This window comes from Streptomyces sp. SP18BB07 (assembly GCF_036322545.1).
Taxonomy (GTDB): domain Bacteria; phylum Actinomycetota; class Actinomycetes; order Streptomycetales; family Streptomycetaceae; genus Streptomyces; species Streptomyces deccanensis.
In genome coordinates, this window is the sequence record NZ_JAQYWT010000206.1 from 1 (window position 1) to 54,220 (window position 54,220).

The following is a 54,220-nucleotide window of genomic DNA, read 5'->3' on the forward strand; positions in this document are numbered from 1 at the left end:
GGCCGACGCGATCGGGCCCAGCCCTGCGCGGCACCAGTTCAGTCGCCGCGTGGGTGTTTCGCGGATCGGCGGGTTTGCGGCGACGGTCTTCAGCCGGTGGTGAGCATGCCTTCGCGTAGGCGTTTCAGGGTGCGGGAGAGCAGCCGGGAGACGTGCATCTGGGAGCAGCCGAGGCGTTCGCCGATCTGGGCTTGCGTGAGTTCGTCGACGAAGCGCCAGTGGATGATCTGCCGGGACCGTTCGTCGAGGTCGGCGATGAGGGGGGCGAGGGCGTGGAAGTCCTCTACCAGTTCGATGGCGGTGTCGTCGGCGCCGATGAAGTCGGCCAGGACGCTCTCGCCGTCCTGGCTGCCGGAGAGGGCGGCGTCCAGGGAGGCGGAGGTGTAGCCGTTGGCGGCGCGGCGGGCCTCGATGACCTCTTCCTCGGAGAGGTTCATCAGTTCGGCCAGTTCCCTGACCGTGGGGCTGCGGTCCAGACGGGACTGCAGTTCCTCGGTGGCGCGGGCCAGTTGGACGCGGGCCTCCTGCAGACGGCGGGGCACGTGCACGGCCCAGCTGGTGTCGCGGAAGAACCGTTTGATCTCGCCCACGATGTAGGGGATGGCGAAAGAGGTGAACTCCACCTCGCGTGACAGCTCGAACCGGTCGATCGCCTTGATCAGGCCGATGATGCCGACCTGGACGATGTCTTCCATCTCCTGCGGTCCGCGGCTGCGGAAGCGGCCGGCCGCGTAGCGCACGAGGGAGGTGTTCATCTCGATCAGCGTGTTGCGCGCGTACTGGTATTCGGGCGTGCCCTCCTCCAGCAGCGCCAGCCGCTGGAAGAACTCCTTCGACAGCGACCGGGCGTCCTTCGGTAGGACCCTCAGCGGGTCGGCCACCTCAGGCAGGTCAGCCGCGAGTTGGTCGACCACGCCCGAATGGGTCACCGCTGTCACCGTCATGCGCTTCATCCCTTCCCCAGTGCCGGCTCTCGGCCCCTGGCACGATTGCGCGCCGAGAGGCCGCGCCTACCCCCCATCCCGCAGATCATGCCGACCAGCACGCTCTCGGCCGTCCCGCCGGGCGGACCAGAACCCGACGCTCCGCAACAAGCGGGTCCGGAGAGGGCGTTGGTCCGCGACCGGGCTCCGGTGCGAGGCGTGCGGGGTGGGGGCTGTGGGGCTGGTATAGATAGGGAGTCGGCGTCTGCGATCGGGGTAGACGCTCACGATGGACGCTGCGTGGTGAGGGGAAAAGCGTGGATGTCCCGGTCGATGCGGAGAACCGGTCCGGTGCGCCGTCACACGGCGCGACCGGGCTGGAGGTCTATCCACTGCCGGGACGTGCCGGTGTGCGTGCGGCCGGGGAAGTCAATGCCCACACACGCCCGGCGTGGATCGAGGCGCTCGGTCAGCTCACGCAGCGGGGTGAGGACCTTGTGCACGTGGACATGTCCCAAGTGATCTTCATCGACGTGGCGGGGGTGACGGAGCTGGCGATGGCCGCGCAGTCGCTGCGCGGCGGGCGGCGGATCGTGGTGCAGCAGCCGCCGCCGCAGGTGCCACGCGTACTGGAGCTGTTCTGGCCCGGCCTGGGCGGGATCGAGGTGGCACCATGACTCGCACCGTTGCCGAGGCCGAGCAGTTTGTGCATCCGGCGCTGTTCTATCGCGGCGAGCAGCAGTACCTGGCCGGCACGGTTCCCTTCGTGCTGGAGGGTCTGGCCGCCGGCGAACCCGTGGCGGTGGCTGCACCGCCGGAACGCCTGCAAATGATCAAGAACGGCCTGGGCGAGCAGGCCGGGCAGGTGCACTTCGTGGACATGACGCAGGCCGGCCGCAACCCCGGGCGGATCATCCCGAACATTCTGCGCCGGTTCGCCGACGCCCACACCACCGGTCGGGTGCGGATCATCGGGGAGCCGATCTGGCCCGGCCGCACCAGCACCGAGTATCCGGCGTGCGTGCAGCACGAGGCGCTGATCAACGCGGCGTTCACCGGACGTGCGGTGACGATCCTGTGCCCGTACGACGCCGAGGGCCTCGCTCCGCAGGTGCTGGAGGATGCCTGGGCCACCCATCCGCTGGTCATCGACGAGGACGGCGGCAAGACATCGGCCGCCTACCAGTGGGAGACGGTCGTCGCCCGCTACAACCAGGCGCTGCCGGTGCCGCCGCAGGCCGAGACTGCCTCGTTCCACGGCAGCGGTGAACTGCACGAGGTGCGTGAGTTCGCCGTGTTGTGCGGCAAGCGGCTGGGGCTGGACGGGCGCCAGCTGCAGGACCTGGAACTGGCGGTGGCGGAGTTGACCACCAACAGCGTCATCCACGGAGCCGGCGGCGGCACACTGCGGATCTGGAGCGAGGACGAGCAGGTCGTCTGCGAGGTGCACGATGCGGGCCGGCTGGCCGATCCGCTGGCCGGACGTCGCCCCCAGGCCCCCGGCCGGCCCGGCGGACGAGGACTGCTGCTGGTCAACCACGTCGCCGACCTGGTGCGGATCCACACCAGCCAGGACGGCACCACCATCCGCTTCTACCTCAGCCGCTGACGCTTCCGAACGGTCGGGTGCGGCTTGGCATACTTCCTGGTCATGGACGCTGTGCACCATGAGGGAATGCCTGTGCGCGACGGAGGGCAGGCGGCGTCGGGTCCCGTCAGCGTCGCGGGCGATGGTCTCCCCCAGCTCTCCGTCGAGGCTTCCTCGACCCGTCCCCACGCCCGGCGACGCGCCGTACACCGCCTGGTTCCAGCATCGTCTCCCCCACCGACGACGTCGTGGACGACGTGATCTGGTCCCTGCACCACCTGCAACCCCCGGATCGCGCACGCGCTGCTCAGCGAGATCCGGCCCGGCGACCTGCTGCACGTCTCCGGTCTCCTCACCCAGAACGATGACCCGGCGAAGCCCGCCAGCTCACCGTCGGCTCTCTGGAGGGCCGGCCACCGTACCGGCCCGAACACTGCGGGAGACGTCCTCGACAGGTAACACCGGCGACACCACCCAGCGCAGCCCCGTTCGGAGCCTGCCTGGTGGGCATCCCGGCGGCGTCAAAGTCGACAGTGTCAGGGCCGATCAGGGTCATGTGCTGCTTGGGCTCGGCCGGCCCTTCCTGCCAGTTGTCCTCCACGACGGTGCGGGCGGGCAGGGTGGGACTGGCGTACCCCTTGTCGCCCGGGTCCTCGGACGAGAACGACTGAGGCGCCCAAGGAACCTCGATCACTTCCCCGCCGCATGGGCCGATATCAGCGTGTGCGGCTACTTCGTCGGCTGGGCCGCTTCCAGGAGCTGCTTCACCGCAGTCGCGTTCTTGCCATGGGCTTCCTTCTCCAGGCCCTGAAGTTCACCGGTGTTCTCGCCGGTGCTGGTCTTCCCGTCCCTCTCGCCGGTGCCGACCTTTCCGTCGTCGTAGGGCATCGCCCTGCTCGTAGCGGGGCTCGCCCTGCCAGGCGAATTCGCGCTCGCTGCCGCCCTCCCACCACCAGCCCAGGAGCTCGACCGGGTAGGTCTGCCTCCCGGCTCCGTCGGACTCGTGTTCATTGGACGCCCGGGCCGCCTGTCGTCATTCGATCGTCTGCCGACACTCAGGCAGTGGTTCCGGCGACCACGTCGACGGCGTGGCGCCGGTGTGCTGCGAAGAGGTCGAGGGCGGTGTTGGTGTCCCGGGCGCGCAGTGCGGTGACGAGTCCGTGGTGCTCGCGCGGGATGCAGTCGAGGTAGCCGACGGTGCTGCGGCCGATCCGGGTCAGCAGGAACAGGTGGACCTGGCACCGTATGCCGTCCCAGGCGTCGGCGAGGCGCTGGTGCCCTGCGGCGGCGAACACCGCGTCGTGGAAGGCGATGTCAAGGCGCACCATCTCGTGCGCATCGCCGGCCCGCTCCATCATGTCGGCCGCCTTCGCGATGGAGGCGAGGGCTTCGTCCGAGGCGTGGGCGATCACCTGCCGTACGGCGAGGTCCTCCAGCGCGCCGCGCAGGCTGTCGAGCTCAGCCACGTCCTCGGCGGACAGCGTCGTCACCGTTGTGCCCCGGTGCCACGCACAGTGCACCAGGCCCTCGCGCTCCAGCAGCCGCAGCGCCTCGCGCACCGGGCCGCGGCTGACGTCCATCTCGCCGGACAGCTCCACCTCGCGCAGCTGCTCGCCCGGGGCGTAGGCCCCGTTGAAGATGGCCTCGCGGATGCGGTCCGCGACCTCGTCGGCCAGACCCCGGCGGCGAGCCGGGGTCACCTTGCCCTGATCACTCATGCCCGAATTGCACCTCCTCCATCAATGACCTAATGTTAACATTCAGACGTTGTCGTGATGTCAACATTAGGACAAGCCGAGCAGGATCGCCCACGGGCCGCTCCGCTCCCCGGCAGGAAGGCAGTGCCATGACCGTTCTCGACTCCCCGATCCCCCGCTTCCACCTGGCCGTGCCGGTCGACGACCTGGCTGCCGCGCGCCGCTTCTACGGCGACGTCCTGGGCCTGGAGCAGGGCCGCAGTGCGGACACGTGGGTGGACTGGAATCTGCACGGCCATCAGTTCGTCACGCACCTCGCGCCGGAGCGCGCGCAGCGCATACACAATCCGGTCGACGGCCACGACGTACCCGTGCCGCACTTCGGTCTGGTTCTGACGCTCGAGGCCTTCCAGGGGTTCGCCGAGCGGCTTCGGGCGGCGGGCACCGAGTTCGTCATCGAGCCGTACGTGCGTTTCGCGGGCCAGAAGGGCGAGCAGTGGACGATGTTCCTCCTCGACCCGGCCGGCAACGCGCTGGAGTTCAAGGCGTTCGCCGACGACTCGCAGGTGTTCGCCGCCTGACCGGCGGCCGGCACCACCCGCCCCCACACGCGAAAGACGGGACGAGCTCATGAAGGTGTTCCAGATCGGCGCTGCCGGAGGAGTCGGCCGCCGCCTCACTCAACTCCTCACCGCACGCGGTGACTTTGTGACCGGCATGCACCGCGGGCCCGCTCAGGGTGAGACGGTGCGGGCGGCCGGCGGGACTCCGGTGGTCGGTGATCTCATCGCAGACTCGGTCGAGGATCTGGCCGGCAGGATGCGCGGCCATGACGCCGTGGTCTTCTCGGCCGGCGCACACGGCACCGGTCAGGACAAGACGACCCTCATCGACGGCCGTGGCCTTCAAAAGGCCGCCGACGCGGCCGCGCTGGCCGGGGTGGCGCGGTTCGTCCTCGTCTCGGTGTTCCCCGACGCGCTGCGCGACGGGACACGTAGTGAGGGCTTCGAGCACTACATCAAGGTCAAGAAGACCGCCGACGTCTATCTGACGCGCTCCGATCTGGACTGGCTGATCGTCCGTCCCGGAACCCTTCTGGACACCCCCGGCACCGGCCGGGTCACCGCCGGTCCCGCCGTCGAGTACGGCGACGTGCACCGCGACGACGTCGCCGCGTTCCTCGACGCCGCCCTGCACGCGCCGGCCCTCAGCCGCGTGATCGTCGAGCTCACCTCCGGTGACACCCCCGTCGCGGACGCCGTCACCCGCCTCGCGGCCGCCTGAGCTCACACCCGCACCTCAACCACAGCACCATCAGCAAGGAGAAGCACCATGACCGCCATCGATTCCTACAGCCACGACATCTCCGGTGAGAAGGAGTTCGGGTTCGCCCAGGCCATCAAGGTCGGCGACACCATCTACGTCTCCGGACAGCTCTCCCACGACGAGCAGGGCAACTTCCTCCACCCCGGCGACTTCGACGCCCAACTGAAGCAGTCCTACGCCAACTTCGAGAAGGTGCTCGCCCACTACGGCGCCACCCGTAACCAGGTCGTCTCCGAGACCCAGTTCATCGTGGACCTGCCGAAGTACAACATGGCGATGGCCGCGGCGAACCTGGCCTACTTCGGCGACCACCGCCCCACCAGCTCCACCATCGGCGTCGCCTCGCTGTTCTTCCCGGGCCAGCTCATCGAGGTCAACTTCGTCCTCGACACCCGTCTGCCGGCCTGATCATGAAGGTCGTCATCGCCGGAGGACACGGCAAGGTCGCCCTCCTCCTGGAGCAGCTCCTGTCCGAACGCGGCGATGTGGTCACCGGCCTCATCCGCAACCCGGCCCAGGCCGAGGCGCTGGAGAAGGCCGGGGCCCAGGCCCGGCTCGTAGATCTGGAGAAGGCCGCCAGTGACGAGGTCGCCCGGCATCTGACGGGTGCGGACGCGGTGGTGTTCGCCGCCGGAGCGGGTCCCGGGAGTTCGGTGGGCCGTAAGGACAGCGTGGACCGCGGCGCGGCGATCCTGCTGGCGGACGCCGCCGAGAGCGCCGGTGTCGGACGCTATCTGCTGCTCTCCGCCATGGGCGCCGATCTGCGGGCCGTCGACGACGAGAGCCTCGACCCGGTCTTCCGTACCTATCTGCGGGCCAAGCTCGCGGCCGAGAACGCGATGCGGTCCCGGTCCGCGCTCCGGGCGACGATCGTCCGCCCCGGTCTGCTCGACGATACCCCCGGCACCGGCCGGGTCACGCTCGCCGAGCCGACCGGTCCGGGCCCCATCTGCCGGGCCGATGTCGCCGCCGTCCTGCTGGCACTGCTCGACGAACCGCGGCTGACCGGCCGGACCGTCGAGGTCATCGGCGGCGCCACCCCTATCGCGGATGCCGTGGCGGCCCACGCCGCCCACTGAACTGTCCGTTCCGCCTCTCCCCTCGTCTCCCCATCGACGGCGTTGTCCCGGCCGGCGATGCCCCACCTGAAAGAGAAACACCGTGAGTACTCTGTTCACCCCCCTCAAGCTGCGCTCCCTCCAGATACCCAACCGCGTGTGGATGTCGCCGATGTGCATGTACTCCGCCGCCCCCACCGGCCTGGAGACCGGCGCGCCGACCGACTTCCACCTCGCCCACCTGGCCTCGCGCGCCGCCGGTGGCGCGGGCCTGGTCATGGCCGAGGCCACCGGGGTCCGCCCCGACGGACGGATCAGCCCCTGGGACCTGGGCCTGTGGAACGACCGTCAGCAGGAGGCGTTCGCCAGGATCACCCAGGCCATCAAGGAGTACGGCGCCGTCCCGGCCATCCAGCTCGCCCACGCCGGCCGCAAGGCTTCCGTCGACAAGCCCTGGCTGTCCGACCGGTACGTGCCCGAGAGCGAGGGCGGCTGGCAGACGGTGGCGCCCAGCGCGGTCGCGTACGACGGCCTGCCCGTCCCGCACGAGCTGACCGTGGCCGAGATCCAGCAGCTCGTAGCCGACTTCGCCGACTCCGCCAAGCGCGCCCTGGCCGCCGGCTTTCAGGTCGCCGAGGTGCACGGCGCCCACGGCTACCTCATCAACTCCTTCCTCTCCCCGGTCTCCAACCACCGCACCGACGCCTACGGCGGCAGCTTCGAGAACCGGATCCGCTTCGCCCTGGAGGTCGTCGACGCAGTGCGCGCCGTGTGGCCCGCCGAGCTTCCGGTCTTCTTCCGTACCTCGGCCACCGACTGGCTGACCGAGAACCCCGAGGACACCCGCGAGGGCTGGACCGGTGAGGACACCGTCCGCCTCGCCAAGGAACTGACCGCTCACGGCGTCGACCTGCTCGATGTCTCGACCGGCGGCATGGTCCGCGACGCGAGGATCGTCGCCGGGCCGAACTACCAGGTCCCCTTCGCCGCCCAGACACGCAACCAGGCCGGCATCCCCACCGCCGCCGTCGGCATCATCACCGAGCCGCAGCAGGCCGAGGACGTCATCGCCTCTGGCCAGGCCGACGCCGTCTTCCTCGGCCGCGAACTGCTCCGCAACCCATACTGGGCACAGCACGCCGCCCTCGCACTCGATGCCGAGCCGACCTGGCCGGACCAGTACGCCTACGTCGTCCATCGCCGCAAGCGCTGACCCTCAAGCCACCCTCCTGACCACCAGCCGTCTGCCTCACCAGGCACGATGCGCTGCACCACCTCCCTAGGAGATTGCACGATGGCCGAGCGCCGCAGAGTTCTGTTCGTGACCGACCTCGCCTACCCAGCCCGGGGGCGGCGCTACTGCGACGAGGACATCTTCCTGACCTCCCGACTGCGCGACGCCTTCGACATCGCCCTGTGCCACCCGCTGGACGCCGCCGCGCTGATGGACGCCTTCGACGTGGTGGTGGTCCGTAACAGCGGGCCCGTGCTGCACTACCAGAAGGAGTACGACGCCTTCCGGGAGCAGGCCGTGGCCCGTGACATCCGGGTCTACAACCCGCTATCAGGCCGGGGCGACATGGCCGGCAAGCAGTACCTGCTGGACCTGACCGCCGCCGGATACCCGGTCATCCCCACCATCGACCGGCCCGAGGACCTGCACCTGCTGCCCGAGGCCGCCCAGTACGCGGTCAAGCCGAAAGCGGGCGCGGACTCCATCGGCCTGACTTTCCTGCCCCGAGAGCAGCTGAGCGACCTCGTCTACGGCGACATCCTGGTCCAGCCGCGCATCGACTTCCGCTACGAGGTGTCCCTCTACTACGTCGACGACACCTTCCAATACGCCCTTCACGCCCCCGACCCCGAGCGCCGCTGGGTCCTCGAGCCCTACGAGCCCGCCGACGCCGACCTGGCCTTCGCCCGGCGCTTCATCGACTGGAACACCCTCGACCACGGCATCCAGCGCGTGGACGCCTGCCGCACCCGGGAAGGCGATCTGCTCCTCGTGGAGCTGGAGGACCTCAACCCGTACCTGTCCCTGGACCTGGTCTCCGACCGGACCCGTGACGCGTTCGTGGCGAGCATGGCGGCATCCCTCCACCGGTTCCTGGAGGCTCAGCCCCGCGTCTGAGATGGCATACGAGCCCTCAAGAGCGATCGCGGCCCTGGGCAGGCATGCCGCGATACAGGGTGACGACAGACGGCGAGGCTGCCGGTGCTCAGGCAGCTCGGAGCACCGCAGCCCAGGTCGCCCCGCAGGACGAGCATGTTCGGCCAGGTGACGACCTCGCACCACCTCTAGGACGCCTTGGGGAAGGCGAAGGTCAGGTGCCGGTAGATCCCGTCGTCCTTGAGGACGGTCATCGTCGCGCCCTCGCGGTCGGCGGTGGTCTTCCCGACGTACAACGACCCGCCTTGGGGCGGCGGATGCGGCGCTCACTCCTCCTGGCCGTCGTCGTCATCGTCGAGGTCGGCGGCGTCCGGGTCGCGCAGGGGCCGCAGCCCCTTGACCGGCTGGGAGGCGGTGAAGCTGTAGCGCGTCGTCCACAGCCCCGTGCGGCAACTGCTGGAACTCTTCACCCCCTAGCACTGAGGTTCAGCGGCCGAGGCCGGAAAGTCCGTGGCCCATGACGCTGGCGTTCAGGAGGAGCAGGACCATCACCGTGATCACGGTGTTCTTGGCGACCATGAACTGGCTGACGCTGTCCAGGAACGACGCGGTGCGCTGCCCGCCGGCGAGGTGGATGACGACGGAGCCGAGAACCGGAACGGCAGATGAACCGTGCTCGATTGACTTGGGAAACAACAGTTCGCAATAGGCGAGAGAACTGGCGGACGTCATCGGCTCACAAGATGGCTACGCTCCTTGGATGCCTCTTCTCAGGAGTTCGTCATCGACCGCGTGAAGCCTCTCTCGCCACTCCCGCGCGGCCTTGGGGTTACGGCCCATGCCACGCGCCACGGCACTCTCAACTCGCTGAGCGGCGAAGGCCCGGCGCTCCCGCAGTTGCTCGACAGACAGGCCGACTAGATCGGCGTACCAGTTGTCGTAGAGCTTCCAACGACTCATGACCCCAGGGTGCAGACAACCGCGCCCCGAAGGCTCACCAATTTCAGGCGCCTACGGTGGGCCGCACTCGTCCGCACCATAAGCGCACCAGAAGGAGCGGGAACAGCGGGGAACCACGGTGAACGCAGTCACGGCCGACGAGGCCGCTCCGTAGCCGCTCGCCCAGGTCAGCACCCGAACTGCCCCCAAATGCTCGCAGTCTCCCAAGCTGGCGCACTGGATCTGCGACCGCGTCCGGCCGTCGCAACTTGCCGTGGACGAAGACGGGGTAGCCGCAGCTCTGTGTAGATGCGGCGGTGACCTGGCACGATCAAGCTGTGGCCAACTTGTCGAAGATCGCGGATCGTCTGGACGCCGTCATGGACCTGATGGGTCCGGTGATCGGCGTCATCGCGCTGGCAGTGGGCATCCAGACCTACCGTGACGGTGGATCTGTGGGTTGGCTCCTGGCGGGAGCGGCGCTGCTCGTGATCAATCTTTTGGTGGCTTGGCGCAGGCTCTCCGGGCGCCGGCGCCCGGATGCCTCGTCGTAGCGACGCCACATCAAAGGGCTGTCCAGGCGGACCCGGTTGGCCCCTGGTTAGCTGCCTTCGGCTCGTGGTCGGGCAGAAGCAGACGCAGACGCAGACGGATCGAGGCGGGGGCCCCGCCGCCCGCGACGGCCGGGCGCAGGCGGCTGCGGTGCTCGTACCCTCACCCGTTATGACGACACATGCTGTTCCATCCCACCAACTCCGCTGCTGAGCAGGGGAGATGGTCGCTCGCGCCACCCTCATGCTCTTGCAAGTAATATGCATATACCTGTTAAGGTCCTTACGGTTCGTCGGGGGTTTCCGGCGGGCTCGTCGGACGGCAGGGAAGGACCAGGATGGATCCAGAGATAGTCGCCGCCCTTCTGGTGGCCGCGACCGCGGCCGGATGGGTGGACGCCGTAGTGGGGGGCGGTGGGCTGATCCTGATTCCGACGCTGCTGGTGGCGTTTCCCGGCATGGCCCCCGCCACCGTGCTGGGCACCAACAAACTGACGGCGATCACGGGCACCAGCGTCGCCGCCGTCACCTATGCGCGGCGCACCAAACTGGACCGCTCCGTGGCGCTGTCCGCGGCCGGCCTCGCCGTCCCCTCCGCCGGGATCGGCGCCCTGTCCGCGTCGAGCCTGCCGGCCGACTGGTTCCGGCCGTTGATCATGGCCCTGCTCATCGGAGTGGCGGCGTTCGTGACGTTGCGCCCGAGCTTCGGATCCGTGATCGAGACCGCCGACGCCGTCAGCGGGCGGCGGAGGCTGATGGCCATCGGCGTGGCCGGCTGCGGCGTCGGCTTCTACGACGGTGTCTTCGGGCCCGGCACCGGAACCTTCCTCATCATGAGCTTCACCGCCCTGCTGTCCATGGAGTTCCTCCAGAGCTCGGCCCTGGCGAAGATCGTGAACGTGGGGACCAACTTCGGCGCGCTCACGGTCTTCGCCGTGCAGGGCCACGTCCTGTGGACCCTCGGCGCGGGGATGGCCGTCTGCAACATCGTGGGCGCCACCCTCGGAGCCCGGACCGCTCTGAAGCGGGGCTCCGGCTTCATCCGCGGCGTCCTGCTCGTGGTCGTCACCGTGTTGGTGATCAAACTCGCGGTCGACCAGTTCGGATGAGGCCGACGCGGGTCATGACGGCTCACCCCCCGCGCGTCTCCAGCGCCTCCCGCACGATCGCTTCCAGTTGTTCGTGGTGCGCGCCCTTCCAGTAGGCGCGGCCGCAGGTGTCGCACTGGGCGAAGACGTCGTACGAGCGTTCCGTGCCGCCCTCCAGACGGTCCGCCACCTGTTCCTTCGTGGCCGGTTTCAGGCGGCCGTTGCAGGCGGTGCAGCGGGTCCAGGGGCGGAGGTCCGGGGCGAACCGGGCCAGTACGTCCCGGAGTTGTTCGTCCGGCTGGGTGCTGTAGACGTACGCGCCCGCCCACAGTTCACGGCGCCGCAGCAGTCCCCGGTCGCGGCTGAGCATCACCCGTCGCTCGGCGGCGGAGAGCGCGGCCAGGGCCGGGTCGCCGAGGTCCGTGGACTCGTACGCCGCGTCGACACCCAGCAGGCGCAACCGGCGGGCGAGGGTGCCGAGGTGGACGTCGAGGAGGAAGCGGAGCGGGGCGCCCGGCACCTGCTGGGGGCGCCGCACCGGGCGTACGGTCACCGACTCGCCGTCCGCCGGGACGTGCGACACCCGGACCTCGCGGCCGTCCACGACCAGCACGCCCACCTCCGTCAGAGGTACGCCCAGGGACTCCACGACGTGGCCGAGCGTGGAGACCCCGTCGGTGGCCAGCGGCGTCGCCCCGGTGCGGTGGGCGTGGGGGACGAACAGGGCCAGTTCGGGGGCGACTTCGATGTGGATCTCGGCGGGTTTCACCTGGTCAGGATGGCATGGGAGAGCGACGGAGGTTCAGCGGTTTTCCGGGCCGAGGCCGTGCTGGTCCGGGCCGAGGCCGTGCTGGAGGGTGTGCAGGGTGCGGTCCACCAGGTCGGCGAAGTCGTCGCGGTGGTCGTTCTCCGCCCAGTACAGCGTCGTCTCCAGCAGGCCGCCGATCAGGGACATCGCCCAGACCCTGATCTCCAGGCCGTCCGGGTCGCGGCCGGTGCGTTCGCCGATCACGGTGCGGAGGGTGCGGCCCGTGACCGACATGCTCTCCATCATGCGCGCGCGTACCGCCGGGACCTCGACCATCAGGTGGGTGCGCAGCCGGGCGGCCTCCACGTCCTCCTCGACCCCGGTGCGGGCGGCCTCCCGCAGCACGTGCCGGACGCTGTCCGGCCAGGGTTCGTCCGCCGGGCGGGCCCGTAGGTCCTCCAGGAGGATCGGGGCGTACTCGTCGGTGAGGACGATGTCCTCCTTGGTCGGGAAGTAGCGGAAGACGGTCGACGGCGAGACCTCCGCCCGGTCGGCGATCTGCTCGATCGTCGTGGCGTCGTAGCCCTGCTCCCGGACCAGTGCGTACATCGCGGAGCGGATCGCCTCGCGGGTCTTGATCTTCTTCCGCTCACGCAGTCCGAGCCGGGGGCGGTCGGCGGGAGGCGTGGGAGGAGCGGGAGGAGTGGGCGGGCTGGGGCGTGCGGCCGTCATGCGGTCATTGTCGGGCATGATCTTGGGCGGAGCCAGATCGATGACAGTGGCTCGCACAAGGGAGTGACTGTCACTGTGGGGCCCGCCGGCACGGAAATGGCCACGGCTCAGAAGCCGTGGCCAGGAAGCGGAGGGCGGGTCCGCGCGTCACGCGTGCTGGTACGCCACCAGCGAGATCCCCACGTAGTGCGCGATGAACGCCGCCAGGGTCAGGGAGTGGAAGACCTCGTGGAAGCCGAACCAGCGCGGTGAGGGGTCCGGGCGCTTGAGGCCGTAGATGACGCCGCCGATGCTGTACAGGACGCCGCCGACGATCACCAGGACGAGGACCGCGATGCCGCCGGCGCGCATGAAGTCGGGCAGGAAGAAGACCGCCGCCCAGCCCATCGCGATGTAACAGGGGGTGTAGAGCCAGCGCGGGGCGCCGACCCAGAAGACCCGGAAGATGATGCCCGCGAGCGCCGCCGCCCAGATGCCCCACAGCAGCCACTGTCCCTTGGCGCCCGGCAGGAGCAGCATCGTCAGCGGGGTGTAGGTGCCCGCGATGATCAGGAAGATATTGGCGTGATCCAGCCTGCGCAGGATGCCGTCCATGCGCGGGCTCCAGTCGCCCCGGTGGTACAGCGCGCTCACACCGAACAGCAGGCAGGCGGTGAGCGTGAAGATCCCGCAGGCGATGCGACCGCGGGTGGAACCCGCGAGGGCGGTGAGCACCAGGCCGGCGACGAGCACGGCCGGAAACATACCGAGATGGAGCCAGCCCCGGAGTTTGGGCTTGATCTCACCGGAGATCTGGTGGATCTCGTCGGTGATCTGGTGGGCGATCTGATGCGGCAGGGATCGCGTGTCGGAAGGGCGGCCCTCGGCCGGCGTCTTGGTGTGCGCATCGGGGACGGACGCAGTCATGTCTCGCATCGTACCTACGGAACCGTAACTTACGGGAGCGTGCGGGCTGTTCGCGCATACGGAAGTGGCCATCATCTCACGCGGAGGGAGTAAACGGGATACCCGGGCGCACGTCCGGGCACCCATGGTGAACCCGTGGTGACGTAGGGAAACCTCCAGGGCGACATCGGGGGAGTGGCGATGGTCACGATGCTCACGTGGGCGGCCCTCTGGACAGATGGGCGCTCCCGTCGGATGATCAAATGAGTGCGGTCGGCACCGGATGAGCGCCAAGGCAACACCGATGAAGCATCCGGGTCGCAGCCCCCACGGGGCCTCCAACAAAAAATCCCTCATTTTTAGGAGCAATCGTGGCGCGCGACATCGCGGCTCCCCCTTCCACCGTCCCGACCACCCACCGAGAACTCGTGGCGTGGGTGAACGAGATCGCCGAACTGACCGAGCCGGACAACGTGGTCTGGTGCGACGGATCCGAGGCCGAGTACGAGCGCCTGTGCGGGGAGCTCGTCGAGAAGGGCACCTTCCGGAAACTCGACCCGATCAAGCGCCCGAACTCCTACTACGCCGCGTCCGACCCGACCGATGTCGCCCGGGTCGAGGACCGTACGTTCATCTGCTCGGAGAAGGAGGAGGACGCGGGTCCGACCAACCACTGGAAGGCCCCCGCCGAGATGCGGGAGATCTTCCAGGGCGAGGGCGGTGAGAAGGGCGGGCTGTTCCGGGGCTCGATGCGCGGACGCACGATGTACGTCGTCCCGTTCTGCATGGGCCCGCTGGGCTCGCCGCTCTCCGCCATCGGCGTCGAGATCACCGACTCCGCGTACGTCGCCGTCTCCATGCGCACCATGACCCGTATGGGACAGCCCGTGCTGGACGAGCTCGGCTCCGAGGGCTTCTTCGTGAAGGCCGTGCACACCCTCGGCGCCCCGCTGGAGCCCGGTCAGGCCGATGTGCCGTGGCCCTGCAACAGCACCAAGTACATCTCCCACTTCCCCGAGAGCCGCGAGATCTGGTCCTACGGCTCCGGGTACGGCGGCAACGCGCTGCTCGGCAAGAAGTGCTACGCCCTGCGCATCGCCTCGGTGATGGCGCGCGACGAGGGCTGGCTGGCCGAGCACATGCTGATCCTCAAGCTGACCCCGCCGCAGGGCGAGTCCAAGTACGTGGCGGCCGCCTTCCCGTCGGCCTGCGGCAAGACGAACCTCGCGATGCTGGAGCCGACGATCTCCGGCTGGACCGTCGAGACGATCGGCGACGACATCGCGTGGATGCGCTTCGGCGAGGACGGGCAGCTCTACGCCATCAACCCCGAGGCCGGGTTCTTCGGCGTCGCGCCCGGCACCGGTGAGCACACCAACGCCAACGCGATGAAGACGCTCTGGGGCAACTCGGTCTTCACCAACGTCGCCCTGACCGACGACAACGACATCTGGTGGGAGGGGATGACGGAGGAGACTCCGGCGCACCTCACCGACTGGAAGGGCAACGACTGGACGCCGTCCTCCGGGACGCCGGCCGCCCACCCCAACGCCCGCTTCACGGTGCCGGCCGCGCAGTGCCCGATCATCGCGCCCGAGTGGGAGAACCCCAAGGGCGTGCCGATCTCGGCGATCCTCTTCGGCGGCCGCCGCGCCACGGCGGTGCCGCTGGTGACGGAGTCCTTCGACTGGAACCACGGGGTGTTCCTGGGCGCGAACGTCGCCTCGGAGAAGACCGCCGCCGCCGAGGGCAAGGTCGGCGAACTGCGCCGCGACCCCTTCGCGATGCTGCCCTTCTGCGGCTACAACATGGGCGACTACATGGGCCACTGGGTCGACGTCGCCAAGGGCAAGGACCAGGCGAAGCTGCCGAAGATCTACTACGTCAACTGGTTCCGCAAGAACGACGAGGGCAAGTTCGTGTGGCCCGGGTTCGGCGAGAACAGCCGGGTCCTGAAGTGGATCGTGGACCGGCTGGACGGCAAGGCGGACGGGGTGGAGACGCCGATCGGCATCCTGCCGACGGCCGAGGCCCTGGACACGGAGGGGCTGGACCTGTCCTCCTCCGACCTGGACTTCCTGCTGACCGTCGACAAGGAGGTGTGGCGGGAGGAGGCGGCGCTCGTGCCCGAGCACCTCAACACCTTCGGTGATCACACGCCGAAGGAGCTGTGGGACGAGTACCGGGCGCTGGTGAGCCGCCTGGGCTGACGCCCCCTTCTGCTCCGCGACCGGCCGGATATGGGTTGCCCTGACCAGCGACGTCTCCTCGGCCGGTCGCGGATTTTTTGTGCGCGGGTTTTTTTGATGGGCGCCTGGGAGCTCGGGGGTTCGGGTTCGTTGGCGAGTGCGGGCCCGGTGGGGCTTCTCGCGCAGGTCCCCGCGCCCCTGAAAAAGCGGGGCTGCGCCCCTGCTTTTTCGGCCCGAAATGGCCGTAGGCCTTTCAGGGGCGCGGGGAACTGCGCGACCAGCCCCCACCGGACGGACGCTTGGGGGTCGAAGGGGCGCAGCCCCTTCAGGAGGGGACGGGTAGGGGCGGAGGGGGCGAAAAGGGCTGCCGCGCACCGGATTTCGCGGGACACTCGGGACATCCGCACCGAACCCCGAAACGAGGTGACCGGGGTGCGCACACCCATAAGTGACCCCCTGAAGATCGGCCCGTACAAGATAGTCGGCCGCCTCGGCTCCGGCGGCATGGGCTGGGTCTACCTGGGCCGCTCACCCGCCGGCCGGGAATTCGCCGTCAAGGTCGCCCGCCCCGAACTCGCCGCCGAACCCGAGTTCCGCGAACGCTTCGCCCGCGAGGTCGCCGCCGCCCGCGTGGTCAGCGGCGCCTACACCGCCGCCGTCGTCGACGCCGACCCCACCGCCGAACTCCCCTGGCTGGCCACGCTGTACGTCCCCGGACCCTCCCTCGCGGAAGCGGTCCGCGCCGACGGCCCCCTCCCCGAGGCCCAGGTCCGCCCCCTCGGCGCCGGCCTCGTCGAGGCGTTGCAGGCCATCCACGCCGCCCATGTGATCCACCGCGACCTCAAGCCGGCGAACGTGCTGCTCGCCCAGGACGGCCCCCGCGTCATCGACTTCGGCATCTCCCGCGTGGACGGCGCCCCCGGCCTCACCCGCGTCGGTGTCGTCGTCGGCACCCCGTCGTTCATGTCGCCCGAGCAGATCCGCGGCGACCGCGTCGGCCCGCCGAGCGACGTGTTCTCTCTGGGCGGGGTCCTGGTGTACGCGCTCACCGGCCGCCCACCGCACGGCAGCGGGGAGGGCGTGCGCGTCGAGGTCGTCCGGGGAGAGCCCCGGCTCGACGGCGTACCACCGGGACTGCGGCCCGTCATCGCCCGCTGTCTCGCCAAGCGACCCGAGGACCGGCCCCGACTGGCCGAGATCCTGGCCGAGTTGGTGGAGGAGGAGACACGCGTCGAGGCGTGGCCGCCGCCGCAGGTGGCGCGGACCATCGAGGTCCGGTACGAGGAGCTGAGAGAGCGCCATCTGAGCCGTACGACGAGTGAGTCCGTCCCCTCCTGTCTGCTGCTGCACGCGCAGACACTGCTCGACGCCGGGTTGACCGACGCCATGGTCGCCGGGGCGGTGGTCCGTGACGCTTCCTGACTCCTATCCGGGCCGTGACTCCCACCCGGGCCGTGACTCCTTCTCCGGTCGCCACAGCCGCGACTCGTACCCGGGGCGCAACGGCGAGATATACGACCTCGGCACGCACTGGCGGCAGTTGGTGCAGCACTGGGTGGCGCGGCGGAATTACCACACGGTCCATGACACCGTCTCCGTCTCCCTGCAATTCGATCTCCATGAGGCGGGGCGGGTGGTCACCGTGCGCTTCATGACCACCAAAAGGCTGCTCGTGGCCTTCGCGACGGACGGGAATTTCCTCCGGCAGGACCAACTCGCCATTGCCGCCGCCGCGTCGAACGCGTGGAATACCGAACAACTGAACCCCATGCTTTCCGTGTGGGATGTCCGTGGGCCTCGCCCCTGTCTCGCCGGGGTCTGTGATCTGCCGTTGACGTGCCGGATCACCCAGGCGGATTTCGATGCGTTGGCCAATGACTGGGTGGAACGGGCACGGCAGATGTTCAGTCGTTGCCATCAGGTGTTCAAGTTGTAGAAGTGAAAAGCATACTGATCGGACGTCGGCGTAACTCGACGTAATTCCATCGGCGGAATTCGCCAAACCCTTCCGGCCGCCCGGCTGCCTGTTCCACTATTGGATGGGCTTTTTCAGGGCCGCGGGGGCGTGCCTTTCAGGCCACGGGGGGTTGGTGCGATGGGTGCGATCGGGCGTTTGTCGTTTCTGGGTGTGCTGGTGGGGCTGTTGGTCGCGTTGGTGCCAGGGGGCTCCGCCTCGGCCGCGAGGCCGTGTCCGGCCGGCGACTTCAGGCAACGGCTGGTGTGCTGGATCGAACGCGCGGACGAGGGGCCCGTGCTGATCACCCTTGAGGGGCCCTTGGGGTACCAAGCCATGGGCGATGAGCAGGGCGAAGTGTCCCGACTGCTGAGTGCCAAAGCCCACCCATTGGTGGTGCAGGTACGGGACGGTGTGCAGACGGGGCAGGGCGGTACGGCTTTGCTCCTCTTCGCCAAGGGCCTGCTCATCCACCCTGGTGCCAAGGTCGACCGGCTGAAGAAGTCGACGCTGGAGGATCTGAGGAAGAGCGGCTTCTGCGCAGGCGCGGACAGGCTCTGCGGCAAGGTCGGCCCCGGCGAGGGGCCGGACCCGCTCAAGGGATCGGACCTGGCCGACCATGCCGCTGATCCCGATGCCAACAACTTCACCGTGGAGGCCGACGAGGGAGAGGCCAACACTCCCTCGACCTCGTCCGGCGCCCAGGGCGGCCAGGGGGACAGCGACGGCGAGCGGAACGAGAAGGCGAACAACGCGGTCGGCCCCACCGACGACAAGAACTCAGAAGCCGGCTACAGCGGTGCCACTGTGACCGCCTTCTGGATGGCGCTCCTGCTCGCTCTCCTGCTGCTCGCCTTCGTGATCGTCATCCGGCGGTCCAGGGGTCCGGTCGCCGTGGGGCACCGGGCGCCCTCTTCCGGGCGCGCGACCGGCGGGCTCACGCGGGCCGCCCCCACCCGGACCACGCCGGCGCACGCGGCGCGCGGCGGGAGCGGCAGCGGCGGCGCGGGTGGCGACGGGGGCGGCGACGGTGAGGGCGGGGACGAGAGCACCACCCGGCTGCGGGTGGCCTCCGCGCCTCGGCACGGGCGGCACGTGGGGGCCCGGCCGGCGCACGCCCGGACCGCGGTCGTCCGCACCGAACTGCACCCGCAGGGCTATGTCGAGGTCGACCGGGTACTGCGCCGGGCGGTGTGGGCCGAGCCGGAGCGACCGCCACCCGCGCCCGGCAGTCTCGTCGACGTCACCGACGCACGGGACCGCGACTCCGACGTCCTGTACGCCTTCCCACCGACGGCCGCACGGCACGCCAAGGGCACACCCAGGTGATCCGCCCAGGCACCCGGAACATCCGCACCCCGAACATCCGCACCCGGCACACCAGCGACACCAGAAGCACAGGGGGAAGACGATGCACAGCGAATACCCGCCCACGCTGCCGGCCGAGTACGCCGACATCGAGTTCGAGAACAACGCCCAGCGCATGCCGCTCGTGCTCTGCCTCGACACGTCCAGCTCCATGGCGGGCCAGCCGATCCAGACCCTCAACAACGCGCTCGCCGAGTGGACCAGGGAACTCCACGACGACGTCAGCCTCAGCTACAGCGTGGAGGTCGCCGTCGTCACCTTCGGCGGACAGGGCGTCGGCGCCTGGCGCGGTCCGCACCTGCTCGACCCGCGCACCCGGACGAGCCCCTTCATACCCGCGCACGCCTTCCAGGCACCGCAGCTCACGGCCGCCGGGGTCACCCTGATGACCGAGGCGCTGGAGCTGGCGATGCACATCGTCGCCGCCCGCAAGAGCGAGCTGCGGGCGTCCGGACTGCAGTACTACCGGCCGCAGATCTGCCTCGTCACCGACGGTCTGCCCACCGACCCCACCGGCCATCTCACCGACTCCTGGCACCGGTTGGTCCCCGTCCTCGCCGAGGAGCAGCGCGCCCGCCGCTTCCGGCTGTACGCGATCGGGGTCGGCGGGATCACGGACATGGGGGAGTCGGTGCTGCGGGCGTTCGCACCCAAGTTCAACGCCCGACTGCAGGGGTTCCCGTTCCGCGAGCTGCTCCAGATGATGTCCGCCAGTGCCAACGCCGAACAGAAGGGGGCGGGGGACGAGGTGTTCGAGAAGATCTTCAGCCAGTTCAAGACCCAACGCCCGGCGTGGGAGGCGTGAGGTGAACCCCGCGCCTTCCTGGCGGATCCACGGCCTGAGCGTCGAGGGCTACCGGCACCGGCGTCAGGGCCTGCCCTGCCAGGACGCCTGTGCCGCCGCCGCCACGCCCTCGGTCGCCGTGCTCGCCGTCGCCGACGGGGCCGGCAGCCGGCCCCGTTCGGAGGAGGGCGCGCGGCTCGCGGTGGGGCTGGCCACGGACCATTTCGTACGGCGGGCCGAGGCGGCCGTGGAGCTACGGCCGGGGGAGGCCGTGCACGAACTGCTGCGGGACGCGTTGCGCGACGTCAGCGAGGAGTTCCTCGACCGGACCGGCGTCGACGCACCCGACTTCGCGACCACGCTCACGGTGGTGGTGCTCGCGCCCGGCTGGCTCGGGCACCTCTCCGTGGGCGACGGCTTCGTCGTCGTACGGGCCGGGACGGAGGACGGCGAACGGCAGTTCCATCTGCTGCCGCAGGCCGCGGCAGCGAGCGAGTACAGCAACGAGACGGTGTTCCTGACCTCTCCGGACAGGGAGCGTTGGACCCACACCGAGTGCCTCCTCGACGACGGCGTCGACGGGGTGCTCCTCTCCACGGACGGGCTGGCGCAGGCCATGCTCAACCGGTCGGCCGACGGCGCGCAGTCACCGAACACCTCGTTCGCGGACGCCGTCTTCCGCTCCCTCGACTCCGCCGCCGAGGACGACCGTGACCCCAACCTGGCCGCGCTCCTGCGCTCCGACCGCCTCACCGCCCTCAACGCCGACGACAAGACCCTGCTGCGTGCCGTCCGTACGACCCGGCGATGAGCGCGCCCCATGCTCATCAGCGGTGACGACCGGCTCGACGAACACTCGGAGGTACGGCCATGAGCGGCCGCACGGTCTTTCTCGACGGTAGGCGGGTCACTCTGGCGGAGTTGCCGTTGAAGGGGGGTGGGCAGGCGGCCGTGTTCCCGGTCGAAGGGGACACGAGGATCGTCGTCAAGATCTACCGGGACACCCCGGGGCCGGACCAGGAACGGCGGCTGGCCCGGATGCTGACCATGTCACCGCTGGCCGCCCGGCCCACGGACGCCAGCCAGCCGCCGGAGCTGGCGTGGCCCACCGCGATCGCCCGGGACGCGAACGGCGCGTTCCTCGGCTACGCCATGCGCCGCTTCGGCGAACCCCAACACGTCCAGCTGGTGGGCCTGTTCACCCGCGTCCAGCGCCTGAAGCTCTTCCCGGACCGGGCCGACTGGCGGTTCCTGCTGGGCGTCGCCTGGAACCTCGCCTTCATGACGGCCCGGATGCACTACGACGACCTCGTCATCGGCGACTTCTCCAGCAGCAATGTCGTCGTCGACGCCAACGGGTTCGTGACCTTCCTCGACTGCGACTCCATCGCCTTCACCGACCCGGTCACCGGCGAGCTCTTCCCGTGTCTGATGCACACCACCGACTATTCGTCCCCCGAGCGCCAGACGGGCGGCCCCGCGACCCGGCAGAGCGACGACTTCGCCCTGGCCGTCCTCGTCTACCAGCTGCTCACCGCCGGCAACCACCCCTTCGGCGGGGTGCCGCACGAGAGCGCGTCCGAGTCGACCGTCAAGGACAACATCGCCGCGAGCTGCAGCTATGTCGTCCGGCCCGAGCGGGTCACCATCCCGCGCGGCACGATCGACCCGTCCGTCCTGCCGACCGAACTCCTCGTGCTCGCCAGGGCCGCGTTCGGGCCGGGCGTCCAGGACCCCGACGCCCGGCCGCGGGCCGAGGCGTGGCTGCGGGCGCTCGACAAGGAACGTGGCCAGGTGCGGGCCTGCACGGTACGGCCCCTGCACACCTACGGCTCCCATCTGCCGACGTGCCCCTGGTGCACGCGGGCCGCGGTCACCGGCCACGACGTCTTCAACGGGCCCCGGGCGACGTCGGTCCCGACGCGGGTGGCTCCGCCGGATCAGCCGCCGTCGCCGTACGCGGCGTTGAAGGTGTTGGCCGTGGTGGTGGGGGTGGTGTTGCTGATCGTGATTCTGGCGAGTGTGGGGTGAGGTTGGGGGGGTGGGGGGCGGTGGGGTGCGTGGTCGGGTGCGGGTGAGTGGGGCTTCTCGCGCAGTTCCCCGCGCCCCTGAAAAGCAGGGGCTGCGCCCCGTGCTTTTCATCCCGCAGCCCCGTCGCCTTTCAGGCCCGCAGCCCCGTCGCCTTTCAGGCCCGCAGCGCCGTCGCCTTTCAGGCCCGCGGGGCCGTGGTCTTTCAGGCCCGTAGGGCCTGGTCTTTTAGGGGCGCGGGGAACTGCGCGAGAAGCCCCACTCACCCGCACATGCCGACGCACCCGCCCCCCACCCCACTGGGCGACCCTCACCCCGACCGGTCCTCCAGATAGCGCGTGTGGGACTCCTGGCGGCGCGCCTCCGTGTCGCGCAGGGCACTTGCCAGGCGGCCCAACTCCTCCTGGATCAGGCCGAGTTGGCGTTCAAGGTGCCGTTCCGGCGGCTCCGTGCCCGGGGTCAGGCGGGTCCACCAGCGTGTGCGGACGAACGTGTCGACGGCCTCGGGGACGTCCTGGCGGACGGCGCGCGAGAGGGCGTGGACACCCTCGGGGTCGTGGGCGAGCACCTCCGCGACCCAGCCGGGATCGAGGAGCGCCGCGAGGAGTTCGGTCAGCTCGGTGAGCCGGCCGGCCGCGGCGGGCGGCAGTTCGATGTCCGCGAGATACGTACGCAACGTACCGAAGTCGCCGCGCAGTTCGTCCAGTTGGGCGGACGGATCCGGGAAGTCCGGCGGCGCCACCCGCTCCGGCGGGGCGATCAGCGCGCCCGCGCCGTACAGCCCGACGACCACGACCGGCCAGTACGGCCCCGCGACCCCCGCGAAGGTCAGCCCGAGCCCGGCGACCCCGAGGGCGCCGCCGGTGAGGTTCTTGCGGGACTCGATGTACGCCATGAATCTACTGGTAGCCACGGATCTCCTCGAAGGCGCCGTCCAGCGAGCCCTCCTGGGCGTCGAAGAGACGGCCGCCGGTCAGGTCGGCGATGTGCTCCAGTTCGTCCTTGTCGGAGTCACCGAAGAGGATCGGGAAGACGGGGATCTGCCGCTGGGCGGTGGGCAGCCGGCCGTAGAACCAGTCGAAGTCGGCGGGGCTCTCCCCCTCGGTGTTCTCGCCGTCCGTCATCAGCACGATCGAGGTGAAGGTGTCCCGGTCGGCGATGGCGAGGTGCTCGTACGCCTTCCGCAGCGAGGTGTAGATGGCGGTGTCGCCGCTCGCGGACAGCTCCCGGGTGTCGGCGCGGATGCCGTCGAGCCCGGTCTTCGGGTCCTCGGGCCGTACGACATGCGTCCGTATGCTCTTCACGTCCGACCCGAACGGCATCAGGGTGACCTCCTCCCGGTCCCGGAAGTCGCCGGTCAGCTCGGTGAGCGCGGTCTTCAGCCGGTCGAGCCGGTCGCCCTCCATCGAGCCCGAGGTGTCCAGGACGTACACGGTCCGCGACGGGCGGCGCAGCTCGTTCTGGTACGCGTCGAGCAGGCCGTCGGCGACGGAACGGCTGCCGGGGAAGGGGAGTTCACGGCGGCGTGTGGTGTCCAGGACGGCCGCGGGCGCCACGGAGGGTACGACGGGGCGGCGCAGTGTCCGCTCGGTGATCAGCCGCTGGATGTCCGGGGTGCGCAGCGCGTCCGAGAGCCGGCGCACGTCGTCGCGGACCTCCTTGCCGGTGGAGGCTAGCGAGGAGAGCGGATAGTCGGCGGTGAGGACGCCGTCGCTCGGCCGGATCACCGTCAGGTCCTCGCGCGACTCCAGCACCGACTCGTAGTTGAGCAGCGCGTCGACGTCACCGCGCCGGTCGTACGCCGCCGCGAGCCAGCCCGACGATCCCGACGTCAGCTTCTGCCCCGCGAAGAACTCCTTCAGCCGGGGCGTCGCCCGTGCGACGTCCGCGTCCGTCAGTGCGGACTGGGCGTCGGAGAGAGCCGACGCGACCGAGACGAGCGTGGCGAAACCGGAGTGGGAGCGGGTCGGATCGGTCATGCCGTACGTCAGCCTCCCGTCCGCCACGGCCTTCTCGACGTCCGACCAGGTGACGTCACCCGACTTCCAGCCCAGCTTCGTCACGGTCTCGTTCTTCACGCCGATCGCGACCGGGCTGGACATCACCGAGGTCTCCGACACGACCTGCTTCGCCGCCTCCGGGCGGAGCCGCAGGTAGTCGTTGGAGGACAGCCACACCGCGTCGTACGCGCCCTTCGCCCGCTGCTCGGTGAGCAGCTCGACGGCGTCGAGGGTGCCCATGTAGGTGGGCCGGACCTTGATCCCGGTGTCCTTCTCCACCTGCGCCAACACCGGCTTCATGTCGGCGAGTTCACTGGAGGCGAGGACGCGGAGGGTGCCGGGGACGTACGCGGTCGGTTCGGCGGGGTCGGGCGCGGCCGGGTCGGTGGCCGTGCAGGCGGTGGCCAGGAGGGCCACCGCGGTCGTCAGGGCGAGCCCCACCGTCGTGCGCACTCTCATACGAGCCCACCCCCTTCCAGTGCTCCCTGGCTCCGGCTGCGCTCCAAGTACCGTGTCGCGTGCTGGAGTTCGGAGGTCAGGGACTCGACGGTCGCGGCCATGGTCTCCGTCGCCTGGACCTTGTACGTGTCGATGGCGTCGAGGGTGCGGTAGATCTGCTGGAAGGCCGTACGGAGTGTCTCCGTGCCGACGGCCGGGTCGGCGGCGATGCGCTGGATCTCCCCGCTCTGGCTGGCGAGCATCTCCGCGTTGCCCCGGATCAGCTCCTCCGTCGTACCGCGCAACGCGTTGACCTGGTCGACGACCTTCTTCTGGTTGTCGAGGGCGGAGGCGAGCATCACGGCGATGCGCAGCGCCGAGACGGTGGTCGTCGCGGCCCGGTCGACGCCCTTGATCAGCTCCTCGTTGTTGCGCCGTACGACGTCCATGGCCAGATAGCCCTGGGCGCAGACGGCCAGCTGGGTGAGCAGGTCCTGGTGCTTCTGCCGCACGGGGAAGAGCACGTCGGCGCGGAGCGTGTCGCCCTGCTGCGGATCGGCCCCGTCGACGTGCGTCCGGATGTGCTCCTCGACGGCCGTGTCCAGGGCCTCCGTCAGGACGACGTACTCCTGGAGCTTGCCCATGGTCTCCCAGAGCCGGACCCGTTCGGTCTGCAAGGCGGCGTTGTCGCGCCGCAGTTCGTCCTGCCCGCCGCGCAGGGAGCCCACGATCTTGTTCAACGTCCCCTGTGAGGAGGCGTACTTGGCGACGTGGTCGCGCAGCTTGTTGCCGCCCGGCAGCCGGGACAGCAGCTTGCGTCCCTTGCTCGCCGGCAGATCACGCGGGTCCAGGTCCTCCACCACCCGCCGGAGTTCCACGAGCGAGCCCGCGACCTGCGACTGCGCGTCACCGCCCTTGCCCGGCAGGCTGCGCACGGTCCGCTCCAGCATCCGGTTGGACTGGGCGGCGGCGCTCCGCATCTCGCCCGCGCCGAGCGCGGTGATCTCCCCGACCCGGCCGGCGAACTCCGGGGAGCGGGCGTCGAGGGCGGCGAGCCCCCGGACGTACTCCTCGGCCTTGCGGGCCATGTCCGTCCGCACGGACTCCTCGACCGGCACCAACCCGCCGGCCTTCTCCCGGGGTACGGCCGCGACCGGCTCGGGAGGGGTGAGGGTGAAGGCGGTGTCGCCACCGCTGTTGTCGATGTTCATCTGTGGTGTTCCCCCGTCGTCCTACTGGCCCCTGGCCCGGCGTGCCATCTCGTGCAGCACCTCGGAGGTGGGCACGGGCGCCTGCCGGACGGTCAGCTTCTGCATGAGATAGGTGGTGTGGTCGGCGGTCGCCGCCGTGAACTCGGTGGCCGCGCCCTGCGGCCGGAACCCGTGCCGGGCCGCCAGCTCGCGCAACCTCGGGTCGCTGCCGAGGAGTTCCCCGAGCGCACGCCCCTCGTCCGTGACCGGTACGACGGTGTGGTCGCTGAACACGGTGGTGTCCGGGTAGAGGACGACCAGGCCGTCGAAGCCCTGGCCCTCCGTCAGCAGGGCGGCGACCTGCGACTCGTAGACCAGCACGAGGGGATTGCCGACCCCGCTGACGAAGTCGCGGAACGCCGCGTCGGTGCTCGGCTGCTGGGCACCCTGCACACTGATCAGCTCGCGCATGAGGGGCGCGGTCCGGTCCAGGCCGGCCTTGTCCGCGACCACCCGTCCGCCGTTCGCGACCTCGGAGGCGGCGGCGAGGTAGAGCGCGCCGGAGTTGGAGGTGGTCGGGTCGGTGGTGGCGATGTAGAGGAGTCCCCTCAACTCGCCGTACTTCTCAACCCCCTTGAGGTCCTGCCAGGTCCGCCCGTCCTCGGCGGCCTTCAGGTACGCGCCCATGTCGAGGACGCCCCGGTCCCCTTCGAGGGTGGCCAGCCGGTTGTCCCGCAGCACCTCGGCGGCGCCCCGGTGGGCGACCACGACGAGCGGCGAGTAGAAGGGGCGCGGCAGTGGTTCGCGCACGCCGTACTTCTCGGCCAGTTCGTCGGCGGGTGCCTTGCTGGACGGGAACGCGAAGTCGTACCCCTTCGGATCGAGGCCGTCCATGGCCCAGGATCCCGACGTCTCCGTCTTCACGGTGTAGCCCTTGGCGGCCAGGGCCTTCACCACCTCCGGGTCGGCGAAGAACTCCGCCTTCTCCGACCCGATCACGCCTCGCACGGTCTTCGTTGCCGTGCCCGTGTCCTCGGTCTGCCGGCCCGCCACGACGGCTGCCACCACGCCGCCGATCAGCAGGACCGCGAGGACGATTCCCGCGATTCGTCTCACACGGGGAGGGTGCTCCGCGGAACCCAACGTTCCTTGTGTGGGCCGGTGAACGGGGGATGAAGCGGTGGTCCCGGTATGCCACGGCCCTCCGGGGGAGGGGCGGGGTGGGTGCGTTGTCGGCTGCCGGCCCGGTGGGGCTTCTCGCGCAGTTCCCCGCGCCCCTGAAAAGCAGGGGCTGCGCCCCGTGCTTTTCAGGCCCACCCGACCTTCGCCTTTCAGGCCCACCAAACCGTGGTCTTTCAGGCCCGCAGGGGCCTGATGCTTTTAGGGGCGCGGGGAACTGCGCGAGAAGCCCCACGCACCCGCACCCGCCGGCGAAACAGGCACCCCCAAGCGGCTACGCACTCAACGGCACAGCCGCATGCGCGTCCATCCGCGAAGCCGCCAGAATCGCCGACGCCGTATCCGCCCGCGACGCGGCGACGACAAGCGCCCGCCCCGCGAGCGCGTGCGCCCTGTGGTGCAGCCCGGCGACGTCTCCCTCGCCCCCGCCGCCGGCGGCGACGCGCACGGGAGGCCGGCCGCCCCTCAGCCGGGCGACCTGCGCGGCCAGCGCCTCCGCGGCCGCGTCGAGGTCGTCGGAAGGGGTCAGCGCGCGGAGTTCGTCGGTCACCGCCAGCAGCGCCGCCAGATGACCCGCGAGCTGGATGTCCAGCTCTTCCTCACGCGAACGGTGAGGGAAGTCGGAGGAGGTGGTGCCGGCCATCGTGTGGACCGACTTCGTGCGGATCGGCTCGTACATGGGATGGCCTCCAAGCTCTCGGACGACCACTCTACCTTAGATTCGGTCTAAAGTTGAGCGAGGTCCGAAAGCCCCGGTTCGCCGTACTCGGCGCGTGGTGTCAGGCCTGCCCGTACCCGTCCAGGAAGTTCCCGATCCGGGTGATCGCGGACCGCAGGTCACCCACCGTCGGCAGGGTCACGACCCGGAAGTGGTCGGGTTCGGCCCAGTTGAAGCCAGTGCCCTGCACGACCATGATCTTCTCCTGTCGGAGCAGGTCGAGGACCATCCGCCGGTCGTCCTTGATCTTGAAGACGTTCGGATCGAGGCGCGGGAACAGATACAGCGCCCCCTTCGGCTTCACGCACGAGACGCCCGGGATCTGCGTGAGCAGCTCGTACGCGACGTCCCGCTGCTCCTTCAGCCGCCCGCCCGGCAGCACCAGGTCGTTGATCGTCTGCCGTCCGCTGAGCGCGGCGACCACCCCGTGCTGCCCCGGCATGTTCGCGCACAGCCGCATGTTCGCGAGGATCGTCAGACCCTCGATGTAGGAGTCGGCGTGCGCGCGCGGGCCGGAGATCGCCATCCAGCCCACCCGGTAACCGGCCACCCGGTACGCCTTCGACATGCCGTTGAAGGTGAGGGTCAGCAGGTCGGGGGCGACCGAGGCCGTCGGGGTGTGCGTGGCGCCGTCGTAGAGGATCTTGTCGTAGATCTCGTCGGAGCAGACCAGCAGGTTGTGGCGGCGCGCGATGTCCGTCAGGCCGCGCAGCACCGCCTCGTCGTACACCGCGCCCGTCGGGTTGTTCGGGTTGATGATGACGATCGCCTTGGTGCGGTCGGTGACCCTCCGCTCGACGTCCGCGAGGTCCGGCATCCAGTCGGACTGCTCGTCGCAGCGGTAGTGCACGGCCGTACCGCCGGAGAGGGAGACCGCCGCCGTCCACAGCGGGTAGTCCGGGGACGGTACGAGCACCTCGTCGCCGTCGTCGAGGAGGCCCTGCATGGCCATCACGATCAGCTCGGATACCCCGTTGCCGATGAAGACGTGCTCGACGTCCGTCTCGATGCCGAGGGTCTGGTTGTGCATGACGACGGCCCGGCGCGCGGCGAGCAGGCCCTTGGCGTCGCCGTACCCGTGGGCGCTGGACACGTTCCGGAGGATGTCCTCCAGGATCTCGGGCGGGCACTCGAAGCCGAACGCCGCCGGATTGCCCGTGTTCAGCTTGAGGATCCGATGCCCCGCCGCCTCAAGCCGCATCGCCTCCTCGAGCACCGGGCCCCGGATCTCGTAACAGACGTTGGCGAGCTTGGTCGACTGGATCACCTGCATGTCCGTGAGCTTACGGCCCGGTAACGCGTTCCGGGCCGTGTTTTCCACCACGTGGGACGGCCGCATTACCCCGAAATGCCCCGCCGCTGTCCCCCCGGCCCCCTCCTCTCTAGAATCCGCGAGCAGGTCCGGCCGACCCCCCACCGCACGGCCGCCGACCGCACGGAACCGGCCGTACGCCGCTGAGACCTGGGCGTAGGGCCCATGAGGCTTGGGCGAACGGCCCTCGACACGAAGGCAGCGGAACGCGATGAATGGGGTGGGCGGCGTGGACAGCGCGCACGGGCCGGACCGGAACGAGGCCGACACCGGGACACCGCCGAACGTGTACCTCCCCGTCGGCGACCCCCGCTCCACCCCGGCCTACGAGATCTTCGCGGACCCGGCCGCCGCCCACGGCTGGCAGAACGCCTACGACGACACGGTCCAACTCGACGAGGTCGTGCCGCCGGCGCCGGGCCCGGCCGGGAGCGGTCCGGCCGGCGGTGCCCCGACGGGCGCGCGCGAGCCGGGCACGCCGTACGGCGGGGGCGCGCCCTACGGAGACGGCGCCCCCTATGGGGATGGCGCGCCCTACGGCGGTGGTGCTTCCCACGGTGATGGCGCGCCCCACGAAGGCCCTGTCCCGTACGGCGCCGGCGCGCCGCACCCGGACGCACCCGGTCGGCCCGGCGGCTCGGAGGTCGTGGGGGCCGGGCGGCGGGCGCGGGCCGTCGACGGGCGGCGGAGCACGCTCGGGCGGCGGCGGGCCCGCCGCCGTGGCGCGTTGGTCGCGGGCGGGATCGGTGCCGCGGTGCTGGTCGGGGCCGTGACGGCGGGACTGGCCGGGCTCGGCGCCTCGGAGAAGGGGTCGCCCGATGCCCCGGAAGCCGTCCCGTCCGCCACGTCCGACGGCCGTGCCGGGGACGCGGACACCGCCGCCCCGTCGGCCGACGAAACCTCCGACGCGGGTGCCGCGACGTCGTCCGGCGACTCCTCGCCGGACGCCTCCACGTCCCCGGCCGCCTCGGCCACCACCGGCGAGCCGTCGCGTTCCGCGTCGCCGACCGCCACCTCCGCCCCGCCGTCCACCGCCTCCTCCGCCACCGAGACGTCCTCGTCCCGGGGCAACTCCAACGGCAATCAGCGCCGGGGCCAGGGCGCGACCAAGGGCCCCAAGTAGCCACGGCCCGCCCCCAACCCCCCACCCCCTGGCCGAAGATCGCGCGGCCGGAACCAACTCCTTGCTCGTCCTCCACATCGCCCTCACAATGCGCATGACAAACTGCGGTGGCCGGAAGATCTTCTGCCACCACGCAGCCCTATAGCTGTAGTGAGGGGACCCCCACATGAGAAAGCCTCTCGTTGCCTCGCTGTTCGCCCTGGTGATCACCGGGGCCGGCGCGGCACCGGCGGTCGCGGCGCCGGAACCGGCGGCGGCACCCGGGAAGTCGGCGGACGCGGTCGTGAACAGCGTGGTCGGCGGCGTCGTCGACACCGCGAACAAGACCGTCGCCGACCTCGCGACCCCGGCGGTGCAGGCCGTCAACTTCGCCGGCACCGTCTCGCTCAGCAACTGTTCCGGCTCCGTCGTCCGGATGCCCGACTCCGAGGACAACGACCCGGCGCTGGTGATGACCAACGGCCACTGCCTGGAGACCGGCTTCCCGACCCCCGGACAGGTCATCGTCGACCGCGCCTCCACCCGCACCTTCGGCCTGCTGAACTCCGCCGGCACCCGCGTCGGCACCCTGCGCGCCAGCAAGATCGCGTACGGCACGATGACGGACACGGACATGGCGGTGTACCAGCTCACCACCACGTACGCGCAGATCAAGAGCACCTACGGCATCGACGCGCTCGTCTACGACACCGCCCGCCCGGCCGCCGGCACCGCCATCAGCGTCGTCTCCGGGTACTGGAAGCGGATCTACACCTGCGGCGTCGACGGGTTCGCGTACCGCCTGAAGGAGGGTGACTGGACCTGGAAGGACTCCATCCGTTACACCTCCGCCTGCAACACCATCGGCGGCACCTCGGGCTCCCCGGTGGTCAACGTCGCCACCAACAAGGTCGTCGGCGTCAACAACACGGGCAACGAGAGCGGTGAGCGCTGCACCGTCAACAACCCCTGCGAGGTCGACGCGAACGGCACCGTGACCGTCCGTCAGGGCATCAACTACGCCCAGCAGACCTGGCACGTCCCCGCCTGCTTCGGCGTGGACAACAAGCTCGACCTGTCGGCGGCCGGCTGCGTGCTCCCCAAGCCGTAGCGCTCCGCTCGGGCCCGCCTGCAGACCACCGGGCCGTTCTTCGGCCGCGGGCCGGTGGGGCTTCTCGCGCAGTTCCCCGCGCCCCTGAAAGGACAGGGGCGGGCCCACGTCAATCAGGTGCCTGCCGGACCGCCCGGCCCGCCAGTACGTCCGTCCGGCGGCCGTCCTCGATGACGAAGCGGCCGTCGACCAGGACGTGCGGGATGCCGGTGGGCAGGGTGCGCGGCGCCTCATAGGTCGACCCGGCGGCCACGGTCGCCGGGTCGAGGAGGACCAGGTCGGCGCGGTAGCCCTCGCGGACGAGTCCCCGGTCCACGAGGCGCAGCCGCGCGGCGGGACGTGAGGTGAGATGGGCGACGCACTCCTCCAGGGAGAGCACGCCCAACTCCCTCACGTACCGGCCGAGATAGTGGGGGAACGTCCCGTACGCGCGCGGATGCGGCTTGTCCCCGCGCAGGATGCCGTCGGATCCGCCGGTGTGCACACGGTGGCGCATGATGGTCCGCACGTTCTCCTCGTGCCCGACGTGCTGGAGGATCGTCGTGCCGAGCCGGTCCCCGACGAGCAGCCGACGGGCGGTCACCCAGGGCTCCTCACCGCGTTCCTTCGCGGACCGCGCGACCGTCCGGCCCACGTACGACGACAGCGCCGGGTCGGTGACGCCCGAGATCTCGATCGTGTCCCACTCGATGGGTACGCCGTGGCAGCCGTCGGCGCCCACGACCTCCATGTGGTGCCGGATATGCCCGGCCGTCTCGTCGTCCGCCAGCCGCGCGAGGATCGCCTCGGGACCGCCCTCGCCCGCCCAGCTCGGCAGCATCGCCACGAGCGTCGTGCAGCCGGGCGTGTAGGGGTACGTGTCGAGCGAGATGTCCGCTCCGGCGGCGAGCGCGTCGTCCAGGAGAGCCAGCAGCTCGGGCGCCCGCCCCTCGTTCACCCCGAAGTTCATGGTGGCGTGGGCCAGATGGAGGGCGCAGCCGGCCTCTCGGGTCAGCGCGACCATCTCCTCGTACGCCCGGAGCGCGCCCGCCCCGTACGAGCGGTGGTGCGGGCAGTAGTAGCCGTCGTACGCCGCCACCACCCGGCACAGCTCGGTGAGTTCGGCGTCCTTGGCGTACATGCCGGGGGTGTACGTCAGCCCCGACGACATCCCGACTGCGCCCTCCCTGAGCCCCGCCGCCACCAACTCCCGCATGAGGTCCAGCTCTTCGGGGGTGGCCTCCCGGTCCTCCCAGCCCATGGCGAGCATCCGGACCGTCCCCTGCGGCACGAGGTACGCGGCGTTCACGGCGATGCCCTCGCCCCCGAAGCCGTGGTCGAGCCGGTCCAGGTACTCGCCGACCGAGCGCCAGGTGAAGTCGATGTCCTCGCCGTAGCCGTTCCAGCCGGTGATCGCGCGGCGGACCTCTTCGAGGGTGCGGTCGTCGACGGGCGCGTACGACAGTCCGTCCTGGCCGACGACCTCCAGGGTCACGCCTTGGGCCGCCTTCGCGGTGTGCTCGGGGTCCCGCAGGAGCGCGAGGTCGCTGTGGGCGTGCATGTCGATGAAGCCGGGGGCCAGGACCAGACCCTCGGCGTCGACCTCCCGCCGGGCCCTCGGCCGCTGACACCCCGCCGCGGCCGCCTCCTTGACGATCGACGTGATCCTGCCGTCCGCCACGACCACGTCGGCGCGGTAGGAGGGGCCGCCGGAGCCGTCCACGACCTCGGCGTCACGGAAGACCAGCTCGTCCATGCGGGTCACCTTTCAGGACTCGACTGCCGGCCTCAGAAGAACGTACGGACGTAGTCCGTGACGGTCCCGTCCGCCTCCACCAGCGGAATCAGCTTCCACTTGTCGAACGACGTGCACGGATGCGACAGCCCCAGCCCCACCCAGTCGCCGACCTCCACCTCCGCGCCGGACTCCGTGCGCAGCCACGCGTGCTGGTCGGACAGCCCCGTCACGGTGACGCCGACGGCGTCGCGGACCGCACCCGTGTCCGCGTCCCGCACCACCTCCACCGACGGCAGATCGAGGTCGTACGCGGCGTCGCGCTTGCCCGCGTTGGCGAAGGCCTGCTCGGGGGAGGGGCGGGAGACGACCTGGGCCCAGAGCCGGAAGGCGGGCTCCAGGGCGCCCTCCTCGGGGACCCGGTTGAAGGGGGTGAGCCGGCGGTAGTGCCCGGCGTCGTGCGAGACGTACGCACCGGACCGCAGCAACTTCAGTACCGGCACGGACAGTTCGGGCAGCTCGGCGAAGACCTCGGCCACCGCGTCGAACCAGGCGCTGCCGCCCGCGCTGACGATCACCTCGTCCAGCCCCGCGAACCGCCCCGCCTTGTCGAAGTCGACGGCCAGCGCGGTGAGCCGGCGCAGCCAGGCCCCCACCCGCTCCGGGTCGGCGCCCGGCACCTCGCCCTCGTACCCGGCGACCCCGACCAGGCGCAGCGTGTCGACCCCGGCCACCGCGTCCGCGACCGCCGCGCACTCGGCCTCCGTACGCACGCCGGTGCGCGCGCCCTCACCGGCGCCCAGCTCCACGACGACGTCCACGGGACGCGCGGAGCCCCGCAGCGCGGCGTCCATCAGCTCGACACCGCGCACGGAGTCGACGTAACAGACGAAGCGGAAGCGCGGATCGGCCGCCAGCTCGTCGGCGATCCAGCGCAGGGCGGCCGGGTCGACGACCTCGTTGGCGAGGAAGATCCGCTCGATGCCGAACTCCCGTGCCACCCGCGCCTGGTGGGGCACGGCGAGGGTGATGCCCCAGGCGCCGCGCTCGATCTGCCGCCGGAACAGCTCCGGTGCCATGGACGTCTTGCCGTGCGGGGCGAAGGCGAGGTTGTGGCGCGCGGAGTAGGTCTCCATCAGCGCCAGGTTGTGCTCCAGGCGCTCGGCGGACAGGGCGAGCACGGGGGTGGTGAAACCGCCGGTGAACAGGTTCCGCCGCTGCGCGGCCAGCTCGGCCACCGTCAGGCCCTCGGCGTCCGGCGGCAGTCCCTTGAAGCGGTGATCGACGCGCTCCTCCGCCAGCCGGGCCAGCGCTTCGACACTCTCGACACCCATGGGATCTCCCTGACGAGGTACGTTGCAAAGTGTGCAACGTTCATTGCGTATGTCGCTCACTGCTGTCTAACATCCCAGCCAACGCCGGGTCAACGGTGCCGACCCGCCCCCAGCCGACGCGACGAGGAGCCTCCACCATCGTGACCGCCGACGGCCTCCGTTCCCCCGACGCCGCAGCCGTCGACGTAGTCGCGCTCGGCGAGTCCATGGTCACCTTCCTCCCCACCCGCCCCGGACGCCTCGCCGACGTCCCCTCCTTCGACCGGGCCATCGGCGGCGCGGAGTCCAACGTGGCCTGCGTACTGGCCGCCGCCGGCCACACGGCGCGCTGGGTCAGCCGGGTCGGAGCCGACGGCTTCGGCGACCACCTGCTGGAGGAGATCGGCTCCTACGGCGTCGACGTGACCTCCGTGCGCCGCGACCCAGAACGCCCGACGGGCGTCTACTTCCGCACGGCGGGCGACCGAGCCACGGACGCCCACGAGGTCGCCTACTACCGCGCCGGTTCGGCCGCCTCGGCGATGTCGACACGGACCGTGGACCTCACCGCCGTACGCGCCGGACGCGTCCTGCACCTCTCCGGCATCACGGCGGCCCTGTCCGACGACTGCCTGCACCTGCTCCGCGACCTGACGGCCCCACGCCCCGACCACCGCCCCCTGGTCTCCTTCGACGTCAACCACCGCCCCGGCCTCTGGAGTGACACCGAGGGCCCGCACGTCCTCCTCGAACTGGCCCGCCGCGCCGACATCGTCTTCGTCGGCGAGGACGAGGCCCAGCAGGCCTGGGGTGTCACCGGCGGACCCACAGCGATCCGCACACTCCTGCCGGAGCCGACCACCCTCGTGGTGAAACAAGGAGCGCGCGGAGCCACCCTGTTCACGCGCACGCCCCCGCGCCCGGACCGGCCGCCCACGGACGGAAGGGGGCGTGCCGGGGGGTGTCCGCCCGCAGCGGCCGGCGTCCACCACCGGGCACTTCCCCACCCGACGGCGCCCGCCGGACCGAGGACGGAGACCCCCCGGCACGTCCCCGACCCCACCCCCACCGAGGGCGACGACACGACGCGCACCGGACCAGTCACGGACACGACGACGTTCGTCCCCGCCCCCACCGTTCAGGTCGCGGCAGCGACCGGCGCCGGTGACGCCTTCGCCGCCGGCTTCCTCTCCGCCACCCTCCGCGCCCTCCCCGCCAAGGCCCGCCTCCGCCACGGCCACCTCATGGCGGCGGCCACCCTCACCGTCCCCGGCGACCTCGCCACCCCACCCCACCGCGACCACGCCGACCGCCTCGCCGCCCTGGACGACGACGCGTGGGGGACACTTCGACTCGCCCCCGGCTGGACTGACGTACCGGACCGGGCCGAGGAGGAGGTACACACCCCATGAGCCAGACCGTCGACCGCGCGCTCAGCATCCTGCCGCTGCTGGCCGAGGGCCCCGCCGACCTCGGCCAGGTCGCCGACCGCCTGGGCGTCCACAAGTCCACGGCCCTGCGCCTGCTGCGCACCCTCCACGAACACGGCCTGGTCTACCGCCAGTCCGACCAGCGCTACCGCCTCGGTGCCCGCCTCTTCGCCCTCGCCCAGGAGGCCGTCGAGAACCTCGACGTCCGCGAGATCGCCCACCCCCACCTGGTACGCCTCAACGAACAGTGCGGCCACACCGTCCACCTCGCCGTCCACGAGGAGAACGAGGTCCTCTACATCGACAAGGTGGAGAGCCGCTACCCGGTCCGCATGTACTCCCGGATCGGCAAGCCGGTCGCCATCACGGTCGCCGCCGTCGCCAAGCTGTGCCTCGCCGACCTCCCCGAAGCCGAGCGCCGCGCCCTCGCGGAGAAGCTCGACTACCCCATGTACACGTCCCGTTCCACGCCCAACGCCGCCGCCTTCCTCAAGGAACTGGCACGGGTCCGCGAACAGGGCTGGGCCACCGACCTCGGCGGCCACGAGGAGTCGATCAACTGCGTGGCCGCGCCCGTCCGGGGCGCCGACGGCCGGGTCGTCGCCGCGATGTCGGTCTCCGCCCCCAACGTCGTCGTCACCGCCGACGAACTCCTCACCCTCCTGCCCCTGGTCCGCCGCACCGCGGACGCGATCAGCGGCGAGTACTCCGGCCGAACCCCCACGTCAGACCCCGTATGACGGACAAGGACCCGCTATGACCGACAAGATCGCCCTCACCCCGAAGACCCACACCGCACCCCCCGCGAAGTTCTCCCACGGCGTCCGGAAGGGCAACATCCTCCAGGTCGCGGGCCAGGTCGGCTTCCTCCCCGCCGTCGAGGGCGAACCCCCCACCCCCGCCGGCCCCACCCTGCGCGAACAGACCCTCCAGACCCTCGCCAACGTCCGGGCGATCCTGGAAGAAGGCGGCGCCACCTGGGACGACGTGATGATGATCCGCGTCTACCTCACCGACGTGGACCACTTCGCCGAGATGAACTCGATCTACAACGAGTACTTCGAGCAGCACTTCACAACAGCCCCCGCCGCCCGCACGACGGTCTACGTCGGCCTCCCGGCGGGCCTCCTGATCGAAATCGACGCACTGGCGGTCCTGGACAACTGAGGCCCGCACCCGCGCTCTTCAGGGGCGCGGGGAACTGCGCGAGCAACCACGACCCACCCGCACCCGGCGACGCTCCAGCACCACCCCCCCACCATCCCCGCACCCCGCACGGCGCTCCCCCCCTGCCCAAAATCCCAGCCATGCCCCCACCCAGAGGACCCCCCCCATGCCCGAAGCACCCCCACACACCGGCGGCCTGCTCCTCCTCATAAACGGCACCGCCGGCCTCCTCACCGTCGCCGCCCTGGGCATAGCCCTCCTCCTCTTCCTGATCATCAAGACCAGACTCCAGCCCTTCGTGGCCCTCCTCGCCGTCTCCATAGCCGTCGGCCTCGCCGCCGGACTCTCGGTCACCGAACTCTTCGGCACGGTCCAGCGAAGCGACGCCGTCTCGACCATCGAGTCCGGCATGGGCGGCATCCTCGGCCACGTCGCGATCATCATCGGCCTGGGCACGATGCTCGGCGCGATCCTCGAAGTCAGCGGCGGCGCCGAGGTGTTGGCCTCCCGCCTGCTGAACCTCTTCGGCGAGAAACGCGCCCCCCTCGCGATGGGCCTGACCGGCCTGATCTTCGGCATCCCGGTCTTCTTCGACGTCGGCATCTTCGTCCTCGCCCCGATCGTCTACGCCGCCGCCAAACGCTCGGGCAAGTCGATCCTCCTCTACTGCCTCCCGCTCCTCGCCGGCCTCTCGATGACGCACGCCTTCCTGCCCCCGCACCCCGGCCCGGTGGCCGCGGCGGGCCTTCTCCACGTCGACCTCGGCTGGGTCATCCTGATGGGCGTCGTCTGCGGCATCCCGGCCGTCCTGGCCGCCTGGGTGTTCTCCGCCTGGGTCGGCCGCCGCATCTTCGTCCCCGTCCCGCAGGACATGGTGGAGGCGGCGGAGGAGTCCCGTCAGGCGGTGATGGACGAACAACGCGCGGCGGGCGTGGTGCCGACGGAGAAGCCGGTCCCCCTCACCACGGTCTTCCTGATCATCGGCACCCCGCTCCTCCTGATCCTCGCCGCGACCTTCTCCTCGATCGCCCTGGACCCCTCCACCCTCCGCTCGGTGATCGAGTTCTTCGGCAACCCCTTCGTCGCGCTGACCATCGCCCTGCTCCTCGCGTACTACCTGCTCGGCATCCGCCGCGGCTGGTCCCGCAAGTCGCTGGAGACGGTCTCGACGTCCTCCCTCAAGCCGGTCGGCAACATCCTGCTGGTGGTTGGCGCGGGCGGGGTCTTCGGCGCCGTACTGAAGGCGAGCGGGGTGGCGCAGGCCCTGTCGGACACGTTCAACGACGTGGGCCTGCCGGTGCTGGTCCTCTCCTACCTGCTCTCCGTGGTGCTCCGGGTCGCGCAGGGCTCGGCGACGGTGGCGATCGTGACCACGGCCGGCATCGTCGCGCCCCTCCTCGCCGAGGGCGACCACTCCCAGGCCTTCGTCGCCCTCGTCATCATGGCGATCTCGGCGGGCTCGATCTTCGCCTCGCACGTCAACGACGGCGGCTTCTGGATCGTCGCCAAGTACTTCGGCATCAGCGAACGCGACACCCTCAAGACCTGGACGGTCCTGGAGACGGTGCTGTCGCTGGCGGGCTTCGCGGCAGCGGCGGTATTGAGCGTGTTCGTTTGAACGCCCTGAAACCCAGATGCGGACATATGCCCGGCCCGACTGTCCCCGACACAGGGTCGTCGACCATACTGCCCGCTGTGGAGCAGCGCATCGGTTCGAACAACCAGCCCCTGGCCGCCGCAGCGGTCGACCCGTCGCACATCCCCGGACTCACGGCCCCGGTGTCCGTGAAGAAGGAGAAGCAGGAGGAGCCGGAGGACACCAAGCCGACGGAGTCCGCCGAACCGGCGGAGACCGAGGAGCCGGACGAGGCTGCCCTGGACCGGGCCGAGCCGTCCACCGCCGAGTCCGGAGCCGCAGCGGGATCCGAAGCCGCAGCGGAAGCCGAGGCCGAAGGCGAAGCCGAGGCCGCAGCCGAAGAAGCCGACGGTGACGAAGCCGAAGGCGCGGCCGAGGACACCACGGACGGCCCCGTCTTCGAGGCCTCCGACCGCCGCGCGAAGATCGTCGCGGACAGCGCCGGCGTACGGCTGCGTCTGGACGACCAGGAGTGCGAGTTCACCTGGGACGAGATCGGCGCGATCGAGACGGAGTCCCCCCTCTTCGGCAAGCGTTTCACCATCACGGTCCACACCCCCGACCGCCGCTGGTACTTCCTGGAGATCGAGGCCAAGGCCAAGTCGGAGCACGCGGCCTGGGAGAAGCAGATCGACGAGGTCCTGGACGCGTACTTCGACGACGGTTCCGGCAAGGAAGAGCCCGAGGACTCCGCCCCGTAAGGGGCGCGGGGAACTGCGCGACCAGCCACGACGGTCCCGCAGTTCCCCACTCACGGACTCACAGAACGAACCCCACGGCTAGCAATACTGCGCTTCCTTGCCAATAGACCGGTACATGCAGTCCGAGTTCTCCAGCAACTGCAGCACCGCGTCCCGGTTCCGCGCGGTCTCCCGGGCGATCACCTCGTCGGGCGGGTAGAAACCGCCACCCGAGGCCGACCCCGGATACATCTCGAACGTGTACCCGAAGATCTTCTGGTTGCCCCACAGCCAGTCGTCGATCGACCCGTCCGTGATGTAGAGGTCGCTGGACTGCTCGGGCGTGTACCCGTTGCTCGCGGCCATCTTCCCGCCGACCGTCGCGAACGCGTTGCGGTCGTCCGCCGTCATCCCGGTCGCGGTGTCGGCGGTCGTGTACCCGAAGGGCCACAGCACCAGCTCGCTGTAGGTGTGGAAGTCGATCCCGGTCTTGATCTGCTGGACCCCGCCGACGACCCGGCTGCGCACGAAGTTCGCGACGACCTTCACCTCGGGCGCCGACTCGGCGGCCGTACCCCGATAGGTGTCCGAGGACGTCGACCCCGACGAGCCGCCACAGCAGCCCCAGCGGTAGTTCCAGTTGCGGTTGAGGTCGGTACCGACGTACGACGAGCCGCTGTTGGGCTGCCGGTTCTTGCGCCACGAGCGGTACGAGCCGGTCGCGACGTCGTACTCGCCGCCGTCCGGGTTGATGTCCGGGATGATCCAGATCTCGCGGTTGTTCACCATGTTGGTGACGCGGGAGTCGGTCCCGTAGTCGGAGGTCAGCTCGCCCAGCAGATAGAGCGCCATCTCGACGGTCAGGTGCTCACGGGCGTGCTGGTGGTGGGTGAACAGCACCTCGGGCTCGGCCTCGTCCGTGCCGACGTTGTCGCTGATCTTGATGGCGACGATGTTCCGGCCCTGGTACGTGGTACCGATGACCCGCTGGCTGGCGATCGAACTGTTCGCCGCGACCACGGAGTTGATCTCGCTCGTCATCTCCGCGTAGTTGTGGTAGCGGGAGTCGGCGGACGGGAAGTCGAAGAGCCGTACGTCGTCCTCGCCGTTCGACCGGTCCGGGGCGGCGCCGAGCGGGGTGACCTCGTACCCCTGCTGCTTCAGCTTCTTGATCTGGTCCGCGCGTCCGGAGACGAACACCGAGTGGTCGTCGGCGTCGTCCACGGTCACACCGGCCCGCTGCAGCGCCGTGCGGGACTCGGTGTCCGAGTGCATGTGCACCTCGTACTGACGGATGTCGTCGGCGGAGGCCTTCGGCCGCTCGCCGCTGGTCGCCGTCGCGTCCGAGGTGGTCGCGGCGACCGGGGCGGCGAGCGCCAGCGCCAGCAGGGTGGCGAGGGTGGCGGTGCGGCGACCGGATCTCCGGCCGGTGCCGTCGGGCGTCGCCGCCCTGCCGCGTATGCGGAGTCGCATCAAGTCTCCTAGTTTCTCCAGGAATTCCGGGGTCTCCGGAAGTGGGGAGTGGAGCGGGGGGTGGATCCTTGCGACGTGCCTCGGGCCTGGCCGGCGACCATGGGGTGCCCGGCCGGCCCTGGTGCGGGTGTGGCGCTCATGGTGCGGCTCTGGCATGACCAGGTCAAGAGTGGGTGGGGGTGGGCAGCGCACCGGGATGGCCGGAACAGGGAGGAACGCGCCGGGAGTTCACAGCGCGCGTAAGCCCTACACAACCGCGTACACGCCCATCAGTTGCGTAGGCCCCCAATTACGGACGTACCCGGGCGGGAAACAGGTATATGCGCGGCCGGAAACGGGTAGTCCTCCCCGTGTGCCGCGTACGCGTGGCGGCAACCCTGGAAGCATGCTGCAACTCTCCGGGGGTCTCCTTCCGGATTCCGGCCCCCATTTCGCCTCGTATCCGCAACCGCCCATGGGCGCGGGGCACTTGAGTGTCGAGTACGACCCTCGTCCCACCGCCGCCGCACAGGCCCGCGCGCAGGTGCGCAGGCAGCTGGAGGGATGGGGTCTGCTCGAACAGACCGACACGGCGGAACTGCTGGTGAGCGAGCTGGTCACCAACGCGCTGGTGCACGCGGAGAGCCGACTGAAGCTGACCCTGTCGGCCGCCCACGGCGTACTGCGCTGCGAGGTGTCGGACACGGACGGCCGCCCGCCCCGGGTGCGCCGGGTGCCGGAGATATCGGAAAGCGGCCGGGGGATGTTCCTGGTGGACGCGCTCGCGGGACGCTGGGGCTGCCAAGAGGACGGGTCGGGCAAGACCGTGTGGTTCGAACTCGGTACGTGCGGGGCGGACGGCTGCGGTGGCGCTCTGCTGGGTTGAGCGGTTCGGCGGGGTCGGTGGCTTCGGTGGCATGCGGTACCGAAGCCACCGGCCGCTGATGCCGTCGGTCGTCAGCGGCTGCGTCGTGGCTGGTCGCGCAGTTCCCCGCGCCCCTGGCGGGGCGCACCGGGCCTGCCCTCTTGTCTGATGGCGCCCCTTGCGGTTTCTTGACCCTCATGGCGGACACCACGGGAAACCCCACTGACGCACCCGCGACATCCGGCTCCAACCCCCCACCCCGCAAGTCCAGTTGGAAGTACATCGGCCCCGGCATCGTCGTCGCCGCGACCGGTGTCGGCGCCGGTGACCTGGTCGCGACCCTGATCGCGGGCAGCAACTTCGGATACACCCTGCTGTGGGCGGCCGTCATCGGCTGTCTCGTCAAGATCTCCCTCGCCGAGGCGGCCGGCCGCTGGCATCTGTCCACCGGCCGCACCCTCTTCGACGGCTGGGCGAGCCTCGGCCGCTGGACGACGTGGTTCTTCGTCGTCTACGTCGTGATCTGGGGCTTCGTCTACGGCGCCGCCGCGATGTCCTCCAGTGCCCTGCCCCTCCAGGCACTGTTCCCCGACGTGATGGACCTGAAGTGGTGGGCCGTGCTGTGCGGCCTGAGCGGTCTGGTCTTCGTCTGGTTCAACAAGTACGCGGTCTTCGAGAAGGTCATGACGGTCCTGGTGGGCGTCATGTTCGTGGTCACGGTCTATCTCGCGATCCGCGTCACCCCCAACCTCGGGGACGCCTTCGCCGGGCTGCTGCCCGTCCTGCCCGACGAGAAGGACTCGATCCTCAACACCCTCGGCCTCATCGGCGGCGTCGGCGGCACGATCACGCTGGCCGCCTACGGCTACTGGGTCAACGCCAAGGGCTGGACGAACACCGGCTGGATGAAGGTCATGCGCCTCGACAACCGGGTCGCCTACATCACGACCGGCATCTTCGTGATCTCGATGCTCTTCGTCGGCGCCGAACTGCTGCACTCCGCGAACGTCGCCATCGCCAGCGGCGACAAGGGTCTCATCCAGCTCGGCGACATCCTGGAGGACGAGTACGGCACGGCCACCGCCAAGTTCTTCCTGATCGGCTTCTTCGCCACCTCGTACACCTCCCTCATCGGCGTCTGGCACGGTGTGAGCCTGATGTTCGCGGACTTCGTGGCGCGCTTCCGCCGGAAGGGGGCGGTGACGGGCGAGGAGGTCGCCTCCGGCCGCCACGAGAAGTCCTGGCCGTTCCGCGCCTACCTGCTCTGGCTGACCTTCCCGCCCATCGTCCTGCTCTTCCAGGGCCAGCCGTTCCGCCTGATCATCCTCTACGGCGTCCTCGGCGCGGCCTTCCTGCCCTTCCTCGCCGCCACCCTCCTCTGGCTCCTCAACTCCTCCCGCACACCCCGGGAATGGCGCAACGGCATCGTCAGCAACGGCATGCTGGCCATCGCGGGCCTGCTCTTCCTGGTGCTGGCCGTCAAGCAGATCTGGGACCAGCCGTGGGCGGACTTCTTGTGACGCCGGGCCGTCAGTCGAGCCTCTTCCAGCGCTCGCTGGTGGCGATCTCCCTCAGCTGAGCCATGGTGAGCGCGGGGGCCTCGCGGGTCTCGGCGGTGTGCTGGGCGCCGGAGTTGAAGGCGCTGATCACGACCCGCAGCCCGTCCGGGCGGAGGGTGTCCACGGTCCACATGACGACCCCCTCGCCGCCCTTCTCCCCGGGTACCTGCCGGGCGGCGACCTTCGTGCCGTCGGGCAGGGTCTCGGCGTCCGCGCCGAACAGCGAGCCAGAGGCGTCCACCACGCCGAGCTGCGCGTTGACCTGCACCAGGCTCCGCCCCTCGCCGTCGTCGAGGACGACGTACGCGAAGTCCGACACCTCGTCGTCCTCGCCGACGATGTCGACGCCCTCCGGCAGGAGGCTGACGAGGGTCCTCCGGATGGCCTCGCTCCCGATGACCGGGGCATCGAGAGACCCGTCCCCGGGGGGAACCGTCGACGACTCCTCCTTCTCCCCCTGGTCCTCCCGCGTGCCGTCGTTCGCCGGCTTCTCCGTGATGGCGTCGACGACCGGCTGCCAGCCCGGGTCCCTGACGATCGTCTTCAAGGTGGCGAGGGGCAACGGCGGTTCGGCACGGGTGACCGGCGCGTCCTTCTGCGCCTCGGCGTTCCACTCCATGACGCTGACCTCGTACCCCGCCGGATCGACCAGCTGCGCGTACCAGTGCTTGGTGTCCACCCGGCGGTCCGGGTACTCGTAGCCCTGGAAGAGCAGCAGCCGGGCGCCGCCCGGCAGGGTGCTCTCCTCGCAGGAGTCGTAGCCGACGAACGTCTTGTCCGGGCAGTCGGTGAGCTGCCGGGCGTGCTCGCTGTCGGCGTCGATCCGCCCGAGCCCGAGCTGCACGGCCGCCCCGCCCTCGCCGTCGTCGAACACGACCTGGGCGTACGGCGGCGCGTCCGCGCTCGTGCCACGGGCGGACTCCCCGCTGATCCTCCCGTCCGGCAGCAGTTCTTTGAGCATGGCGACGAGTTCGGCGCCGGACACCGCGCCGTCGTCGTCCCTGACGCCCTGCTCGATGTCCGGCTCGGCGGACCTCCTCGCCGCCACGGACTGCTTCCCGCTTCCGTCTCCGGTGCCGGGCAGCAGGAGCGTCCCGCCCACCCCGACGAGCGCGATCCCGGCGACCCCGCCCAGCATCGCCGCCCGGCGGCGGAACAGCCGCCGCCGGCCGCGTGCGGCACCGCCGCCGACCAGCGTGCGGTGATCGGTCTCGAAGGTGCCGCCGACCCGGCGCAGGGCGGCGCCGAGCCTGCCCTCGAAGGGGTCTTCGTGCTGTTCCTGGGGCATGACGAACCGCCGTTTCTGCGAGTGGTGTGCCGGTGTCGGTGGATGCGGGCGGGCTCAGGGGGTGGCGTACTCGCCGATGGCGTCGCCGAGCAGGACGCGCAGTCGGGCGAGGGCGCGGACACACCGGGTGCGCACCGCCGCCGAGCTGGCGTTCATCGCCGCGGCGGTCTCCTCGACGGACCGGTCCTCCCAGTAGCGCAGGACGACCACGGCCCGGTCCTTGGGCGGCAGTTGGGCCAGCGCCTCGACGAGGGTCAGCCGCAGGGACGCGTCGGTGCCGGGCGCGGCAGGCCCGTCCGGGATGACGTCGGTGGCCCGCTCCCGGCTGCTGCGCCGCCGCTGGTGGGCGAGGAACGTCCTGGTCAGCACGGTCTGCGCATAGCCGGCGGGGTTGTCCGCCCGCCGCACCCGCCCCCACTTCACATACAGCCGGCCGAGCGTCTCCTGCACGAGGTCCTCGGCGAGATGGGTGTCCCCACCGGTGAGCAGACACGCGGACCGGTACAGATGGCCCGCGCGCGCCACCGCGAACTCCTGGTATCCGTCCGCGCGGACAGGTCTCATCTGTGGCTCCCCCTGAACGGACTCGTGTTGTCGCCTCTCACTCCATTGATGCGGTGGCCCCCGGGGAATGTTTCACGGAACGGTGAGAGATACGGTGCGGTACGAGTCACACCGACGGGGCAGAGGACACACACCATGGACCAGCCTGCACAGGGCCACCAGCCACCACCGCCGCCGCAGCAGCCGTGGACGCCGCCGGCCGGCCACCAGGGCTTCGGGCCCCCGCCCCCGCCGTACGCGCCCCCCTCCACGCCGCCCGGCCCGCCGTACGCGCCTCCGCCCCAGCAGCAGTACGCCCAGCCCCAGCAGCCGTACGCGCCCCCGCCCCAGCCGTACGCCCAGTCGCCCCAGGGCCCGGAGTTCCTGGCCGTCGACCGGCACAACTCCGTCGTCATCGACGTGAGCGGGGTCGCCTTCGAGGACCACGGCGTCTCCGTCGACTTCTCGTGGCCCGAGATACGCAGCGTCCACTACAAGGCGAGCGGCAACGGCAAGGCCCTCATGGTCGCCGTCATCCACCTCGACGGCGGCTTCTTCGAGTGCACGGTGGAGGCCAAGCCCCGGGAACGCCTCCACCAGTGGTTCGCCCACCTCGCCCACGTGCTCGGCCACTACCGCCCGATGGGCTAGGGGGTGTTGCGAAAGTCCCGCACAGCACCCACGGCGCCCGGCTAGCCCTCTCGCCGCACCGGCCGAAAACCCAAGTACGTCCAGTACGAGGGCTTTCGTCCGGCACGCCGAGAGCACGCACCGGACACCGCGGGCACCGCACAGGACTTTCGAAACACCCCCTAGCCGGTACGGCGCACGGAGTCGAAGAACTCCCGTACGTCCGCCGCCAGCAGGTCCGGGACCTCCAGGGCCGCGAAGTGGCCGCCGCGGTCGAACTCCGTCCACCGTACGACGGTGTTGACCTGCTCGGCCCAGCGGCGGATCGCCACGTCCTCGCCGAAGTTCGCCACCGCGGTCGGCACCCCGGAGGTCGCCGTCGGGAACCAGTCCGGGACATGGCTGTTCTCGTAGTACATCCGGGCCGCCGAACCGGCCGTACCGGTCAGCCAGTACAGCATCACGTTGGTGAGCAGGGTGTCCCGGCCGATCGCGTCCTCCGGCAGCGCGGCCGAGGAGTGCGTCCACGCCTGGAACTTCTCCATGATCCAGGCCAGCTGACCGACGGGGGAGTCCGTGAGCCCGTACGACAGGGTCTGCGGGCGGGTCGACTGGAGGGCGTTGTAGCCGAAGCCGTCCGTGGTGAACTCGCCGATGCTCGCGAGGCTCCGCAGCTCCCGCTCGTCGAGGTCCTTGCGCTCCGCCTCGTCCACCGGGCCGAGCGGGATGAAGCCGACCGACGCGGCGTTCACATGGACGCCGACCACCGACTCCGGGGCGGTGCGGGCCAGCGCGGGGGAGACCAGCGCGCCCAGGTCGCCGCCCTGGGCGCCGTAGCGCTCGTAGCCGAGCCGGCGCATCAGCTCCGCCCAGGCGCGGGCGACCCGGGAGACGTTCCAGCCCTTGTCCCGGGTGGGCCCGGAGAACCCGAAGCCGGGGATGGAGGGGATCACCAGGTGGAAGTCGCTCAGCAGGTCGATCACACCGAGGAACTCCACGATCGAGCCCGGCCAGCCGTGCGTGAGGATCAGCGGCAGCGCGTTGGGCCGGGAGGAGCGGACGTGCAGGAAGTGCACCCGCGCGCCGTCGATCTCCGTGACGTACTGCGGGATCGCGTTGAGGGCGGCCTCGTGCTCGCGCCAGTCGTAGGTGCCGCGCCAGTACGCGGCGAGGTCACGGAGGTACGGCAGCGAGGTGCCGTACGCCCAGCCCGCGTCCGGGAGTTCGTCGGGCCAGCGGGTGAGGTCCAGGCGGGTGTGCAGATCGTCCAGCTGGGCCTGAGGGATGTCGATCCGGTGGCTGCGCACGCTGTTGTCTGTCATGAGTCCAGGTGGGAAGGCCTGCGGACAGCATGTGTCCGCGAGGGCGGGCGGATGGGTCTCACATGTGCCGGTCCCCGGTCGGCGGCGGCCGGACGGCCGGCCGCTGCCGGGGCACCGATGCTCACGCACGCTCGCCCGCCGGACAAGCCTTTCGAACCCGCTCGAAAGGGGTTGACCGGCGGGCCCTCACGGCCGTGCCGGGCCGGACGCGCCACGACCCCGGCCGGACGCGCTACGACCCCGGCCGTTCCCGGTACTCGTCCACGACCGCCCGCTCCAGCACGGCGTTCTCCGCCAGCACCGTCCCCTTCGCCCCGCTCGCGCCGTCCCTCGTCAGATAGGTGCGTTCACCGAGGTAGACCAGGCTCTCCCGGTCGAAGATCCACTCGGTGGCCCACCCGGACCGCCCGTCGACGCGGCGGATGCCGACCCCGTGCCGTCCGGCCGGGTCGGTCGCCTCCTCGATCCGGGTCACCCCGGGGATCCGCGCGGCGGCCCCGTACAGCGCGGCGGCGGTCTCGGGCGGCATCACCGACGCGTTGAGCAGTTCACCGATCTTGTCGAAGACCGCCTGCGACGGCTCCTGGTCCTCGAACGGCTCGATGAGACCCCGGAGTTCGGCGAGCAGCTCGTCCGGGTCGGTGGGCAGCGCGGCCAGCCACCGGTACGTCGGGCGGTCGACACCGGCCGGGACACCCGGCGACCCCGGCGGCAGCAACTCCCGCACCGGGTAGTAGGCGCCGTTCTCGTAGTGCAGGGCCAACCGCTTCACCGGCCCCGGCTCCTGGGACACCCACTCCTCCCGCTCGTGCAGCCGCCCCGGGACGTACACGCCGTTCTCGCCCTTCGCCTCCGCCCCGGCCGTCAGACTCCGCACGTAGACCAACTGGTCGTCGCGGACCGGTTCGACCTCCGTCCGCGCGGCGACGTCGGCGATCCGGTCGAGCAGGACGACGGCACTCTCGGCGTCGGACGTCCGCACGCCGTGGCCGGAGTCCGAGGCCGTGACCAGGCCGACGGTCAGCGCCCCGGCCAGCGTCAGCGCGGCGGCGGGCAGCCACAGGGCCGGGCGGGGCAGCCGCAGGCGCGGCCTCCGGGGCGCGGCGGGAACAGCGGGCGCGGCGGGTGGCGCGGGAGCGGCGGACGTCGTGGCCAGGTCGTCGTCGATGAGTCGCATCAGTCGGTCCTTGTGGTGAGCGAGGCGACCAGGCGGGACGTCCCGTTCGGGCGGGGGCGGCAGCAGTCGGGCCAGCTCCTCGTTCATCGGGATCCCTCCTGAATCTCCTTGAGCGGAAGGGCCGCGAACGCGGCCTCGCCCCCTACCTCTCCGCGACGGCGCCCCGGTTCCCCACCGTTCGGCATGGTTCGCGCACGCTCCTCACACAGACGCTCGTCCGTCAGCCGACCGAGCCGCGCCCGGGCCCGGGAGAGCCGGGACCGTACGGTCCCCACCGGGACGCCCAGCGCCTCGGCCGCCTGCCCGTAGTCGAGGCCGGACCACACGCACAGCGCCAGCACCTCACGCTCCGCGCGCCGCAGCCGCCCGTACACCTGCCGTACGGCGGCCAGTCGGCGCGCGTCGTCGAGGCGCCCGGCGGTCTCGTCGGCGAAGTCGGCCACCGGCTCCGGGGCGGGGCGGCGGGCCAGGAACGCCAGCCGGCGGCCGCGGCCACGGGTGGCGTTGCGGGCCTTGTTGGTCGCCATGCCCAGCAACCACGGCTTCAACGAGCCGCCGTCCGGCTCCAGCCGCTCCCGGGTGCGCCAGGCGTCCAGGAAGGTGTCGGCCATCACCTCCTCGGCCGTCGACCAGTCACCGGTCAGCCGGTAGGCGTGGTTGTAGACGGCCCGCGCGTAGGCGTCGTAGACCTCGGCGAACGCGTCGCGGTCCCCGGCCCGTATCCGCGCCCGCACCGACGGCCCGGCGTGCGCCCGCAGCGGCGGCCCGGCGTGCGACCGCGCCCTCTCGGGGTCACTCATCTCTCATGCACCTCTCCCACCTCACACTCTGCTCTCTCCGTGAGGTGGGAGAGGTTCCGGTGACCCGCGCCACAGTCCTACGGGAATCGTCTACGGCAGCCCGTGCACATGCGGCCCCACCGCGTTCGACCAGGCGTTGCCCGCCGTGGCGTCCCAGTTGGTCGACCAGGTCATCGCGCCCCGCAGGTCGGGGTACGTCCGCGGCGGCTTGAAGGAGCCGCAGTGCGTGCCCCGGGCCAGACAGTCGAGGGCGTTGTTCACCACGCTCGGCGACACGTACCCGCTGCCCGCGCCCCGTGTCGAGGCCGGTAGCCCGAGCCCCACCTGGGAGGGGGCGAGCCCGTTCTCCAACTGGATGCAGGCGAGGGCGGTGAGGAAGTCCACCGACCCCTGGCTGTAGACCTTGCCGTCGCAGCCCAGCATCGAACCGCTGTTGTAGTACTGCATGTTGACGACGGTCAGGATGTCCTTGATGTTCAGCGCCGTCCGGAAGTACGCGTTCGACGTCGACTGCATGTCGATGGTCTGCGGCGCCATCGTGATGACCAGCGACGGGCCGGCCTTCGCCGACAGCGACCGCAGCGCCTGCGTCATGTACGTCGCGTCGAGCCCGTTCTCCAGATCGATGTCGACGCCGTCGAAGCCGTACGTCCGCATCACGGCGTACACCGAGTCGGCGAAGTTCGTCGCGGAGGCCGCGTTGTTGACCGCGACCGTGCCGCGCTCACCGCCGACCGACACGATGACCTTCTTGCCGGCCGCCTGCTTGGCCCGGACGTCGGCCTTGAACTGGTCGACGGTGTAGCCGCCGAGGCCCGCCGAGTCGAGGGTGAAGGCGACCGCGCCCGGTGTGGCGGTGGCGTCCGCGAAGGCCACGGCGATGATGTCGTACTGCGAGGGGACGTCGGCGAGGCGCTGCACCGTGGCCCCGTTGTCGAAGTTCTGCCAGTACCCGGTCACCGCGTGCTTCGGGACGCCGGTGCCGCCGCCCGGGGTCGCCGTCGTCGTCCCCGTCACCGTCGCCGAACGCGCCGACTCACCGGCCGTGTTCGCCGCCGTGACCTGGAACGTGTACGAGGTGGAGGCCGCGAGCCCGGTCACCGTCGCCGAAGTGCCGGTCACCGACTGGACCTTGGTGCCGCCCCGGTAGACGTGGTAGCCGGTGGCACCCGAGACCGGGTTCCAGGCCAGGGAGACCGAGGAGGACGTCGAGCCCGACACCGTCAGCCCGGCCGGGGCGGACGGGACCGTGGGCGGCTGGTCGCCGCCACCGCCGCCGTCGGGGCCGAAGACGGACACGTCGTCGACGAGGTAGGCGGCCTGCCCGTACCAGCCGTGCGTGTAGACCGTCACCGACGTGGTCGAGGCGCCGGTGGTGAAAGTGGTCGACAGCTGCTTCCAGGCCGTCGAGTCCGGCGTCCACGTCGAGACGTCCGTCGTACCGGTCCCGGTCGCGCCCAGATACGCGTACCCGCCTCGCACCCAGGCGCTGAGCGTGTACGTCGAGCCGGGCTTCACCGCCACCGTCTGGGTGCAGCGGGCGTTGTCCTGCCCGGCCGGGGTGGCCCGCAGCGCGGCCGCGCCGCCGTGCACGGGGGAGGAGACGGTCGCGCCGCTGCCCGCCGAGCAGTTCCAGTCGCTGAGCCCCGACTCGAATCCGGCGTTCCTGGCGTTGTTGATGTCCGCGGCCGACGCCTGTCCGGCGCCGGCGAGCGAGAGACCGAGGGCGAGGGAGACGGCGACGACTCCCGACCGGAGCCGGGTCCGTCCCCGTATGCGCGCACCCTCACATTTCCGCGCGTTCGTCCGCATGTGTATGCGTCTTCTGTGTCTGAACATAGTCGTAAGTTGGTCCAGACCAATCGGGTTGTCAATACTCCCGCCCGAAGCCCGTTCACCCGTTCGTGGAGCCCAACCTCCCCGCCCGCCTGCCGAGTTGAGGCATATGCGTCTCACTCTGTGTGGATACGGCCCCCACCCCCCGTGAGTTGATCAAGGAGATTCGGTGTTGATCGGGCCATGCCGTGGATATGGTGCTGATGCAAGACGATGCAGGAGGGACGTCCGAACGGACGTCGCTCCGTACAGGGGCCGTCTGCGGCGGTGGTCGACCACTCCGCCGAAGTGAACGGGGTGGTGTGCAGCGTGCCGACCGCGATAGCCGTCACCAGTTCCGACCTGGTGCTCCCACCGCACGACCGGCAGACCCCGCCCGCGGTCGTACAGCCGCAGGAAACCCTCGAAGCCTCCCTGTACGGCATGCACGCGCTCATCGAGCAGCACGGCTATGTCATCGCCCTCCACTCGTCCTCCGACGCGTCGGCCCTCACCCGGCGGCTGCACACCGTCCGTTCCGTGCTGGAGAGCGACCGCATCGCCCTGCTCGGTGTGGATCTGCCCCCGCTCGGCCTCGCCCTGCTCGCCCAGCAGTTGCGGCAGCTGTCCGTGTGCGACTTCAGCCCCGGAGTGCTCGCCTCCTCCGTACGCCTCCTCGCGCACTACATCTACGCCGGCGCGCTCCTCGGTTCCGTCGCCAAGCTCGACCGGGTGCCGGTCACGCTGAAGTCGCACGCCAAGTCCTGGCTGCCGGGGGCCCAGTTCGCCGTCCTGGCCAATCCGCGGCCCCAACTGGTCCGTCTCCACACCGCCGACGAGGAGCCCCTCGCGGGACCCGAGTTCGGCACCCGGCTGCTCGTCGCGCAGGGACCGCAGCCGCCCTCCGACTGGGTCACCGGCTCGCTCGCCCCGGCCTGGCAGGTGCAGGGGTCCCTGCCGGTGCCGCTGCCCGAGGGGTCCGCACGCTGGTGGGGGACCGGCAAGCTCGTCGAGTTCGCCGCCGGCCTCTGTGACGTCTCCGTGCTCTACCAACTCGTGTCGTCCGTACGCCGCGAGACCTGCCACTGGTGCGGCCTCGAACTCATCGGCGACCGCTGCGGATTCTGCGCGGCCCCGTTACGAGAACCCGAACCGCCGCCCGTGCGCGCGCTGCCCCGGTCCGGCAGCAGGCCCGCCCATGTGCTCGGCACGTCCCCACGAGGTGAGAAGTAGTGAACTCACGCCAGCGCCGCGGCGTCATCCTGCTGGTCCTCTCGGCCCTGTGCGCCCTGGCCGCCTTCGCCGGGGTGCTCTCGGTGATCCGTGACGTGAACGCGAAGGTCGGGCCCGAGGTGACCGCGTACCGGCTGAAGAGCGACATCGCGCCCTACAAGGAACTGACGGCGGGCCAGTTCGAGAAGATCTCGATGCCGGAGCGGTGGCTGTCCGGCACGGCCGTCACCGATCTGGCCGAGATCCGCGGGAAGATCGCCGTCACCCAGCTGAGCAAGGGCTCCCTGCTCCAGTCCGACATGATCGTCGACCGGCCCGAACTCGAAGCGGGACAACAGGAGATCGCCATCCTGATCGACGCCTCCACCGGGGTGGCGGGCAAGATCAACCCGGGTTCGCTGGTCAACATCTACGCCACCTTCGAGGAGAAGGACAGCGACTCCCGCAAGGACACCTCCAAGCTGATGGTCGCCGACGCCCGCGTCATCGACGTCGGCAAGCTGACCCCCCTGGAATCGGGCCAGTCCAGCAGCGACCGCCGGCGCACGGCGACCGAGGCCGTCCCGATCACCTTCGCGCTCGACACCGCCGACGCCCAGCGCGTCGCCTTCGCCGAGTCGTTCGCCGAGCACGTCCGTCTCGCCCTCGTCGGAGGCGGCGAGGCCACCGTCGTCGTACCGGACGACCGTTCGTACACCCTCGACGAGGACAAGTAGGAGGCCCCGCGATGAGGTCGGTCCGGAACGTCCGCACGAGGACCCCTCGAACGGGGGTGCGTCGAATGCCGCTACGGATCGGCGCGCACGAGATCCCCTCGCCCTCCGCTCCACGAACGGGGACCCGCCGATGACCATCCGCATCCTCCCCGCCGCCGGCGACGTCGACTCGGCCCGCGCCCTCACCACGCTGCTCGGCCAGCTCGCCGACGCGGAACCGGCACCGCCCGTCTCCGACTCCACCGCGCTGTTGGACACCCTGGCGCGAATGGCCGCCGACTCGCTGGACGAGCTGCCCGAGGTGGTCCTGGTCCACGAACGGATCGGCCCGGTACCGGCGCTGGACCTGGTCCGCGACCTCGTCCTGCGCTTCCCGGCCGTCGGCGTCGTGCTCATCACCTCCGACACCAGCACCGGCGTCCTCACCGCCGCCATGGACTCCGGCGCCCGGGGCATCGTCCAGCTGCCCCTCTCCTACGAGGCCCTCGCCGAACGCGTCCAGGCCGCCGCCGCCTGGTCGGCCGGTATGCGACGCCACCTCGGCAGCGGGACACCCGAGCTGTACGCGGGCCCCGGCGGCACCGTCGTCACGGTCAGCGGGGCCAAGGGCGGCGTCGGCGCCACCGTCGCCGCCGTGCAGCTCGCGCTCGCGGCCCGCGCGTCCGGCCGTACGGTCGCCCTCCTCGACCTCGACCTCCAGTCGGGGGACGTGGCCTCGTACCTCGACGTGCAGTTCCGCCGCTCGGTCGCCGACCTGGCCGCGATCACCGACCTCAACCCCCGGGTCCTCCAGGAGGCCGTCTACGCCCACGACACCGGGATCTCCCTCCTCCTCGCCCCCGCCGAGGGCGAACGCGGCGAGGAGGTGACGGACCGGGTGGCCCGCCAGGTGGTGGCCACCCTCCGCTCCCGGCACGACGTGGTGATCGTCGACTGCGGCTCCCAGATGACCGCGGCCACGGCGGCGGCGGTCGAGATGGCCGACCAGGCCCTGCTCCTCGTCACCCCCGACGTCGTCGCCGTCCGCGCCGCCAAACGCATGGTCCGCCTCTGGGACCGTCTCCAGATCCGCAAGGCCGAGGAGACGCTGACGGTCGTCAACCGCCTGTCGCGCGCCACGGAGATCCAGCCGCCGCTGGTCGAGAAGGTCACCGGCACGAAGGTGGCCCGCGCCGCCGTCCCCGCCGCCTTCAAGGAACTCCAGTCCGTCGTCGACGCGGGCCGCCTCCAGGACCTCGACGCCCGCTCGTCCGTCAAACAGGCCCTCTGGGCCCTCGCCGGCGAACTGGACCTGGTCGCCGCACCGGACCACAACCACCACGGCGGCCGACGCCGCAGGTCCTCCGACCGGGGCGCCCTCGTCCTGCGCCGCAAGGGCGGCGACCGGGGCTCGGCGACCCTCGAGTTCGCCGGCATGCTCCCGCTGATCCTGATCACCATGACGATCCTCTGGCAGGCGGCCCTCTACGGCTACACGTACTCCCTCGCCGGCAACGCCGCCGACGAGGCCGCCCGCGCCGCGACCGCCGCGTACGCGGTCGACGGCGACATCGCCGGCGCGTGCGAGACCGCGGGCAGCGCGAACCTCCCGGGCGCCTGGAGCGACACCTCCATCGACTGCGCCCCCACCGGCCCCCTCATGCGAGCCGAGGTCCAGGCCAACGTCCCCCTCTTCTTCCCGGGCTTCGACACGGGTTGGACGGTCAACGGCGAGGCGGGCGCGGCGCTGGAGGGGGACGCCCCGTGACCCCCACCACGAAAACCCCCGTACACGAAATGGCCGACGAGACGGCGACCGTACGCGCGACCACATCGCCCCCGACGGCCGTACACGCGACCACCGCGACGGCGGTCGCACACCC

Annotated in this window: 53 protein-coding genes; 30 read left to right on the plus strand and 23 right to left on the minus strand. The window is 70.6% G+C overall.

Translation table 11 applies throughout. From position 1 onward, the window contains the following. Positions 1–89 precede the first annotated feature (89 nt). Entirely contained in the window at positions 90–944 is an 855-nt protein-coding gene (locus PUR53_RS02500; RefSeq protein ID WP_329897715.1) for an RNA polymerase sigma factor SigF, read from the minus strand. Positions 945–1,240: 296 nt separating this feature from the next. Here PUR53_RS02500 and PUR53_RS02505 point away from each other — a divergent pair, with 296 nt between their 5' ends. Both PUR53_RS02505 and PUR53_RS02510 read left to right on the plus strand, forming a co-directional pair. Beyond that, positions 1,241–1,600 carry an STAS domain-containing protein gene (locus tag PUR53_RS02505; protein WP_329897716.1) on the plus strand — a complete coding sequence of 120 codons (360 nt, stop codon included), beginning with the start codon at positions 1,241–1,243 and terminating at the stop codon, positions 1,598–1,600. Next, the gene (locus PUR53_RS02510) at positions 1,597–2,532 is read left to right on the plus strand and encodes an anti-sigma factor RsbA family regulatory protein (protein ID WP_329897717.1); all 936 of its coding nucleotides are present in this window, start codon (positions 1,597–1,599) and stop codon (positions 2,530–2,532) included. The genes PUR53_RS02505 and PUR53_RS02510 overlap by 4 nt, the downstream gene beginning before the upstream one ends. Before the next feature lie 708 nt (positions 2,533–3,240). Here PUR53_RS02510 and PUR53_RS02515 read toward each other — a convergent pair. Beyond that, positions 3,241–3,399: a hypothetical protein gene (locus PUR53_RS02515; RefSeq protein WP_329897718.1), complete on the minus strand. Its 159-nt coding sequence runs from the start codon at positions 3,397–3,399 to the stop codon at positions 3,241–3,243. 167 nt (positions 3,400–3,566) lie between these two features. Beyond that, entirely contained in the window at positions 3,567–4,229 is a 663-nt protein-coding gene (locus PUR53_RS02520; RefSeq protein ID WP_329907221.1) for a GntR family transcriptional regulator, read from the minus strand. A gap of 128 nt (positions 4,230–4,357) precedes the next feature. Here PUR53_RS02520 and PUR53_RS02525 point away from each other — a divergent pair, with 128 nt between their 5' ends. The 6 genes from PUR53_RS02525 to PUR53_RS02550 all read left to right on the plus strand — a co-directional run bounded on the left by PUR53_RS02525 (position 4,358) and on the right by PUR53_RS02550 (position 8,723). Further along, the gene (locus PUR53_RS02525; protein ID WP_329907222.1) at positions 4,358–4,789 is read left to right on the plus strand and encodes a VOC family protein; all 432 of its coding nucleotides are present in this window, start codon (positions 4,358–4,360) and stop codon (positions 4,787–4,789) included. Positions 4,790–4,838: 49 nt separating this feature from the next. Next, the gene (locus PUR53_RS02530; protein WP_329897721.1) at positions 4,839–5,492 is read left to right on the plus strand and encodes an NAD(P)H-binding protein; all 654 of its coding nucleotides are present in this window, start codon (positions 4,839–4,841) and stop codon (positions 5,490–5,492) included. A 48-nt stretch (positions 5,493–5,540) separates the two neighbouring features. Further along, positions 5,541–5,942, plus strand: a complete 402-nt coding sequence (locus PUR53_RS02535) for a RidA family protein (RefSeq protein WP_329907223.1) — start codon at positions 5,541–5,543, stop codon at positions 5,940–5,942. Positions 5,943–5,944: 2 nt separating this feature from the next. Further along, a complete protein-coding gene (locus PUR53_RS02540) occupies positions 5,945–6,613 on the plus strand; it encodes an SDR family oxidoreductase (RefSeq protein ID WP_329907224.1) in 669 nt (222 codons plus the stop codon). A gap of 82 nt (positions 6,614–6,695) precedes the next feature. Beyond that, positions 6,696–7,805, plus strand: a complete 1,110-nt coding sequence (locus tag PUR53_RS02545) for an NADH:flavin oxidoreductase/NADH oxidase (RefSeq protein ID WP_329897724.1) — start codon at positions 6,696–6,698, stop codon at positions 7,803–7,805. A gap of 81 nt (positions 7,806–7,886) precedes the next feature. Next, positions 7,887–8,723 (plus strand): hypothetical protein, encoded by an 837-nt coding sequence (locus tag PUR53_RS02550; RefSeq protein WP_329907225.1) that lies wholly within the window; start codon positions 7,887–7,889, stop codon positions 8,721–8,723. 305 nt (positions 8,724–9,028) lie between these two features. Here the strand turns inward: PUR53_RS02550 and PUR53_RS02555 are convergent, their stop codons facing one another. Both PUR53_RS02555 and PUR53_RS02560 read right to left on the minus strand, forming a co-directional pair. Next, entirely contained in the window at positions 9,029–9,172 is a 144-nt protein-coding gene (locus tag PUR53_RS02555; RefSeq protein WP_329907226.1) for a hypothetical protein, read from the minus strand. Positions 9,173–9,188: 16 nt separating this feature from the next. Next, on the minus strand, positions 9,189–9,434 hold the full coding sequence (locus PUR53_RS02560; protein ID WP_329907227.1) for a hypothetical protein: 246 nt from the start codon (positions 9,432–9,434) through the stop codon (positions 9,189–9,191). A 545-nt stretch (positions 9,435–9,979) separates the two neighbouring features. Here PUR53_RS02560 and PUR53_RS02565 point away from each other — a divergent pair. Next, positions 9,980–10,195: a hypothetical protein gene (locus PUR53_RS02565; RefSeq protein WP_329897728.1), complete on the plus strand. Its 216-nt coding sequence runs from the start codon at positions 9,980–9,982 to the stop codon at positions 10,193–10,195. A 335-nt stretch (positions 10,196–10,530) separates the two neighbouring features. Continuing rightward, positions 10,531–11,301, plus strand: a complete 771-nt coding sequence (locus PUR53_RS02570) for a TSUP family transporter (RefSeq protein WP_329897729.1) — start codon at positions 10,531–10,533, stop codon at positions 11,299–11,301. A 22-nt stretch (positions 11,302–11,323) separates the two neighbouring features. Here the strand turns inward: PUR53_RS02570 and PUR53_RS02575 are convergent, their stop codons facing one another. From PUR53_RS02575 to trhA, 3 genes are all read right to left on the minus strand, one after another. After that, positions 11,324–12,049: a Mut7-C RNAse domain-containing protein gene (locus tag PUR53_RS02575; RefSeq protein ID WP_329907228.1), complete on the minus strand. Its 726-nt coding sequence runs from the start codon at positions 12,047–12,049 to the stop codon at positions 11,324–11,326. Between the two features lie 33 nt (positions 12,050–12,082). Further along, complete coding sequence (locus tag PUR53_RS02580; protein ID WP_329907229.1) at positions 12,083–12,760, minus strand: TetR/AcrR family transcriptional regulator; 678 nt, start codon at positions 12,758–12,760, stop codon at positions 12,083–12,085. Positions 12,761–12,907: 147 nt separating this feature from the next. Then, positions 12,908–13,666, minus strand: a complete 759-nt coding sequence (gene trhA, locus PUR53_RS02585) for a PAQR family membrane homeostasis protein TrhA (RefSeq protein WP_329897732.1) — start codon at positions 13,664–13,666, stop codon at positions 12,908–12,910. A gap of 350 nt (positions 13,667–14,016) precedes the next feature. Here trhA and PUR53_RS02590 point away from each other — a divergent pair, with 350 nt between their 5' ends. The 7 genes from PUR53_RS02590 (at position 14,017) to PUR53_RS02620 (ending at position 21,971) form a co-directional block, all read left to right on the plus strand. Next, positions 14,017–15,855: a phosphoenolpyruvate carboxykinase (GTP) gene (locus PUR53_RS02590; protein ID WP_329897733.1), complete on the plus strand. Its 1,839-nt coding sequence runs from the start codon at positions 14,017–14,019 to the stop codon at positions 15,853–15,855. A 411-nt stretch (positions 15,856–16,266) separates the two neighbouring features. Further along, entirely contained in the window at positions 16,267–17,256 is a 990-nt protein-coding gene (locus PUR53_RS02595) for a serine/threonine-protein kinase (RefSeq protein ID WP_329897734.1), read from the plus strand. After that, positions 17,243–17,770, plus strand: a complete 528-nt coding sequence (locus PUR53_RS02600; protein ID WP_329907230.1) for a hypothetical protein — start codon at positions 17,243–17,245, stop codon at positions 17,768–17,770. Before PUR53_RS02595 ends, PUR53_RS02600 begins: the two co-directional genes overlap by 14 nt. Before the next feature lie 354 nt (positions 17,771–18,124). Continuing rightward, positions 18,125–19,117, plus strand: coding sequence for a hypothetical protein (locus tag PUR53_RS02605; protein WP_329897736.1), 993 nt, complete (start codon positions 18,125–18,127; stop codon positions 19,115–19,117). A gap of 82 nt (positions 19,118–19,199) precedes the next feature. Continuing rightward, the gene (locus PUR53_RS02610; RefSeq protein WP_329897737.1) at positions 19,200–19,961 is read left to right on the plus strand and encodes a vWA domain-containing protein; all 762 of its coding nucleotides are present in this window, start codon (positions 19,200–19,202) and stop codon (positions 19,959–19,961) included. A gap of 1 nt (position 19,962) precedes the next feature. Beyond that, complete coding sequence (locus PUR53_RS02615) at positions 19,963–20,751, plus strand: PP2C family serine/threonine-protein phosphatase (protein ID WP_329897738.1); 789 nt, start codon at positions 19,963–19,965, stop codon at positions 20,749–20,751. Positions 20,752–20,810: 59 nt separating this feature from the next. Continuing rightward, complete coding sequence (locus tag PUR53_RS02620) at positions 20,811–21,971, plus strand: hypothetical protein (RefSeq protein ID WP_329907231.1); 1,161 nt, start codon at positions 20,811–20,813, stop codon at positions 21,969–21,971. 307 nt (positions 21,972–22,278) lie between these two features. Here the strand turns inward: PUR53_RS02620 and PUR53_RS02625 are convergent, their stop codons facing one another. The 6 genes from PUR53_RS02625 to PUR53_RS02650 form a co-directional block, all read right to left on the minus strand. Continuing rightward, positions 22,279–22,863, minus strand: coding sequence for a hypothetical protein (locus tag PUR53_RS02625; protein ID WP_329897759.1), 585 nt, complete (start codon positions 22,861–22,863; stop codon positions 22,279–22,281). Positions 22,864–22,867: 4 nt separating this feature from the next. Then, on the minus strand, positions 22,868–24,427 hold the full coding sequence (locus PUR53_RS02630; RefSeq protein ID WP_329907232.1) for a vWA domain-containing protein: 1,560 nt from the start codon (positions 24,425–24,427) through the stop codon (positions 22,868–22,870). After that, a complete protein-coding gene (locus PUR53_RS02635; protein WP_329907233.1) occupies positions 24,424–25,617 on the minus strand; it encodes a toxic anion resistance protein in 1,194 nt (397 codons plus the stop codon). The genes PUR53_RS02630 and PUR53_RS02635 overlap by 4 nt, the downstream gene beginning before the upstream one ends. Before the next feature lie 21 nt (positions 25,618–25,638). Further along, positions 25,639–26,712: a substrate-binding domain-containing protein gene (locus PUR53_RS02640; protein WP_329907234.1), complete on the minus strand. Its 1,074-nt coding sequence runs from the start codon at positions 26,710–26,712 to the stop codon at positions 25,639–25,641. Positions 26,713–27,049: 337 nt separating this feature from the next. After that, the gene (locus tag PUR53_RS02645) at positions 27,050–27,454 is read right to left on the minus strand and encodes an SCO4983 family protein (RefSeq protein WP_329897743.1); all 405 of its coding nucleotides are present in this window, start codon (positions 27,452–27,454) and stop codon (positions 27,050–27,052) included. 100 nt (positions 27,455–27,554) lie between these two features. Continuing rightward, positions 27,555–28,766, minus strand: coding sequence for a pyridoxal phosphate-dependent aminotransferase (locus PUR53_RS02650; protein ID WP_329897744.1), 1,212 nt, complete (start codon positions 28,764–28,766; stop codon positions 27,555–27,557). 268 nt (positions 28,767–29,034) lie between these two features. On the opposite strand from PUR53_RS02650, the gene PUR53_RS02655 reads away from it, so the two are divergent. Together PUR53_RS02655 and PUR53_RS02660 are read left to right on the plus strand one after the other, a co-directional pair. After that, complete coding sequence (locus tag PUR53_RS02655; protein WP_329907235.1) at positions 29,035–29,928, plus strand: hypothetical protein; 894 nt, start codon at positions 29,035–29,037, stop codon at positions 29,926–29,928. Positions 29,929–30,094: 166 nt separating this feature from the next. After that, the gene (locus tag PUR53_RS02660; protein ID WP_329907237.1) at positions 30,095–31,018 is read left to right on the plus strand and encodes a trypsin-like serine peptidase; all 924 of its coding nucleotides are present in this window, start codon (positions 30,095–30,097) and stop codon (positions 31,016–31,018) included. Positions 31,019–31,127: 109 nt separating this feature from the next. Here PUR53_RS02660 and PUR53_RS02665 read toward each other — a convergent pair whose 3' ends face one another. Then, positions 31,128–32,753: an N-acyl-D-amino-acid deacylase family protein gene (locus tag PUR53_RS02665; RefSeq protein ID WP_329907238.1), complete on the minus strand. Its 1,626-nt coding sequence runs from the start codon at positions 32,751–32,753 to the stop codon at positions 31,128–31,130. A gap of 32 nt (positions 32,754–32,785) precedes the next feature. Continuing rightward, positions 32,786–34,066 (minus strand): amino acid deaminase, encoded by a 1,281-nt coding sequence (locus tag PUR53_RS02670; protein ID WP_329907239.1) that lies wholly within the window; start codon positions 34,064–34,066, stop codon positions 32,786–32,788. Positions 34,067–34,206: 140 nt separating this feature from the next. On the opposite strand from PUR53_RS02670, the gene PUR53_RS02675 reads away from it, so the two are divergent. The 5 genes from PUR53_RS02675 to PUR53_RS02695 all read left to right on the plus strand — a co-directional run bounded on the left by PUR53_RS02675 (position 34,207) and on the right by PUR53_RS02695 (position 38,979). Beyond that, positions 34,207–35,457, plus strand: coding sequence for a sugar kinase (locus tag PUR53_RS02675; RefSeq protein ID WP_329907240.1), 1,251 nt, complete (start codon positions 34,207–34,209; stop codon positions 35,455–35,457). Next, positions 35,454–36,215 carry an IclR family transcriptional regulator gene (locus tag PUR53_RS02680; RefSeq protein ID WP_329897750.1) on the plus strand — a complete coding sequence of 254 codons (762 nt, stop codon included), beginning with the start codon at positions 35,454–35,456 and terminating at the stop codon, positions 36,213–36,215. The genes PUR53_RS02675 and PUR53_RS02680 overlap by 4 nt, the downstream gene beginning before the upstream one ends. Before the next feature lie 16 nt (positions 36,216–36,231). Continuing rightward, positions 36,232–36,642: a RidA family protein gene (locus PUR53_RS02685; RefSeq protein WP_329897751.1), complete on the plus strand. Its 411-nt coding sequence runs from the start codon at positions 36,232–36,234 to the stop codon at positions 36,640–36,642. A 166-nt stretch (positions 36,643–36,808) separates the two neighbouring features. Beyond that, complete coding sequence (locus PUR53_RS02690; protein WP_329897752.1) at positions 36,809–38,260, plus strand: GntP family permease; 1,452 nt, start codon at positions 36,809–36,811, stop codon at positions 38,258–38,260. A 77-nt stretch (positions 38,261–38,337) separates the two neighbouring features. Continuing rightward, positions 38,338–38,979, plus strand: coding sequence for a hypothetical protein (locus PUR53_RS02695; protein WP_329907241.1), 642 nt, complete (start codon positions 38,338–38,340; stop codon positions 38,977–38,979). Between the two features lie 78 nt (positions 38,980–39,057). On the opposite strand, the gene PUR53_RS02700 is transcribed toward PUR53_RS02695, so the two are convergent. After that, the gene (locus PUR53_RS02700; protein WP_329897754.1) at positions 39,058–40,431 is read right to left on the minus strand and encodes a M14 family metallopeptidase; all 1,374 of its coding nucleotides are present in this window, start codon (positions 40,429–40,431) and stop codon (positions 39,058–39,060) included. Between the two features lie 454 nt (positions 40,432–40,885). Here PUR53_RS02700 and PUR53_RS02705 point away from each other — a divergent pair, with 454 nt between their 5' ends. Both PUR53_RS02705 and PUR53_RS02710 read left to right on the plus strand, forming a co-directional pair. Continuing rightward, positions 40,886–41,296 (plus strand): ATP-binding protein, encoded by a 411-nt coding sequence (locus PUR53_RS02705; RefSeq protein WP_329897760.1) that lies wholly within the window; start codon positions 40,886–40,888, stop codon positions 41,294–41,296. A 176-nt stretch (positions 41,297–41,472) separates the two neighbouring features. Further along, positions 41,473–42,795: an Nramp family divalent metal transporter gene (locus PUR53_RS02710; RefSeq protein ID WP_329897755.1), complete on the plus strand. Its 1,323-nt coding sequence runs from the start codon at positions 41,473–41,475 to the stop codon at positions 42,793–42,795. A 10-nt stretch (positions 42,796–42,805) separates the two neighbouring features. Here PUR53_RS02710 and PUR53_RS02715 read toward each other — a convergent pair whose 3' ends face one another. After that, positions 42,806–44,122, minus strand: a complete 1,317-nt coding sequence (locus tag PUR53_RS02715; RefSeq protein ID WP_329907242.1) for a hypothetical protein — start codon at positions 44,120–44,122, stop codon at positions 42,806–42,808. Positions 44,123–44,176: 54 nt separating this feature from the next. Continuing rightward, the gene (locus PUR53_RS02720) at positions 44,177–44,686 is read right to left on the minus strand and encodes a SigE family RNA polymerase sigma factor (RefSeq protein ID WP_329897757.1); all 510 of its coding nucleotides are present in this window, start codon (positions 44,684–44,686) and stop codon (positions 44,177–44,179) included. A 135-nt stretch (positions 44,687–44,821) separates the two neighbouring features. Between PUR53_RS02720 and PUR53_RS02725 the strand changes: the two genes are divergently transcribed. Beyond that, positions 44,822–45,316, plus strand: a complete 495-nt coding sequence (locus tag PUR53_RS02725; RefSeq protein WP_329897758.1) for a hypothetical protein — start codon at positions 44,822–44,824, stop codon at positions 45,314–45,316. Positions 45,317–45,477: 161 nt separating this feature from the next. Here the strand turns inward: PUR53_RS02725 and PUR53_RS02730 are convergent, their stop codons facing one another. The 4 genes from PUR53_RS02730 to PUR53_RS02745 form a co-directional block, all read right to left on the minus strand. Further along, positions 45,478–46,617, minus strand: a complete 1,140-nt coding sequence (locus PUR53_RS02730) for an epoxide hydrolase family protein (RefSeq protein WP_329907243.1) — start codon at positions 46,615–46,617, stop codon at positions 45,478–45,480. 232 nt (positions 46,618–46,849) lie between these two features. Further along, positions 46,850–47,881 carry a CU044_5270 family protein gene (locus PUR53_RS02735; protein ID WP_329907244.1) on the minus strand — a complete coding sequence of 344 codons (1,032 nt, stop codon included), beginning with the start codon at positions 47,879–47,881 and terminating at the stop codon, positions 46,850–46,852. Beyond that, the gene (locus PUR53_RS02740; protein ID WP_329907245.1) at positions 47,878–48,594 is read right to left on the minus strand and encodes an RNA polymerase sigma factor; all 717 of its coding nucleotides are present in this window, start codon (positions 48,592–48,594) and stop codon (positions 47,878–47,880) included. Before PUR53_RS02740 ends, PUR53_RS02735 begins: the two co-directional genes overlap by 4 nt. Positions 48,595–48,684: 90 nt before the next feature. After that, complete coding sequence (locus PUR53_RS02745) at positions 48,685–50,406, minus strand: chitinase (RefSeq protein ID WP_329907246.1); 1,722 nt, start codon at positions 50,404–50,406, stop codon at positions 48,685–48,687. 333 nt (positions 50,407–50,739) lie between these two features. Between PUR53_RS02745 and PUR53_RS02750 the strand changes: the two genes are divergently transcribed. From PUR53_RS02750 to PUR53_RS02760, 3 genes are all read left to right on the plus strand, one after another. Further along, positions 50,740–51,642, plus strand: a complete 903-nt coding sequence (locus tag PUR53_RS02750) for a hypothetical protein (RefSeq protein ID WP_329898173.1) — start codon at positions 50,740–50,742, stop codon at positions 51,640–51,642. Beyond that, entirely contained in the window at positions 51,642–52,358 is a 717-nt protein-coding gene (gene cpaB, locus PUR53_RS02755) for a Flp pilus assembly protein CpaB (RefSeq protein WP_329898174.1), read from the plus strand. Before PUR53_RS02750 ends, cpaB begins: the two co-directional genes overlap by 1 nt. Before the next feature lie 130 nt (positions 52,359–52,488). After that, positions 52,489–54,105, plus strand: a complete 1,617-nt coding sequence (locus tag PUR53_RS02760; RefSeq protein WP_329898175.1) for an AAA family ATPase — start codon at positions 52,489–52,491, stop codon at positions 54,103–54,105. Positions 54,106–54,220 lie beyond the last annotated feature (115 nt).

What these genes read in the sequence shown, in the direction of transcription:
- PUR53_RS02500 (WP_329897715.1), bottom strand. Translation starts at nt 944, where the DNA reads ATGACGGTGACAGCGGTGACCCATTCGGGCGTGGTCGACCAACTCGCG.
- PUR53_RS02510 (WP_329897717.1), top strand. Translation starts at nt 1,597, where the DNA reads ATGACTCGCACCGTTGCCGAGGCCGAGCAGTTTGTGCATCCGGCGCTG.
- PUR53_RS02515 (WP_329897718.1), bottom strand. Translation starts at nt 3,399, where the DNA reads ATGCCCTACGACGACGGAAAGGTCGGCACCGGCGAGAGGGACGGGAAG.
- PUR53_RS02520 (WP_329907221.1), bottom strand. Translation starts at nt 4,229, where the DNA reads ATGAGTGATCAGGGCAAGGTGACCCCGGCTCGCCGCCGGGGTCTGGCC.
- PUR53_RS02525 (WP_329907222.1), top strand. Translation starts at nt 4,358, where the DNA reads ATGACCGTTCTCGACTCCCCGATCCCCCGCTTCCACCTGGCCGTGCCG.
- PUR53_RS02530 (WP_329897721.1), top strand. Translation starts at nt 4,839, where the DNA reads ATGAAGGTGTTCCAGATCGGCGCTGCCGGAGGAGTCGGCCGCCGCCTC.
- PUR53_RS02535 (WP_329907223.1), top strand. Translation starts at nt 5,541, where the DNA reads ATGACCGCCATCGATTCCTACAGCCACGACATCTCCGGTGAGAAGGAG.
- PUR53_RS02540 (WP_329907224.1), top strand. Translation starts at nt 5,945, where the DNA reads ATGAAGGTCGTCATCGCCGGAGGACACGGCAAGGTCGCCCTCCTCCTG.
- PUR53_RS02550 (WP_329907225.1), top strand. Translation starts at nt 7,887, where the DNA reads ATGGCCGAGCGCCGCAGAGTTCTGTTCGTGACCGACCTCGCCTACCCA.
- PUR53_RS02560 (WP_329907227.1), bottom strand. Translation starts at nt 9,434, where the DNA reads ATGACGTCCGCCAGTTCTCTCGCCTATTGCGAACTGTTGTTTCCCAAG.
- PUR53_RS02570 (WP_329897729.1), top strand. Translation starts at nt 10,531, where the DNA reads ATGGATCCAGAGATAGTCGCCGCCCTTCTGGTGGCCGCGACCGCGGCC.
- PUR53_RS02580 (WP_329907229.1), bottom strand. Translation starts at nt 12,760, where the DNA reads ATGACGGCCGCACGCCCCAGCCCGCCCACTCCTCCCGCTCCTCCCACG.
- trhA (WP_329897732.1), bottom strand. Translation starts at nt 13,666, where the DNA reads ATGACTGCGTCCGTCCCCGATGCGCACACCAAGACGCCGGCCGAGGGC.
- PUR53_RS02605 (WP_329897736.1), top strand. Translation starts at nt 18,125, where the DNA reads ATGGGCGATGAGCAGGGCGAAGTGTCCCGACTGCTGAGTGCCAAAGCC.
- PUR53_RS02610 (WP_329897737.1), top strand. Translation starts at nt 19,200, where the DNA reads ATGCACAGCGAATACCCGCCCACGCTGCCGGCCGAGTACGCCGACATC.
- PUR53_RS02620 (WP_329907231.1), top strand. Translation starts at nt 20,811, where the DNA reads ATGAGCGGCCGCACGGTCTTTCTCGACGGTAGGCGGGTCACTCTGGCG.
- PUR53_RS02625 (WP_329897759.1), bottom strand. Translation starts at nt 22,863, where the DNA reads ATGGCGTACATCGAGTCCCGCAAGAACCTCACCGGCGGCGCCCTCGGG.
- PUR53_RS02630 (WP_329907232.1), bottom strand. Translation starts at nt 24,427, where the DNA reads ATGAGAGTGCGCACGACGGTGGGGCTCGCCCTGACGACCGCGGTGGCC.
- PUR53_RS02635 (WP_329907233.1), bottom strand. Translation starts at nt 25,617, where the DNA reads ATGAACATCGACAACAGCGGTGGCGACACCGCCTTCACCCTCACCCCT.
- PUR53_RS02645 (WP_329897743.1), bottom strand. Translation starts at nt 27,454, where the DNA reads ATGTACGAGCCGATCCGCACGAAGTCGGTCCACACGATGGCCGGCACC.
- PUR53_RS02650 (WP_329897744.1), bottom strand. Translation starts at nt 28,766, where the DNA reads ATGCAGGTGATCCAGTCGACCAAGCTCGCCAACGTCTGTTACGAGATC.
- PUR53_RS02660 (WP_329907237.1), top strand. Translation starts at nt 30,095, where the DNA reads ATGAGAAAGCCTCTCGTTGCCTCGCTGTTCGCCCTGGTGATCACCGGG.
- PUR53_RS02665 (WP_329907238.1), bottom strand. Translation starts at nt 32,753, where the DNA reads ATGGACGAGCTGGTCTTCCGTGACGCCGAGGTCGTGGACGGCTCCGGC.
- PUR53_RS02670 (WP_329907239.1), bottom strand. Translation starts at nt 34,066, where the DNA reads ATGGGTGTCGAGAGTGTCGAAGCGCTGGCCCGGCTGGCGGAGGAGCGC.
- PUR53_RS02680 (WP_329897750.1), top strand. Translation starts at nt 35,454, where the DNA reads ATGAGCCAGACCGTCGACCGCGCGCTCAGCATCCTGCCGCTGCTGGCC.
- PUR53_RS02685 (WP_329897751.1), top strand. Translation starts at nt 36,232, where the DNA reads ATGACCGACAAGATCGCCCTCACCCCGAAGACCCACACCGCACCCCCC.
- PUR53_RS02690 (WP_329897752.1), top strand. Translation starts at nt 36,809, where the DNA reads ATGCCCGAAGCACCCCCACACACCGGCGGCCTGCTCCTCCTCATAAAC.
- PUR53_RS02700 (WP_329897754.1), bottom strand. Translation starts at nt 40,431, where the DNA reads ATGCGACTCCGCATACGCGGCAGGGCGGCGACGCCCGACGGCACCGGC.
- PUR53_RS02705 (WP_329897760.1), top strand. Translation starts at nt 40,886, where the DNA reads ATGGGCGCGGGGCACTTGAGTGTCGAGTACGACCCTCGTCCCACCGCC.
- PUR53_RS02710 (WP_329897755.1), top strand. Translation starts at nt 41,473, where the DNA reads ATGGCGGACACCACGGGAAACCCCACTGACGCACCCGCGACATCCGGC.
- PUR53_RS02715 (WP_329907242.1), bottom strand. Translation starts at nt 44,122, where the DNA reads ATGCCCCAGGAACAGCACGAAGACCCCTTCGAGGGCAGGCTCGGCGCC.
- PUR53_RS02720 (WP_329897757.1), bottom strand. Translation starts at nt 44,686, where the DNA reads ATGAGACCTGTCCGCGCGGACGGATACCAGGAGTTCGCGGTGGCGCGC.
- PUR53_RS02725 (WP_329897758.1), top strand. Translation starts at nt 44,822, where the DNA reads ATGGACCAGCCTGCACAGGGCCACCAGCCACCACCGCCGCCGCAGCAG.
- PUR53_RS02730 (WP_329907243.1), bottom strand. Translation starts at nt 46,617, where the DNA reads ATGACAGACAACAGCGTGCGCAGCCACCGGATCGACATCCCTCAGGCC.
- PUR53_RS02735 (WP_329907244.1), bottom strand. Translation starts at nt 47,881, where the DNA reads ATGAACGAGGAGCTGGCCCGACTGCTGCCGCCCCCGCCCGAACGGGAC.
- PUR53_RS02740 (WP_329907245.1), bottom strand. Translation starts at nt 48,594, where the DNA reads ATGAGTGACCCCGAGAGGGCGCGGTCGCACGCCGGGCCGCCGCTGCGG.
- PUR53_RS02745 (WP_329907246.1), bottom strand. Translation starts at nt 50,406, where the DNA reads ATGCGGACGAACGCGCGGAAATGTGAGGGTGCGCGCATACGGGGACGG.
- PUR53_RS02760 (WP_329898175.1), top strand. Translation starts at nt 52,489, where the DNA reads ATGACCATCCGCATCCTCCCCGCCGCCGGCGACGTCGACTCGGCCCGC.